At 61.1% G+C, this 56251-nt stretch carries 52 protein-coding genes, 4 tRNA genes, 1 other RNA gene and 1 pseudogene (2 of these 58 only partly in view); 33 read left to right on the forward strand and 25 right to left on the reverse strand.

Annotation, left to right across the window (positions count from 1 at the left end; translation table 11 throughout):
* Positions 1-354 carry the final stretch of a LysR family transcriptional regulator gene (locus J0X03_RS06060; protein ID WP_025303805.1) on the forward strand. It extends 588 nt beyond the left edge of the window, so the window shows 354 of its 942 coding nt (coding positions 589-942); its start codon lies beyond the left edge, outside the window; it ends in the stop codon at positions 352-354.
* Between the two features lie 85 nt (positions 355-439).
* On the opposite strand, the gene chiB is transcribed toward J0X03_RS06060, so the two are convergent.
* On the reverse strand, positions 440-1939 hold the full coding sequence (chiB, locus tag J0X03_RS06065) for a chitinase ChiB (protein ID WP_160204477.1): 1500 nt from the start codon (positions 1937-1939) through the stop codon (positions 440-442).
* A 293-nt stretch (positions 1940-2232) separates the two neighbouring features.
* On the opposite strand from chiB, the gene J0X03_RS06070 reads away from it, so the two are divergent.
* From J0X03_RS06070 to maeB, 5 genes are all read left to right on the forward strand, one after another.
* Positions 2233-2559, forward strand: coding sequence for a phage holin, lambda family (locus J0X03_RS06070; RefSeq protein WP_033643982.1), 327 nt, complete (start codon positions 2233-2235; stop codon positions 2557-2559).
* A 10-nt stretch (positions 2560-2569) separates the two neighbouring features.
* Positions 2570-2950, forward strand: a complete 381-nt coding sequence (gene chiX, locus J0X03_RS06075) for an L-Ala D-Glu endopeptidase ChiX (RefSeq protein WP_459076040.1) — start codon at positions 2570-2572, stop codon at positions 2948-2950.
* Positions 2947-3327 carry a DUF2570 family protein gene (locus tag J0X03_RS06080; protein WP_046687600.1) on the forward strand — a complete coding sequence of 127 codons (381 nt, stop codon included), beginning with the start codon at positions 2947-2949 and terminating at the stop codon, positions 3325-3327. The genes chiX and J0X03_RS06080 overlap by 4 nt, the downstream gene beginning before the upstream one ends.
* Positions 3308-3481, forward strand: a complete 174-nt coding sequence (gene lysC, locus J0X03_RS06085; protein WP_004936544.1) for an Rz1-like lysis system protein LysC — start codon at positions 3308-3310, stop codon at positions 3479-3481. Before J0X03_RS06080 ends, lysC begins: the two co-directional genes overlap by 20 nt.
* A 215-nt stretch (positions 3482-3696) precedes the next feature.
* Complete coding sequence (maeB, locus tag J0X03_RS06090) at positions 3697-5976, forward strand: NADP-dependent oxaloacetate-decarboxylating malate dehydrogenase (RefSeq protein WP_016926766.1); 2280 nt, start codon at positions 3697-3699, stop codon at positions 5974-5976.
* Positions 5977-6025: 49 nt separating this feature from the next.
* Here the strand turns inward: maeB and mmuM are convergent, their stop codons facing one another.
* The gene (gene mmuM, locus J0X03_RS06095) at positions 6026-6964 is read right to left on the reverse strand and encodes a homocysteine S-methyltransferase (RefSeq protein ID WP_116287032.1); all 939 of its coding nucleotides are present in this window, start codon (positions 6962-6964) and stop codon (positions 6026-6028) included.
* Positions 6954-8363, reverse strand: coding sequence for an S-methylmethionine permease (mmuP, locus tag J0X03_RS06100; RefSeq protein WP_033643976.1), 1410 nt, complete (start codon positions 8361-8363; stop codon positions 6954-6956). Before mmuP ends, mmuM begins: the two co-directional genes overlap by 11 nt.
* A gap of 177 nt (positions 8364-8540) precedes the next feature.
* On the opposite strand from mmuP, the gene J0X03_RS06105 reads away from it, so the two are divergent.
* From J0X03_RS06105 to J0X03_RS06120, 4 genes are all read left to right on the forward strand, one after another.
* Positions 8541-9380, forward strand: coding sequence for a ChaN family lipoprotein (locus J0X03_RS06105; RefSeq protein ID WP_060660390.1), 840 nt, complete (start codon positions 8541-8543; stop codon positions 9378-9380).
* A 102-nt stretch (positions 9381-9482) separates the two neighbouring features.
* Positions 9483-10280, forward strand: coding sequence for a TonB family protein (locus tag J0X03_RS06110; protein WP_160204476.1), 798 nt, complete (start codon positions 9483-9485; stop codon positions 10278-10280).
* 54 nt (positions 10281-10334) lie between these two features.
* Positions 10335-12461: a S9 family peptidase gene (locus tag J0X03_RS06115; protein ID WP_080273401.1), complete on the forward strand. Its 2127-nt coding sequence runs from the start codon at positions 10335-10337 to the stop codon at positions 12459-12461.
* Positions 12462-12582: 121 nt separating this feature from the next.
* Positions 12583-14823: a TonB-dependent receptor domain-containing protein gene (locus tag J0X03_RS06120; protein WP_160204475.1), complete on the forward strand. Its 2241-nt coding sequence runs from the start codon at positions 12583-12585 to the stop codon at positions 14821-14823.
* Positions 14824-14845: 22 nt separating this feature from the next.
* On the opposite strand, the gene J0X03_RS06125 is transcribed toward J0X03_RS06120, so the two are convergent.
* From J0X03_RS06125 to amiA, 3 genes are all read right to left on the reverse strand, one after another.
* Positions 14846-15301 carry a YaiI/YqxD family protein gene (locus J0X03_RS06125; protein WP_004936514.1) on the reverse strand — a complete coding sequence of 152 codons (456 nt, stop codon included), beginning with the start codon at positions 15299-15301 and terminating at the stop codon, positions 14846-14848.
* Positions 15301-16221, reverse strand: coding sequence for an oxygen-dependent coproporphyrinogen oxidase (gene hemF / locus J0X03_RS06130; protein ID WP_122004427.1), 921 nt, complete (start codon positions 16219-16221; stop codon positions 15301-15303). Before hemF ends, J0X03_RS06125 begins: the two co-directional genes overlap by 1 nt.
* Before the next feature lie 65 nt (positions 16222-16286).
* A complete protein-coding gene (amiA, locus tag J0X03_RS06135; RefSeq protein ID WP_033652564.1) occupies positions 16287-17168 on the reverse strand; it encodes an N-acetylmuramoyl-L-alanine amidase AmiA in 882 nt (293 codons plus the stop codon).
* 204 nt (positions 17169-17372) lie between these two features.
* Here amiA and J0X03_RS06140 point away from each other — a divergent pair, with 204 nt between their 5' ends.
* A complete protein-coding gene (locus J0X03_RS06140; RefSeq protein ID WP_160204474.1) occupies positions 17373-17798 on the forward strand; it encodes a GNAT family acetyltransferase in 426 nt (141 codons plus the stop codon).
* 42 nt (positions 17799-17840) lie between these two features.
* Here the strand turns inward: J0X03_RS06140 and J0X03_RS06145 are convergent, their stop codons facing one another.
* A complete protein-coding gene (locus tag J0X03_RS06145; protein ID WP_160204473.1) occupies positions 17841-18239 on the reverse strand; it encodes a YgiW/YdeI family stress tolerance OB fold protein in 399 nt (132 codons plus the stop codon).
* A 175-nt stretch (positions 18240-18414) separates the two neighbouring features.
* On the opposite strand from J0X03_RS06145, the gene J0X03_RS06150 reads away from it, so the two are divergent.
* The 10 genes from J0X03_RS06150 to J0X03_RS06195 all read left to right on the forward strand — a co-directional run bounded on the left by J0X03_RS06150 (position 18415) and on the right by J0X03_RS06195 (position 27944).
* Entirely contained in the window at positions 18415-18879 is a 465-nt protein-coding gene (locus tag J0X03_RS06150; RefSeq protein WP_033643969.1) for a DUF2919 domain-containing protein, read from the forward strand.
* Between the two features lie 157 nt (positions 18880-19036).
* Positions 19037-19624, forward strand: a complete 588-nt coding sequence (locus J0X03_RS06155) for an RpoE-regulated lipoprotein (RefSeq protein WP_004936494.1) — start codon at positions 19037-19039, stop codon at positions 19622-19624.
* 182 nt (positions 19625-19806) lie between these two features.
* Positions 19807-20706 carry a Dyp-type peroxidase gene (locus tag J0X03_RS06160; RefSeq protein ID WP_033643968.1) on the forward strand — a complete coding sequence of 300 codons (900 nt, stop codon included), beginning with the start codon at positions 19807-19809 and terminating at the stop codon, positions 20704-20706.
* Between the two features lie 200 nt (positions 20707-20906).
* The gene (locus J0X03_RS06165) at positions 20907-21929 is read left to right on the forward strand and encodes a sulfate ABC transporter substrate-binding protein (protein WP_033652562.1); all 1023 of its coding nucleotides are present in this window, start codon (positions 20907-20909) and stop codon (positions 21927-21929) included.
* The gene (cysT, locus tag J0X03_RS06170; RefSeq protein ID WP_033652561.1) at positions 21930-22769 is read left to right on the forward strand and encodes a sulfate/thiosulfate ABC transporter permease CysT; all 840 of its coding nucleotides are present in this window, start codon (positions 21930-21932) and stop codon (positions 22767-22769) included.
* Positions 22769-23644 carry a sulfate/thiosulfate ABC transporter permease CysW gene (cysW, locus tag J0X03_RS06175; protein ID WP_160204472.1) on the forward strand — a complete coding sequence of 292 codons (876 nt, stop codon included), beginning with the start codon at positions 22769-22771 and terminating at the stop codon, positions 23642-23644. The genes cysT and cysW overlap by 1 nt, the downstream gene beginning before the upstream one ends.
* Entirely contained in the window at positions 23634-24722 is a 1089-nt protein-coding gene (cysA, locus tag J0X03_RS06180) for a sulfate/thiosulfate ABC transporter ATP-binding protein CysA (protein WP_033643965.1), read from the forward strand. The genes cysW and cysA overlap by 11 nt, the downstream gene beginning before the upstream one ends.
* A gap of 80 nt (positions 24723-24802) precedes the next feature.
* Positions 24803-25684 (forward strand): cysteine synthase CysM, encoded by an 882-nt coding sequence (cysM, locus tag J0X03_RS06185; RefSeq protein WP_033644334.1) that lies wholly within the window; start codon positions 24803-24805, stop codon positions 25682-25684.
* A 250-nt stretch (positions 25685-25934) separates the two neighbouring features.
* Positions 25935-26615 (forward strand): response regulator transcription factor, encoded by a 681-nt coding sequence (locus tag J0X03_RS06190; RefSeq protein ID WP_160204471.1) that lies wholly within the window; start codon positions 25935-25937, stop codon positions 26613-26615.
* Positions 26616-26621: 6 nt separating this feature from the next.
* The gene (locus J0X03_RS06195; protein ID WP_206975686.1) at positions 26622-27944 is read left to right on the forward strand and encodes an ATP-binding protein; all 1323 of its coding nucleotides are present in this window, start codon (positions 26622-26624) and stop codon (positions 27942-27944) included.
* A gap of 298 nt (positions 27945-28242) precedes the next feature.
* Here J0X03_RS06195 and crr read toward each other — a convergent pair whose 3' ends face one another.
* The 5 genes from crr to cysZ all read right to left on the reverse strand — a co-directional run bounded on the left by crr (position 28243) and on the right by cysZ (position 33145).
* A complete protein-coding gene (gene crr / locus J0X03_RS06200) occupies positions 28243-28752 on the reverse strand; it encodes a PTS glucose transporter subunit IIA (RefSeq protein ID WP_004936467.1) in 510 nt (169 codons plus the stop codon).
* 49 nt (positions 28753-28801) lie between these two features.
* Positions 28802-30529 carry a phosphoenolpyruvate-protein phosphotransferase PtsI gene (ptsI, locus tag J0X03_RS06205; RefSeq protein ID WP_004936461.1) on the reverse strand — a complete coding sequence of 576 codons (1728 nt, stop codon included), beginning with the start codon at positions 30527-30529 and terminating at the stop codon, positions 28802-28804.
* 46 nt (positions 30530-30575) lie between these two features.
* Entirely contained in the window at positions 30576-30833 is a 258-nt protein-coding gene (ptsH, locus tag J0X03_RS06210; RefSeq protein WP_004936458.1) for a phosphocarrier protein Hpr, read from the reverse strand.
* 399 nt (positions 30834-31232) lie between these two features.
* On the reverse strand, positions 31233-32201 hold the full coding sequence (gene cysK / locus J0X03_RS06215) for a cysteine synthase A (protein WP_016926786.1): 969 nt from the start codon (positions 32199-32201) through the stop codon (positions 31233-31235).
* 185 nt (positions 32202-32386) lie between these two features.
* On the reverse strand, positions 32387-33145 hold the full coding sequence (gene cysZ, locus J0X03_RS06220) for a sulfate transporter CysZ (RefSeq protein WP_123061872.1): 759 nt from the start codon (positions 33143-33145) through the stop codon (positions 32387-32389).
* A 221-nt stretch (positions 33146-33366) separates the two neighbouring features.
* Here cysZ and zipA point away from each other — a divergent pair, with 221 nt between their 5' ends.
* From zipA to J0X03_RS06235, 3 genes are all read left to right on the forward strand, one after another.
* On the forward strand, positions 33367-34392 hold the full coding sequence (gene zipA, locus J0X03_RS06225) for a cell division protein ZipA (RefSeq protein WP_033643960.1): 1026 nt from the start codon (positions 33367-33369) through the stop codon (positions 34390-34392).
* A gap of 79 nt (positions 34393-34471) precedes the next feature.
* Positions 34472-36493 (forward strand): NAD-dependent DNA ligase LigA, encoded by a 2022-nt coding sequence (gene ligA, locus J0X03_RS06230; protein ID WP_089195039.1) that lies wholly within the window; start codon positions 34472-34474, stop codon positions 36491-36493.
* Positions 36493-36708, forward strand: a complete 216-nt coding sequence (locus J0X03_RS06235) for a DUF3820 family protein (protein ID WP_004936441.1) — start codon at positions 36493-36495, stop codon at positions 36706-36708. The genes ligA and J0X03_RS06235 overlap by 1 nt, the downstream gene beginning before the upstream one ends.
* Before the next feature lie 26 nt (positions 36709-36734).
* Here J0X03_RS06235 and J0X03_RS06240 read toward each other — a convergent pair whose 3' ends face one another.
* The gene (locus J0X03_RS06240; protein WP_206975688.1) at positions 36735-37733 is read right to left on the reverse strand and encodes a bile acid:sodium symporter family protein; all 999 of its coding nucleotides are present in this window, start codon (positions 37731-37733) and stop codon (positions 36735-36737) included.
* Positions 37734-37830: 97 nt separating this feature from the next.
* Between J0X03_RS06240 and J0X03_RS06245 the strand changes: the two genes are divergently transcribed.
* Positions 37831-38751 (forward strand): LysR family transcriptional regulator, encoded by a 921-nt coding sequence (locus J0X03_RS06245; protein WP_033643957.1) that lies wholly within the window; start codon positions 37831-37833, stop codon positions 38749-38751.
* A 1-nt stretch (position 38752) separates the two neighbouring features.
* Here the strand turns inward: J0X03_RS06245 and J0X03_RS06250 are convergent, their stop codons facing one another.
* Positions 38753-39220, reverse strand: coding sequence for a FlxA-like family protein (locus J0X03_RS06250; protein ID WP_021505617.1), 468 nt, complete (start codon positions 39218-39220; stop codon positions 38753-38755).
* A 52-nt stretch (positions 39221-39272) separates the two neighbouring features.
* A complete protein-coding gene (locus tag J0X03_RS06255) occupies positions 39273-39821 on the reverse strand; it encodes a nucleotidyltransferase family protein (protein WP_160204469.1) in 549 nt (182 codons plus the stop codon).
* Positions 39822-39980: 159 nt separating this feature from the next.
* Between J0X03_RS06255 and J0X03_RS06260 the strand changes: the two genes are divergently transcribed.
* Complete coding sequence (locus tag J0X03_RS06260) at positions 39981-41366, forward strand: ethanolamine ammonia-lyase subunit EutB (RefSeq protein WP_060660400.1); 1386 nt, start codon at positions 39981-39983, stop codon at positions 41364-41366.
* On the forward strand, positions 41363-42154 hold the full coding sequence (gene eutC / locus J0X03_RS06265) for an ethanolamine ammonia-lyase subunit EutC (protein ID WP_047025269.1): 792 nt from the start codon (positions 41363-41365) through the stop codon (positions 42152-42154). Before J0X03_RS06260 ends, eutC begins: the two co-directional genes overlap by 4 nt.
* On the opposite strand, the gene J0X03_RS06270 is transcribed toward eutC, so the two are convergent.
* Entirely contained in the window at positions 42133-43035 is a 903-nt protein-coding gene (locus J0X03_RS06270; protein WP_033652550.1) for a LysR family transcriptional regulator, read from the reverse strand. The two genes, eutC and J0X03_RS06270, sit on opposite strands and share 22 nt — an antisense overlap.
* Before the next feature lie 449 nt (positions 43036-43484).
* Between J0X03_RS06270 and budA the strand changes: the two genes are divergently transcribed.
* The 3 genes from budA to J0X03_RS06285 all read left to right on the forward strand — a co-directional run bounded on the left by budA (position 43485) and on the right by J0X03_RS06285 (position 47712).
* Positions 43485-44264: an acetolactate decarboxylase gene (gene budA, locus J0X03_RS06275; RefSeq protein ID WP_033643951.1), complete on the forward strand. Its 780-nt coding sequence runs from the start codon at positions 43485-43487 to the stop codon at positions 44262-44264.
* 32 nt (positions 44265-44296) lie between these two features.
* Entirely contained in the window at positions 44297-45982 is a 1686-nt protein-coding gene (gene alsS / locus J0X03_RS06280; RefSeq protein WP_033643950.1) for an acetolactate synthase AlsS, read from the forward strand.
* A gap of 143 nt (positions 45983-46125) precedes the next feature.
* On the forward strand, positions 46126-47712 hold the full coding sequence (locus J0X03_RS06285) for an ABC transporter substrate-binding protein (RefSeq protein ID WP_060660402.1): 1587 nt from the start codon (positions 46126-46128) through the stop codon (positions 47710-47712).
* A gap of 28 nt (positions 47713-47740) precedes the next feature.
* Here the strand turns inward: J0X03_RS06285 and J0X03_RS06290 are convergent, their stop codons facing one another.
* The 7 genes from J0X03_RS06290 to J0X03_RS06320 all read right to left on the reverse strand — a co-directional run bounded on the left by J0X03_RS06290 (position 47741) and on the right by J0X03_RS06320 (position 52432).
* Positions 47741-48547 (reverse strand): ABC transporter ATP-binding protein, encoded by an 807-nt coding sequence (locus tag J0X03_RS06290; RefSeq protein ID WP_004936408.1) that lies wholly within the window; start codon positions 48545-48547, stop codon positions 47741-47743.
* Between the two features lie 21 nt (positions 48548-48568).
* On the reverse strand, positions 48569-49606 hold the full coding sequence (gene fepG, locus J0X03_RS06295; protein WP_033643949.1) for an iron-enterobactin ABC transporter permease: 1038 nt from the start codon (positions 49604-49606) through the stop codon (positions 48569-48571).
* Positions 49606-50661 carry a Fe(3+)-siderophore ABC transporter permease gene (fepD, locus tag J0X03_RS06300; RefSeq protein WP_089195036.1) on the reverse strand — a complete coding sequence of 352 codons (1056 nt, stop codon included), beginning with the start codon at positions 50659-50661 and terminating at the stop codon, positions 49606-49608. Before fepD ends, fepG begins: the two co-directional genes overlap by 1 nt.
* Positions 50662-50876: 215 nt before the next feature.
* Positions 50877-51884, reverse strand: coding sequence for a Fe2+-enterobactin ABC transporter substrate-binding protein (gene fepB, locus J0X03_RS06305; RefSeq protein WP_033643947.1), 1008 nt, complete (start codon positions 51882-51884; stop codon positions 50877-50879).
* A 191-nt stretch (positions 51885-52075) separates the two neighbouring features.
* Positions 52076-52199, reverse strand: a non-coding RNA gene (locus tag J0X03_RS06310) — RtT sRNA.
* A gap of 74 nt (positions 52200-52273) precedes the next feature.
* Positions 52274-52349, reverse strand: a tRNA-Lys gene (locus J0X03_RS06315).
* A gap of 7 nt (positions 52350-52356) precedes the next feature.
* A tRNA-Val gene (locus J0X03_RS06320) sits at positions 52357-52432 on the reverse strand.
* Between the two features lie 294 nt (positions 52433-52726).
* On the opposite strand from J0X03_RS06320, the gene gltX reads away from it, so the two are divergent.
* A complete protein-coding gene (gene gltX / locus J0X03_RS06325; RefSeq protein WP_033643946.1) occupies positions 52727-54142 on the forward strand; it encodes a glutamate--tRNA ligase in 1416 nt (471 codons plus the stop codon).
* Between the two features lie 66 nt (positions 54143-54208).
* On the opposite strand, the gene J0X03_RS06330 is transcribed toward gltX, so the two are convergent.
* Positions 54209-54994 carry a formate/nitrite transporter family protein gene (locus J0X03_RS06330; protein WP_122016648.1) on the reverse strand — a complete coding sequence of 262 codons (786 nt, stop codon included), beginning with the start codon at positions 54992-54994 and terminating at the stop codon, positions 54209-54211.
* A gap of 308 nt (positions 54995-55302) precedes the next feature.
* Between J0X03_RS06330 and J0X03_RS06335 the strand changes: the two genes are divergently transcribed.
* Both J0X03_RS06335 and J0X03_RS06340 read left to right on the forward strand, forming a co-directional pair.
* Positions 55303-55378, forward strand: a tRNA-Ala gene (locus J0X03_RS06335).
* Positions 55379-55438: 60 nt separating this feature from the next.
* Positions 55439-55514, forward strand: a tRNA-Ala gene (locus J0X03_RS06340).
* 70 nt (positions 55515-55584) lie between these two features.
* Here the strand turns inward: J0X03_RS06340 and J0X03_RS06345 are convergent.
* Positions 55585-56251: pseudogene (locus tag J0X03_RS06345) on the reverse strand (IS3 family transposase); it runs 579 nt beyond the window's last position.

The raw sequence follows: 56251 nt of genomic DNA on the forward strand, positions 1-56251 counted from the left end.
GTGATCGCCGACAGCAGCCATGAGCTGCCCAAGCGTAATCACGGCACGCTGCCCTTGCAGCGTCAGTTGGTGGTATGCGACGTGGAAAGCAACCTGGCGCTGCTCAAACGCGGCATCGGCCACGCTTTTCTGCCGCCTGCTTTGATCGAAAAGGAATTGGCCAGCGGCGAACTGGTGACGGTGCCGGTGGAGATGCAAAAGGGCGACGAAATGATTTGGCTGGCGTGGCACCCGGCCAGCAAGGGCGCCGGGTTTAACTGGTGGCATGAGCGGCTGACGCGCAAAAGCGATGTCTACAGCCTGATGGGCCGCGAAGTGGTGCGGGATGGCGGTTATCCTTGGTGCCACAACTGAAGGAATAGAGACGAAGGGACGCGAAAATCAAACGGTTAACTCAATGAAAACCCCGCAGCATTCGGCTACGGGGTTTTTTTACGGCTTACGCCACGCGGCCCACCTTCAGCCAGGCGCCGTCAGAACCGGGCGCCGAGGTGATGTAACCCCATTTGGTTTGCCAGACGTAACCCTGGTAGGACACCAGCGCGCCCTGCGCGTAAGTGGTGCCCGGCACATAAGCCGGCGCGGTCATGATCGGCAGGTTGCCGGGGCCGACGCCGGTGTAGCGCAGCCCGGTGCCCATATCCAGCTGGCTGTCGTCGTAGTCCGCGGCGTTGAAATAGCGATCCAGCGAGGCCAGCAGATCGCCGTTGCGGTTGTCTTGCCCCAGATGCCAGAACATCACGCCGCCCAACTGCTGCTGCTTGATGTATTTCGCTTTGTATTTGAAGCTCTCGGCATCGTCATAGGTGACGAACAGCCCTTTCTGCGCATGATACAGGTAAGGCGTTTTGGTCTTGTCGTTCCACAGCCGCTGATAGCCGTAGTTGCCCAGCAGCATCTGCTCCAGCTGGCGATAGGAGGCGATGCGCGGATCCTTGTCGCGCACGCACTCTTCGCAGCCCACCAGCCAGTAATCGGTGTTCGGGTACGGATCTTCGCCCGGCGTGCTGTGGCTGCTGTATTGCCCGCTGTTGCCGCCGCTGACGCCCTTGAAGGCGCGGCCGTAGAAGGGCACGCCCATCACGATTTTGGCGCTCGGCACGCCTTCCATCATCAGGTGTTGCTGCACCGCGGCGTCGACCGTCAGGCTGAACGGGCTGGGGAAGGCGCGGGTCAGTTCTTCCCAGCTCCAGCCCAGGTTGGCTTCGCGCAGCGCATTGTAGAAGGTCGGCCCGGCCGCATCGCCGAACAGTGCCGCCTGGTGGTTGGTTACCTTCTCCCAGGGGCCAGCCAGATCGTAGGTCATCAGGTTGATGTAATCGAGCGGCGCGACGATCTGCGCCAGCTTGCTGTAATAGCGCGACAGGAAGAAGGCGCCGCCGGCGCCGGCGATGGTCAACTGGTACGGCAACGCCTGGCGGCCGTCGGCGATGGTTTGCTGGTTCAGCAGGGTGCGGATCTCCTGCAGCGCGGCGATGAAACCGTCCACTTCCGAGGCTTGCGGGTACTCCCAGTCGATGTCCACGCCGTCGAAGCCGTAATCCTTCATGATGCGCACGCAGGATTGGGCGAACTTGGCGCGCGACGCTGGGGTTTTCACCGCGTTGACGTAGTTGGCGTGCGACACGCCCAGATCGTTGGAGTAGTACCAGCCGCCGATGGAGAACATGATGCGCAGGCTGGGGTTGTGCGCTTTGAGCGCGGTCAGACGGTTGACCACATCGCGCGCCTTGGCGTCGTTGGTGGCCGGATCCCAGGCGCATTCCAGATTGCTGTTGATATCCAGGAACGAGAAGTTAATGTGCGTCAGCTGCTTGGCTTTGGCCGGCGTGATGTTGGAAACCGGGAACGGCACGACAGACGTATCGGTCTCGGTGTAATTATTGATTTGGTTGGTCGGAATAAAATAATACCCAATAACGGCTTTACGTGTGGACATGGCATTTCTCCAGAGTGGATGTTTTTCGATGGGGAAATATTTCCCGTTGCCATTAATGTTTATTTTTCGCAGAAATAACAGTCGAAACAAATCACGATAAGAATGAATTTTTTATTCACTGCCGCCTGCCTTGGCGTTTATGTGTTGTGCCAGCATTCAGCATGAATGAATTCGACTATAGGGCCTGTATTTATTCATTTGCTTTGTAATAGCATCCTTAACTAGATTCTGAGTATCCGATGTCCCACCGGCCGTGATTGGCATTTAATTAAAAATAAAAAAGGAGATGAGCTATGTCCAGCATAGAGCCTGACGCTGTTGGCTTAATAGTCCAGCGAGTATGTGAGTATCTTCAGCCGGTATTGAACGCCATTCTGGCCGGCGTGATGGCGCTATTACACGGCGCCTATCGCAACGTGGGTATTCGGCGACGTTTATTGAATGCGGCGATGTGCGCGTTATTGGCCTGGACGGTGCGCGATGCGCTGGCGTTGATGGGCCTGGAATTAAACTGGGCGAATTTGGCCAGCGTATTGATTGGCTTTATGGGGGCGGATTACATCAACGCCTTAATTAAAAAATTCATCGGCAAAAAAACGGGGTTTAAAAATGTTAAATGACATCGAAGAGATTCGCTTTACCGCCCGCAGCGAAGAGAACCTGCGCGGCGTGCATCCGGATCTGGTGCGCGTTATTCGTCTGGCGCTGCGCTATTCCCTGGTGCCGTTTTCCGTCAGCGAGGGGCTGCGCAGCATGGCGCGCCAGCGGGAAATGGTGCGCGCCGGCAACAGCCAAACGCTGCGCAGCCGCCATCTGACCGGACACGCGGTGGACGTGGTGGCGATGCCGGCGGGCGTGGTCTCCTGGGAGTGGGATTACTACGCGCAAATTGCGGTGGCGGTGCGGCGCGCGGCGCGTGAATGCGGCATCAACGTCGAATGGGGCGGCGAATGGAAGACCCTCAAGGACGGCCCGCACTTCCAGCTGCCGTTTCGGGACTATCCGGCATGAGCGGCTGGCTGCAAAAACTGATGCAGGGCGGGTTGCTGCTGCTGTTGCTGGCGGCCATCTGCCTCGGCGGCTACAGCGCGTTGCTGTCGCATCAGTTGGTGTCCGCGCGGCAACAGGCGGCGGAATTGCAAAAAAGCCTGGCGCAGCAGGCGGGGCTGATCGCCACCCTGCAGACCCAGGATGCGCAAAATCGTGCGCTGATGGCGGCGCAGCAGCGGCAGGAACAGCAGCTGCGCCAACAACACGAGGCTTATCAGAGGAAATACCGTGAAGCGATTAAAAACGATCCCTGCGCCGCTCAGCCTCTGCCTGGCGCTGTGCTTGAGCTCCTGCGCCCGGCCGCCGGCGCCGCAGGCCGTGCCGCTGTTGCCCCCTGAGTCGGTATTTGCTCCCTGTGAGCAGCCGCAGTTGCAGGGGGAGACCTGGGGCGATGCGGTAAGCTATGCCCTGGCGTTACAAACCTCGTTACACATTTGCGCCGGCCAGGTGGAGACGCTCAACGCCTGGCGCGCCACGCTGCCGCCGCGCTGACGGCGGCGCTTGTCTGACTTGTCCCGCAGGCCTTCTTTTTTTACTTTTAAAACGGTCTTTCGACCAAGGTTATGGCGCGCTTCAAAGTTTGTGATGTTTCTCTCACTATACTTCAAGGCTGTGCCCTGTCATTGTACCTGGGCGCCATGGCCCACGGCAGGGCGCAGCCTCAAAGCCTTACCTCAACATAAAAGCAAAAAACAAAGGAATCCATAATGGACGAACAGCTCAAACAGAGTGCCCTTGATTTCCATCAGTTTCCTGTCCCAGGGAAGATCCAGGTTTCCCCAACCAAACCGTTGGCGACCCAGCGCGATCTGGCGCTGGCCTATTCGCCGGGCGTCGCCGCGCCTTGCCTCGAGATCGCCGAAGATCCGCTGGCGGCCTACAAATACACCGCGCGCGGCAACCTGGTGGCGGTGATTTCCAACGGCACGGCGGTACTGGGTCTGGGCAATATCGGCGCGTTGGCCGGTAAGCCGGTGATGGAAGGCAAGGGCGTTTTGTTCAAGAAGTTTTCCGGTATCGATGTATTTGATATCGAAGTGGATGAGCATAACCCTGACAAATTAATCGACATTATCGCCGCGCTGGAACCGACCTTCGGCGGCATCAACCTGGAAGACATCAAGGCGCCGGAGTGTTTCTACATCGAACAGAAACTGCGTGAGCGCATGAAGATCCCGGTGTTCCACGACGACCAGCACGGCACGGCGATCATTACCACTGCCGCGGTGCTCAACGGCCTGCGCGTGGTGAAGAAGAACATCTCCGATGTGCGGCTGGTGGTGTCCGGCGCCGGCGCGGCGTCCATCGCCTGCCTGAACTTGCTGGTGGCGCTGGGGCTGCGTCAACAGAACATCACCGTCTGCGATTCCAAGGGCGTCATCTATAAAGGCCGCGACGCCAATATGGAACAGACCAAAGCCGCCTACGCCATCGAGGATAACGGCCAGCGCACGCTGGGCGACGCCATCCCGAACGCCGACATCTTCCTCGGCTGCTCCGGCCCGGGTGTGCTGACGCAGGATATGGTGAAAACCATGGCGCGCGATCCGCTGATCATGGCGCTGGCCAACCCGGAACCGGAAATTCTGCCGCCGCTGGCCAAAGCGGTGCGCCCGGACGCCATCATCTGCACCGGCCGTTCCGACTACCCGAACCAGGTGAACAACGTCCTGTGCTTCCCGTTCATTTTCCGCGGCGCGCTGGACGTGGGCGCCACCACCATCAACGAAGAGATGAAGCTGGCCTGCGTGCATGCCATCGCCGATCTGGCGCTGGCGGAACAGAGCGACGTGGTGGCCTCCGCGTATGACGATCAGGATCTCTCCTTCGGGCCGGAATACATCATTCCGAAACCGTTCGATCCGCGTCTGATCGTCAAGATCGCACCGGCGGTGGCCAAGGCGGCGATGGACTCCGGCGTGGCGACGCGTCCGATCGAAGACTTCGACGCCTACGTGGAGAAGCTGGCGGAGTTCGTCTACAAAACCAATCTGTTCATGAAACCGATCTTCTCCCAGGCGCGCAAAGAGGTGAAGCGGGTGGTGCTGGCGGAAGGCGAGGAAGAGCGCGTGCTGCACGCCACGCAAGAGCTGGTGTCGCAGGGGCTGGCTTTCCCGATCCTGGTCGGCCGTCCGAGCGTGATCGAGATGCGCCTGAAAAAGCTGGGCCTGCAACTGACGCCGGGCAAAGATTTCGAAGTGGTGAACAACGAGTCGGATCCGCGCTTCAACGAATACTGGGGCGAGTACTACCAGATCATGAAACGCCGCGGCGTTTCGCAAGAACAGGCGCGTCGCGCGGTGATTGGCAACCCGACGCTGATCGCCGCCATCATGCTGCACCGCGGTGAAGCGGATGCGATGATCTGCGGCACCATCGGCAGCTACCACGAGCATTACGACGTGGTGAAGAACGTGTTCGGCTTCCGTGAAGGCGCGCACGTCGCGGGCGCGATGAACGCGCTGCTGCTGCCGAGCGGCAACACCTTCATCGCCGACACCTACGTCAACGACGATCCGACGCCGGAACAGCTGGCGGAGATCACCCTGATGGCGGCGGAAACCGTGCGCCGTTTCGGTATCGAACCGAAGGTGGCGCTGCTGTCTCACTCCAGCTTCGGCTCGTCTGATTGCCCGGCGGCGCGCAAGATGCGTAAAACGCTGGAGCTGGTGAACGAACTGGCGCCGGAGCTGGAGATCGACGGCGAAATGCACGGCGACGCCGCGCTGGTGGAAAGCATCCGTCACGATCTGATGCCGGACAGCCCGCTGAAAGGCTCGGCCAACCTGCTGATCATGCCGAACATGGAAGCGGCGCGCATCAGCTACAACCTGCTGCGCGTCTCCTGCTCGGAAGGGGTGACCGTCGGGCCGGTGCTGATGGGGGTGGCCAAACCGGTGCACATCCTGACGCCGATCGCCTCGGTGCGCCGCATCGTCAACATGGTGGCGCTGGCGGTGGTGGAAGCCCAGACCGAACCGCTGTAAGCCCGGGTTGAATGACTGGCCCCCTGTGCCGTTGGCGCCGGGGGCTTTTTTATGCCTTGCAGCGTGCAGCGATGGCGCGAATATCCTGCGGCGTAGTGCGGCAACAGCCGCCGATCAATTGTGCGCCGAGCGTGCGCCACGCCGTCGCCTGATCGGCCAGGCTGCCGTGTTCGCCGCCGCAGGCGTGCCAGGTTTTGCTCACCGCATCGTAGTGCTCGCCGGAGTTCGGGTAGACCAGCAGCGGTTTGTCGGCCAGCGCGCTCAGCTGACGCAGCGCCGGGGCGACCTTGTCCAGCGCGATGCAGTTGATGCCGATGGCCAACACCTGCGGATTGCCGCGCAGCGCGGACAGGACCTCCGTCAGCGGCGTGCCGTCGCTGAGGTGTTGGCTGTCGCGCAGGGTGAAGGCGAACCAGGCGCCGAGCGTCGGGAATTCCTGCAGCAGCGTCAGCAGCGCCTGCAGTTCAGCAAACGACGGCAGCGTTTCGCAGGCCAGCAGATCGACGCCGGCGGCGGCCAGCGCGGCGATGCGCGGGCGGTGGAAGGCAATGAAGTCATCCTGCGCCAGCCGGTAGTCGCCGCGGTATTCCGAGCCGTCGGCCAGATAGGCGCCGTACGGGCCCACCGAACCGGCGATCAACAGCGGCGTCGCCTGCGGGTGCGCGGCCAGATAATCGCGGCGTGCGCGCTGCGCCAGCTGCACGCTTTTGGCGATCAACGCCAGCGACTGAGCCTGGTCCAGGCCGCGGCGCGAGAAGCCCTGCGGCGTGGCCTGATAGCTGGCGGTGATAGCGCACTGGGCGCCGGCGTTGAAATAATCGAGGTGTACCTGATAGATAAGCTCGGGATTTTCAATCAGCACCTTGGCCGACCACAGCGGATCGGTCAGATCGCAGCCGCGCGCTTCCAGTTCGGTAGCCAGCGCACCGTCCAGGATCAGCGTGGGGTGTTCGGCCAGCAGGCGGGCGACGGGGTTATTAACCGACATGTTGTTCTCCCAAAGCGTTTTTTTGCCCGGCGCGCCGGGTCAGGAAATAGGTGAGATAGCACAGGGCGACGAACGGCAGCCCGCAGTAGAGCGCGATGCGCTGCTCCGGATCGAACGCCAGCCCGATGCAGGCCAGCAGGCACAGCGCAAAGCCGAGGATCGGCGTCAATGGATAGCCGGGCGCGCGGTATTTCAGGCCGTTTATCGGCTGGCCGCTGCGCAGATAGGCGCGGCGAAAAGCATAGTGGGCGGCGCAGATGCTCAGCCACACCGCCACCACCGCAAAGCCGGAGATCGCCGACAGGGCGACAAACACCGTATCCGGCGCGATCACGCTGGTCAGCAGCGCCAGCACGCCGCCGAGCATGCTGAAGGTCAGGGCGTTGATCGGAATGCCGCGCGCATTGACGCGCGCAAAGTAGGCCGGCAGGGTGCGCTGGTGGGCCAGCGACCACAGCATGCGCCCCGAGGCGTACAGGCCGGAGTTGGCCGCCGACAGGATGGCGGTCAGGATCACGAAGTTGAAGATATCGGCGGCGTAAGGCACGCCGATGCGTTCAAACACCAGCACGAACGGGCTTTTGACGATCCCCGCCTGATCCATGGGGATCAACGCCGCCAGCACAAACACCGTGCCGATAAAGAACAGCATCAGGCGGATCACCGTGGTGCGGATCGCCAGCGGCACGACTTTCTCCGGGTTCTCGGTTTCACCGGCGGCGATGCCGATCAGCTCCGTGCCGGAGAAAGCGAAGTTCACCGCCACCATGGTCATCAGGATCGGCAGCGTGCCGTGCGGCAGCCAGCCGGAGGCGGTCAGGTTGTGCAGGAACGGCGCCGGCGTGCCGTCTTTCATCGGCAGCAGGCCGAACATGGCGGCGCCGCCCAGAATGATGAACGCCAGAATGGTCACCACTTTGATCAGCGAAAACCAGAATTCGCTTTCGGCGAAAAAACGGGTGGTCACGACGTTGAGCAGGAAAATGGCCGCGCAGAAGATCAGGCACCACAGCCACACCGGCGACTGCGGGAACCAGTACTGCATGCAGAATCCGGCCGCGGTCAGGCTGGAGCCCAGCGCCACCGTCCAGGTGAGCCAATACAGCCAGGCGACGGCATAGCCGGTGGCCGGCCCCAGATAGCGCGAAGCATAGACGTGAAAGGCGCCGGTTTCCGGCATTGCCACCGACAGCTCGCCCAGGCACAGCATCACCAGATACACCACCAGCGCGCCGATCAGGTAGGCCAGCAGCGTGCCGAGCGCCCCGGTGGTGGAGATGATGTAGCCGGTATTGAAAAACAGCCCGGTGCCGATCACGCCGCCCAGCGACAGCATCACCAGATGCCGGGCCTTCATGCTGCGTTTGAACTGCCCTGCGGCGGGCGCCGATGAGTGCATAATAATCTATCCGTATAGACGTCTAAATATCTGAATGGCTATTGGTTATACCCGCAATGCCGTTTCAACGCAATGCGTCACCGGCGATCGCCGCGTAAAAAAATCGTCAGGCCAGATCTATATGCAAATGATAATTATTATCTATAATGTCGCCATTTTCGCTAATGGGGCAACATGATGAGATATCTGATTTTATTGGCGGCGTTGGCGCTCGGCGCCTGCAGCCAAACGCCGGTGAAGACGCCGGCCAGCGACGTCGCGAGCCTGGGGAATATCACCGATCTGCACAGCGGCGCGACCCTGACGCCCGAGCAGCTGTTGACGCGGTTGGCGCAGCAGCCGCGGGTGATCGTCGGGGAAAAGCATGACAATCCTTACCACCATCAGATTGAGCAATGGCTGGTGCAGCAGCTGCCGCAATTGCGGCCGCAGGGTAGCGTGCTGATGGAGATGATCAACCCGAACCAGCAGGCGCAGGTCGACAAAGTCAAGCAGTGGCTGCAGAGCGATCCCACGGTGCGTGATGGCCGCGTGGCGGAGCTGATCGCCTGGCAGCCGGGCTGGAAATGGGCGCTGTATGGCGGGGTGACGATGGCGGCGATGCGCGCGCCTTACCCGCTGTGGTCGGCCAACCTGGATCGCAGCGAGATTACGGCGTTCTATCAGCAGCCGCAGTTCCCGGCGGGGCAGCTATCGGCGCAGCCGGCGGTGCGCAAGGCGCTGGAAGAGACCATCCGCACTTCGCACGGCGGCAAGATTGAGGCCGACCAGCTGCAGGCGATGCTGGCGATCCAGCAGCAGCGCGACCGGCGCATGGCTGAGCGCCTGCTGGCGGCGCCGACGCCCGCGTTGTTGATCGCCGGTGGCTATCACGCCGCCAAATCGGTGGGCGTGCCGCTGCACGTGCGGGATCTGCAACCGGCGGCGGCGCCGATGGTGCTGATGCTGGCGGAGCCGGGCGTACAGGTCGATGCGAACACCGCAGACTACCTGTGGATCACACCATCAGTGAAATGAATACGTTAAGACGGTGAAAAGGAGTGTTAATTATATTTGCAAATGATTATCATTAGTAAATGTGATCTGCAATCATTCGCAATTAAGCAAACTAATGTCCCTATGTTAAGTCAGTCTTATTCCCTTCCGGCCTTTGAGCTGCCGCAGCCGCGCTGGGCGCGCGGCCTGCTGCTTGCCCTGGCGGCGCATGTGGCGTTGGTGCTGCTGTTTTATTGGCCGCAGACGGCGCTCGAGCCGGTGGCGCTGCCGCCGCCGGCGGTGATGATGAGCTGGGCGGCGCAGATTGAAGCGCCGGAAAGTAAGCCGCTGCCGCTGGGCGTGCAGCAGGCTGAATCTGCCGCGGCGCAGCCGGCGGAGCAGCAGCAACAGCCAGATCTGCCCAAGCTGGCGCGTGCCGATAAGGCAAAAATCGTGACGGCGCAGAAGAAGCGCGCCGAACACCGTCCCCCGCAAAAAGCGCAGCCGAAACCGCAGGAGCAGGCCAAAGAGACGCGCAAAGCCGCCGCGTCCAGCGCTGCTGCGCCGCAGGCGCAGACGCTCTCCCACCAAACCGCCGCACCGATCAACAGCGACGCCAACAGCAACGCGCAGGCCAAACTGTCGTGGGAGAGCCTGGTGAAGGGCAAACTGAATCGCATCAAGGATTACCCTTTGGATGCCCGCAGCCGCCGGCGCAGCGGCATGCCGCAGGTCAGTTTCAGCGTTGACGCGCAGGGACGGGTCTCGAATGTCATGCTGCAGGTGCGTTCCGGCACCGCGTCGCTGGATCGGGAAGCGGTGGCGGTGGTGTCGCGCGCCCAGCCGTTGCCGCCGCCGCCGCCGGAGATGCTGCAGCAGGGAGCCGTCAAGGTGACGATGCCGATCGATTTCAATCTGGCGGAGCTGAATGCCCGCCGTTAATGCCCGCAGGCGCCGCATCGCCGTCGTGCACCTCTTCAAACTTCGTGAGGGATTATGAATCCGCTGTTATTCACCCCGCGCCGTCGCATCGCGGCCGCGCTCTGGCTTTCTTTAGGCGTCGCCGGCGTCGCGCTGGCGCAACCGCAGCCGCCGTTGGCGGAACGCGCGCCGAAAGCGCTGACGGCGCACGGCGAGACGCGCACCGACGATTACTACTGGCTGCGCGACGATAGCCGAAAAGAGCCGAAGGTGCTGGACTACCTGAAGGCGGAGAATCGTTATACCGAGCAGATGATGGCGCCGTACCAGAAGCTGCGCGCCACGCTGTATCAGGAGATGCTGGGTCGCGTGAACCCTGACGATCGTTCGGTGCCGTATCAGCTCAACGGTTATCGCTATCAGGAAAGCTACGCTGCCGGTAAAGATTTCGCGCGGTATCAGCGCCAGGCGCTCACCGCCGACGCGCCGTGGCAAACCTTGCTGGACGCCAATCAGCGCGCGGCCGGCCATGCGTATTATCGTCTGGGGGCGATGGACGTCAGCCTGGACAACCGCCGCCTGGCAGTGGCCGAGGATCTGCAGGGCCGCCGCCAATACCGCATCTCCCTGCGCGAGATAGACAGCGAACGCTGGTCGCCGGAAACGCTGGAAAACACCTCCGGCAACATGGTGTGGGCCAACGACAACCAAACCCTGTTCTACGTGCGCAACCACCCGCAAACGCTGTTGCCATATCAGGTCTACCGCCATCGGTACGGTACGCCGACCGCGGAAGATAAGCTGGTGTACCAGGAAAACGATCCGGCGTTCTACCTCAGCCTCGGCCGCTCGTCCTCGCGCGATTACCTGATTCTGACCATCAGCGGCAACACCACCTCCGAAGTGCGCCTGATCGACGCCAACCAGCCGCAGCGCGAGCCGCAGCTGTTCGCCGCCCGGCAAAACGGCCGCGAGTATTACCTCGATCACTACCGGGGCGAGTTCTACCTGCGCTCCAACCATCAGGATCCGAACTTTGGCCTGTACCACACGGCGGCGGCGGGCAAACCGTGGCAGACGCTGATCGCACCGCAGGCGCAGCACGAGGTGGAAAGCTTCAGCCTGTTCCGCGATTGGCTGGTGGTGCAGGAGCGCGCCAACGGGCTGGTGCAGCTGCGGCAAATCAGCTGGGACGGCAAAACCGAGCGCGCCATCCCGTTCGATGATGCCAGCTACATGGCCTGGCTGGGCTATAACCCCGAGCCGGACAGCGATCGCTTGCGCTACGGCTATTCGGCGATGACCACGCCGACCCGCACCTATGAGTGGGACCTGAACAAGGGCGAGCGCACCCTGCTGAAACAGCAGGAGGTGAAAGGCGTCGATCCCAGCTTGTATCACAGCGAGCGCATCTGGGTCACGGCGCGCGACGGCGTGAAGGTGCCGGTCTCGCTGGTGTACCGCACATCGCTGTTCAAAAACGGGCATAACCCGCTGCTGGTATATGGCTATGGCGCTTACGGCATGAGCATGGATCCGGCGTTCAGCGCCAACCGCATCAGCCTGCTGGATCGCGGCTTCGTCTATGCGCTGATCCACGTGCGCGGCGGCGGCGAGCTGGGGCAGAGCTGGTACAAACAGGGCAAGCTGACGCACAAACCGAACAGCTTCAACGACTTCATCGACGCCACCCAGGCGCTGATCAAAGACGGCTACGGCCAACCGGGGCGCATCTACGCCATGGGCGGCAGCGCCGGCGGCTTGCTGATGGGGGCGGTGATCAATCAGGCGCCGCAGCTATTCAACGCGGTGGTGGCGCAGGTGCCGTTCGTCGACGTGGTGACCACCATGCTGGACGACAGCATTCCGCTCACTACCGGCGAATACGAGGAGTGGGGCAACCCGCACCAGCCGGCCGCCTATGCGCTGATGAAGTCCTACAGCCCGTATGACAATGTGCGCAAACAGCGTTACCCGAACCTGTTGGTCACCAGCGGTTTATACGATTCGCAGGTGCAGTATTGGGAGCCGGCCAAATGGGTGGCGAAGCTGCGGCGTTTCAAGCAGGGCGATTCGCTGCTGCTGCTCTCCACCGACATGACCGCCGGCCACGGTGGCAAATCGGGCCGCCTGGCGCGGCTGGAAAACGGCGCGCTGGAGTACGCCTTTATTTTGGCGGCGGATCGGCAGGCGCAGAAATAACCTTCAGCGCCGCAGCACGCTGCGGCGCAATAAAACAATAACAATCTTTTACCGCGCTTTCGGCGGGCTTTTTGCTGGGCATTGTCGGCCATCAAACCTTATTGGCTATTTCTGGGGATATATGAAAATTAAAATGATAGCGAGCCTGATCGGCGCGGGACTGGTGCTGCACGGGCAGGCTGTGGCCGCGCAGGAACAGGCGGAAAATAATAAAGGCAGCGTGGCGTTCAGCCCGCTCAACGTCTCGGCCGCCGACGGCGGCAAAAGCAGCGAAAAAGACGCGTTGGCGAGGCCGGGCGCGTTCAGCTCGCGCGACGAGAACCAAAATCTGGAGTCGGTGGACAGCATTCTGCGCAGCATGCCGGGCACCTATACCCAGATCGACCCCGGCCAGGGATCGGTCAGCGTCAATATTCGCGGCCTGAGCGGCTTCGGCCGGGTCAACACCATGGTCGACGGCATCACGCAAAACTACTACGGCAACTCCCCGAGCGATGCAGCGCACGGCGGCATGCCCACCAGCCAGTTCGGGGCGCTGATCGATCCTAACTTTATCGTCGGCGTCGATGTGGCGCGCGGCAACGCCACCGGTTCCGACGGGGTGAATGCCTTGGCGGGCAGCGCCAATTTCCGCACCATCGGCGTGGATGACGTGGTGTTTTCCGATAACCCGTTCGGCGTACGCACCAAGTTCTCGGTGGGCAATAACGGCATCGGCCGCAGCGGCATGATCGCCGTGGGTGCCAAAACTGCCGCCTTTGCCGACGGCGGCAGCCTGGGGGCGATGGCGGCGATCAGCGGCAGCTCCATCACCTCTAACTACAAAAACGGCGCCGGTTTCGACAGCGAGATGTTCAACGTCGATAAAACCTACCGCCAGAACCCGAAATCCCAGCTGTTCAAAGTGGACATCAAGCCGGATGCCTTCAACAGCATCGAACTGTCGGCGCGCAGCTACCAGAATAAAATCACCCGCCGCCACATCGACAGCGACGATTTCTACCTTAAATACCACTATGCGCCGTTCTCGGAGCTGATCGATTTCAACCTGACCGCCAGCACCAGCCGCGGCAAGCAGCAGTTCATGTCCAACAACATGGCGGGGTTCAGCGACAGCACGGCGAAAAACATTTCCGATGCGCTGGATATCAACAACACCAGCCGTTTCAGCCTGCGGGATATTGATTTCGCCTTCAGCTACGGCGGCAAGCTGGTGCGCAACGAGTATAAGAAAAAGGCATCCGGGCTGGTGACGGATCAGGATCAGGCGGAAAGCATGCCGGTGGGCATTGCCGGCAAACAAGATATCTCCAGCCTGTACAGTGGGTTGCAGGCCAACTACGGCATCTGGCAGGGAAATTTCGACCTGAACTACACCGCCTATCGCCTCTCCGGCTACAAGCCGGCCTGTGATGAGCGCGTAGAGTGCTTCCCGCAGGGCGCCGGCACTATCAGCCGCAATGAACACGGCTTCAACCCGTCGGTCATGCTGTCGGCGCAGGTGACGCCGTGGCTGCAGCCGTTCGTCAGCTACAGCAAGTCGATGCGCGGGCCGAATATCCAGGAAGTGTTCTTCGCCAACAGCGGCGGCCAGTCGATGAACCCGTTCCTGAAGGGTGAAAAAGCGGAGACCTGGCAGGGCGGGTTCAACGCCAATGCCCACGATCTGTTGTTCAAGCAGGACAGCTTCCAACTGAAAGCGGTCTATTTCGAAACCAAGATCAAAAACTACATATCCAGCCAAACCTACCTGGTGTGTAAAAATCGCCAGAAGTGCAACCGTTCGCAGGCGACGCAGGAAGAGTGGGATGACGCGGACGTCAACGTCAGCATGACCATGTATAGCAATGCCCCCGAACCGGTCAAAATGCGCGGGGTGGAGCTTGAAGCGCTGTACGACGCCGGTTTCGCCTTCACCAAGCTGTCGTTAAGCAAGGAGCATACCTCCCAGCCGACCAACCAGGCCAGTAACGTATTCGGCGCGGGCGATATCAGCGAGCTGCCGGAGTTCTACTTCACGCTGGACAGCGGGGTGCGCCTGCTTGACGAGACGTTGACGCTGGGCGGGGTGGTGAAATACACCGGCAAGTCGGTGCGTCTGTCGCCGGACTCTGATTACGATGAGAATGAGCAGTTGCTGAAGGAGCCGGCGCCGCATATTCCGACCATTATCGATCTGTACGGCACCTATCAGGTGAATCGCAATCTGCTGCTGAAGCTCAGCGTGCAAAACCTGATGGACAGAGACTATTCGGACGCGCTGAACAAGATGAACTCGCTGCCGTCGCAGTCGCAGTATGAGACGCCGACCAACACCGCCCGTGGGCGGACTTATATCTTCGGCGGGGAGGTGCGCTTCTAAACCGCAGCAGAGCAGGGCGCAGTCACTGCGCCCGTTTCGCCTGCAGCAGCCATTTGTCCAGCTCGTTGGCGAACTGCTGGCGGTCGCGCTGGTTCAGGGCGTTCGGGCCGCCGGTCTGAATGCCGCTGGCGCGCAGGGTATCCATAAAATCGCGCATGTTGAGGCGTTCGCGAATGGTGTCCGGCGTATAGCGTTCGCCGCGCGGGTTCAGCGCCACCGCGCCTTTCTCAATCACCTCCGCCGCCAGCGGAATGTCGGCGGTGATCACCAGATCGCCCGCTTCGCAGCGGCGCACGATCTCGTTATCGGCCACGTCGAAGCCGGCCGCCACCTGCAGCGAACGGATGTATTTCGACGGCGGCGTGCGCAGCGGTTGGTTCGCCACCAGCGTCACGGTGATGGCGGTGCGATCGGCGGCGCGGAACAGCACTTCCTTGATCACGTTCGGACAGGCGTCCGCATCGACCCAAATCTGCATCATTTCGTCTCCCGCAGCCAGTCGCGCACCGGCAGGAAATCGCGCGCCAGCGCCGCTTCCGGGCTGTCGCCTTCCGGCTGGTAGTTATATTCCCAACGCACCAACGGCGGCATCGACATCAGGATGGACTCGGTGCGCCCGCCGGTTTGTAGCCCGAACAGCGTGCCGCGATCCCACACCAGGTTGAACTCCACATAGCGGCCGCGGCGATACAGCTGGAACTGGCGCTCGCGCTCGCCCCAGGTCAAAGCCTTGCGTTTTTCGACAATCGGCAGGTAGGCGTCGAGGAAGCCCTGGCCCACCGCGCGGGTGAAGGCGAAACAATGGTCGAAATCCGGGGTGTTCAGATCGTCGTAGAACAGGCCGCCGATGCCGCGCGCTTCGTTGCGATGCTTGATGAAAAAGTAATCGTCGCACCACTGTTTATATTTGGGGTAGACCTCGTCGCCGAACGGCGCGCACAGCTCGGCCGCGGTGCGGTGCCAGTGCACGGCATCCTCTGCGAAACCGTAGAACGGCGTCAGGTCAAAACCGCCGCCGAACCACCACACCGGCGCTTCGCCCGGCTTTTCAGCGATGAAAAAGCGTACGTTGGCGTGGCTGGTGGGCACGTAGGGGCTGAGCGGATGGATAACCAGGGAGACGCCCATCGCCTGGAAGCTGCGCCCGGCCAGTTCCGGACGGTGCGCGGTCGCCGAGGCCGGCAGGGTGGCGCCGGAGACGTGCGAGAAGTTGACCCCCGCCTGTTCGAACACCGCGCCGTTGGTCAGCACGCGGCTGCGGCCACCGCCGCCTTCTTCACGCGTCCATTGGTCTTCGGTGAACACGGCGCCGCCATCGGCCTGGGCGAGCTGCGCGCAGATATGATCCTGCAGCGCCAGCAGGAAGGATTTTACTTCAGCGATGTTAGGTAAACTCATGCGGGGTCTTTATAGCGTCTGGCTGAACAAGGCGCTGAGTATACTCTTATTCGCCGCCCGCGGCATCAGCGGGGTTTGCGTTGGTGTGCGTCGAAGTAGTCGAAGAAGTTGACGATGCCGTCCGCGATGGCGCGGGCGATTTTCTCGCGAAACGCGGTGGTGCCCAGCAGCCGTTCTTCGTTCGGGTTGGTGATGAACGAGGTTTCTACCAGCACCGAGGGAATGGACGGGGATTTCAACACCGCGAACGCCGCCTGTTCGGTGCTGTCGCTGTGCAGATGGTGTACCGGACGAATTTGGCCGAGCACGTGGCGGCCGAGCGTCAGGCTGTTGTTGATGGTGTCGGTTTGCACCAGATCGAACAGCACCTGCTGCAGGTAGTTGTCCTGATCCTTGTATTTGCCACCCGCTACGTCGTCGGCGGCGTTTTCACGGTTGGACAGGTAGCGCGCCATGGCGCTGCTGGCGCCGCGGTTGGAGAGGGCGAATACCGAAGCGCCGGAGGCCGACGGGCTGGTAAAACCGTCGGCGTGAATGGAAATGAACAGATCGGCCTGGTGCTGGTGGGCGATCTCCACCCGCTGGAACAGCGGAATGAATTCGTCTTCTTCGCGCGTCAGGCGCGCCTCAATGTGATCGTGCTCATGCAGGAAACGGCGCACGTGGTTGGCGATTTCCAGTACAATGTGTTTTTCCTGCGAACCTTCGTGGCCGACCGCGCCGGAGTCGATGCCGCCGTGGCCGGGATCGATCATCACCCGCTTTTTGCCGCCGGCCGGTTTCGCCGCCGGTTTGCTGTGCTGATTGCGCAGCATGCCTTCCGCCTTGGCGCTTGGGTTTTTCACGCCGAACAGCGCTACTGCCAGGCCGGAAAGCAACAGTTGGCGTCGCGTCGGGGAAACGGCAAGCGGCTTAAAATTGAGGAATTGTTTACCCTGCTTTTTCATTACGCAACGCTCCATCGACGATTCTATTTCGCGACGTTATATCGTATTGATAATCATTAATCGACCCGATAACTATTTCCATTTATTACGCCTGTTACCGGCGATTTCGGGGCAAATAGCGCGGTAAATCGCAGTTTGATATTGCGTAAGTGAATAATCACGCGATAATCAGATAAACACCTTAATTAACAGCGGCCAACATCGATGGAAATTCGCGTATTTCGACAAGACGACTTTGAAGAGGTCATTACCCTGTGGGAGCGCTGCGATCTGCTGCGGCCCTGGAACGATCCGGAAATGGACATCGAGCGCAAGCTGAACCACGATCCTGAGCTGTTCCTGGTGGCGGAAGTCGGCGGCGAAGTGGTCGGTTCGGTGATGGGCGGCTATGACGGCCACCGCGGCTCGGCGTATTACCTCGGGGTGCATCCCGACTATCGCGGGCGCGGCATTGCCAATGCGTTGATCAACCGTCTGGAGAAGAAGTTGATCGCCCGCGGCTGCCCGAAGATCCAGATTATGGTGCGCGAAGACAACGCCACGGTGGTCGAGATGTACGAGAAGCTCGGCTACGAGATTCAGGGCATCACCAGCCTGGGCAAGCGGCTGATCGAAGATCAGGAATATTGATCGAGCGGCGGGCGGCGGCGTTGCACCGCCCGCCGCAGCGCATTACGGCAGCTTTTTGACGGTTTTCACGTCCACTTCGAGGCTGTTCCAGTCTTTATCCACTTTGCCTTCCAACTGCACCTTGTCTTTCGGCGTAACGGTCTGGCCGTTCCAGCGTTTGCGATCGATATCGACCGTCAGGGTGCCGGTGGCATCGCGGAAGGTGTAGGTTTCGTCGCCGATGCGCTGCTCGATGTTGCCCTGCAGCATCACCCAGGCGTCGTCGCTCAGCGATTTCACCTTGTCCACGGTGGTCAGCGCCGCGCTGGGGCCGGAGAAACCGCCCTGTGCGGTGGTTTGCATTTGAGCCTGCGGCGCGGCCGGATCGAGGAACCCGCCTTGTTGCGCCAGTACCGGTGCGCTGCACAGCGCGATCAGAGCGGCCAGAGTCAGTTTTTTCATGTTGCGCTTCCTTATCGTTATCGAAAATCACATCCCGCTGATATCGGGTTGCTTGCTTAGTGATAAGGATTAAAACACACCGATCTTAAGAGCTTCTTAAGCCGACGCATTGAAATTCCCATCGCCGGCGCCCATCTGTAGCCATAGTCTTTATTCTGTTGGCAAGGAACGAGCGTTGAAGCCATTCTCACCCCGGTTTTCCCCGGACGATTACGATCAGCACGGCGCGCTGCGGCTGCCGCTGGGATTTTGGGCCGTGCTGATTTTGCAGGCGCGCACCTGGCTGTTGTTCGTGATGGCCGGCGCTTCGCGCGAGCAGGGCGAAAGCTTGTTGGCGTTGTTTTATCCGGATACCCAACGCTTTTGGTACGGCATGCTGCTCGGTCTGCCGGCGGCGCTGGCGTTTTTGCTGAGCGGCCGTCGCCACCAATGGCCGCGGCTGTGGCGCGGTTGGCGCTGGGGGCTGGCTGTCTCGCTGCTGGCGTCGTTCGGCGGCTCGCTGTTCAGCCTGTGGCGCCAGGACGGCGATGCGCCGGGGCTGGAGCTGACGTTGGCGCTGCTCGACGCGCTGGCGCTGAGCTATCTGCTGCTGAACGCGCGTCTGAAAGCCTGTTTCGCGCTGGCGGAGCGCGCCGACTAATTGCCGAGAAGTGCGGCACTTTTCGCATTTTCCGCACTCCAAGCTGGCAACCGTTGGCGTAGTGCGGGCCGTTGTGAGAGGCTGGCACGCAGCAAAACGCCGAATGCGGCAGGAGCGGGTGACCCGCCCCGTGCCATTGATGTCTAAGGAGCTAGAGATGAATATTCGCCCCCTGTTGTTAGGGCTTCCGCTGTTACTGACCGGCTGTTCGAGCATGTCTAATTTCTCCTGGTCCAGCCTGTCGCCATTCAACTGGTTCGGCAGCAGCCTGGAAGTCGGCGCCAAGGGCGTCGGCAAGCTCAACGCCGGCACGCCGATGTCGGAAAGTGCCATCAACGACGGGCTGGACGGCAACTACCGCCTGCGCGGCGGCATGGCGACCAACAACGGCCAGATCGTCTCTTATTATCAGGCGCTGTCCGGCGACGAAGTGAAGCTGGTGATCACCGGCGAACCGAAAGGGCGCCTGCAGCGGGTGGACGTGCTGGATCCGAAAGTGGCGACGGAGTGGGGCAACAAGCTCGGCACGCCGTTCGGCGACATGTACAGCAAGGCGTTTGGCTCCTGTAAGCCGGGCAGCGGCGAAGACGCCGGTAAAGTGGAGTGCGTGGCGGAGCAGAGCAAATACGTCACCTACATCTTCAGCGGCAAGTGGGCCGGAGCGCAGGATATCATCCCGCCGGACGACACCCTGAAAAGCTGGACGGTCAGCAAAATCATCTGGCACGCCAAGCCGCAGCAGTAACGCGTTCAACGGGCGCCGGTTCCCGGCGCCTGCTTGTCCAAATCATTACCCCTATTTTCTTTGCGCTGCTGCAAGGCAATCGCCTGTGCTTGCGGTATGATAGCGCGCGTTTGTAACAGGGACCCCGCGCGTCAACCGCCATACCTTACCTGTTGCCGGATTCTGGTATTGAGGATAACAACATGACACAGGTTCAGAGCGGCATTCTGCTGGAGCACTGCCGTTTCGCCATTTTTATGGAAGCCAGCGTACAGGGCGAATTCGCCGATTTGCGCCAGGGCTGCAAACAGTTTTGTCAGACGCTGAGCGAGCTGCAGCAGCAGTTCCCCGATGCGCGCCTCGGCGCGGTGATCGCTTTCGGCTACGACGTCTGGCACGATCTCTCCAGCGGCCAGGGCGCGAAAGAGCTGAAGCCGTTCACGCCGCTCGGCAAAGGGCTGGCGCCGGCCACCCAGCGCGATATGCTGATCCACATCCAGTCGCTGCGCCACGACGTCAACTTCACGCTGGCGCAGGCCGCGCTGGCGGCGTTCGGCAACGTCATCAAGATTGAGGAAGAAACCCACGGTTTCCGCTGGGTGGAAGAGCGCGATCTGAGCGGCTTCATCGACGGCACCGAAAACCCGCAGGGCGACCAACGCCCGGCAGTGGCGACGATCGCCGAAGGTGAAGAGGACGCCGGCGGCAGCTACGTGCTGGTGCAACGCTACGAGCACAACCTGCGCCAGTGGCAGCGCTTTACCACCGAGCAACAGGAGCAGATCATCGGCCGCACCAAGCACGACAGCGAAGAGCTGCCGGCGGATCGGCGCCCGGATACCTCCCACGTCAGCCGCGTCGATCTGAAAGAGAACGGCAAAGGCCTGAAAATTCTGCGCCAGAGCCTGCCTTACGGCACCGCCAGCGGCAAGCACGGCCTGTTCTTCATCGCCTATTGCGCGCGCCTGCACAATATCGAGCAGCAACTGTTGAGCATGTTCGGCGATCTGGACGGCAAACGCGACGCGATGCTGCGTTTCAGCCGTGCGGTCACCGGCAGCTACTACTTTGCGCCATCGCTGACGCGCCTGCTGTCACTTTGACGCCGTTGCCGAAGCCGGCGCGTCCGGCTTCGGTCTGTTTTCCCGCCCCAAAACGCCTCGCATTTCCTGCCTTATAGCGTTTGATGCTTGTAAATCACTAAACGGTATATAAAAGCGTTACAGCTCCGCACCGAGTTATAAATACACTGGTCGTCAATAAGGCGAAAGCCTGAAGGAATGACTCAGTGATAAGGTGCAGAATGAAACAAAACCGGGTTAAAAATCTCGTGCTGAAAGGTTGGCTGGCGGCTGCGCTGTTGGCGAGCGGCGCCGCGTCGGCGGCGGAGTTGCTGAACAGCTCTTATGACGTTTCCCGTGAATTGTTCGTCGCGCTGAATCCCGGCTTTGAACAGCAATGGAATCAGCAGCATCCGAATGACAAGCTGACCATCAAACAATCGCACGCCGGCTCGTCGAAGCAGGCGTTGGCGATCCTGCAGGGCCTGCGCGCCGACGTGGTGACCTACAACCAGGTCACCGACGTGCAGATCCTGCACGATCGCGGGCAGCTGATCCCGGCGGACTGGCAGTCGCGTCTGCCGAACAACAGCTCGCCGTTCTATTCCACCATGGCGTTTCTGGTGCGCAAGGACAACCCGAAGGGCATCCACACCTGGAACGATCTGGTGCGTGACGACGTGAAGCTGGTGTTCCCGAACCCGAAAACCTCCGGCAACGGCCGTTACACTTATCTGGCCGCCTGGGGCGCCGCCAGCCAGGCCGACGGCAACGATGCGGCCAAGACCCGCGCCTTCATGACCCGTTTCCTGAAAAACGTGTTGGTGTTCGATACCGGCGGCCGCGGTGCGACCACCACCTTCGTCGAGCGCGGTTTGGGCGACGTGCTGATCAGCTTCGAGTCCGAAGTGAACAACATCCGCAAGCAATACGGTGAAGACAAGTACGAAGTGATCGTGCCGCCGGTCGATATTCTGGCGGAGTTCCCGGTGGCCTGGGTCGACAAAAACGTCGCGCGCAACGGCACCGAACAGGCGGCCAAAGCCTATCTGAACTATCTCTACAGCCCGGCGGCGCAGCAGGTGATCACCAGTTTCTACTACCGCGTGTATGACCAGAAAGCGATGGCGGCGGCCAAGGGGCAATTCCCGGACACCCAACTGTTCCGCGTGGAAGATCAATTCGGCGGCTGGCCGCAGGTGATGAAAACCCACTTCGCCACCGGCGGCGAGCTGGATCAGCTGTTAGCGGCAGGGCGCAAGTAAATGTTGGCGTTGTCGTCCAGTAAGCGGGTGCTGCCCGGATTTGGCCTCAGCCTCGGCAGCAGCCTGTTTTATACCTGTTTGATTCTGCTGCTGCCGCTCAGTGCGCTGGTGATGCAGCTGGCGCAGATGAGCCTGGCGCAATATTGGGAAGTGATTTCCAACCCGCAGGTGGTGGCGGCGTATAAAGTGACGCTGCTGGCGGCCGCTGTCGCCAGCCTGTTCAATGCGGTGTTCGGCATGCTGATGGCCTGGATCCTGACGCGCTACCGTTTTCCCGGCCGTTCGCTGCTGGATGGCCTGATCGACCTGCCGTTCGCGCTGCCGACGGCGGTAGCCGGCCTGACGCTGGCCGGTCTGTTTTCCACCACCGGCTGGTACGGGCAGTGGCTGGCGCACTTCGACATCAAGGTCACCTTCACCTGGCTTGGGATCGCGGTGGCGATGGCGTTCACCAGCCTGCCGTTTGTGGTGCGTACCGTGCAGCCGGTGCTGGAAGAGTTAGGGCCGGAGTACGAAGAGGCGGCCGAGACGCTGGGCGCCACGCGCTGGCAGAGTTTTCGCCGCGTCGTGCTGCCTGAAGTGGCGCCGGCGCTGCTGGCCGGCACCGCCATTTCCTTTACCCGCAGTCTGGGCGAGTTCGGGGCGGTGATTTTCATCGCCGGCAATATCGCCTGGAAGACGGAAGTGACCTCGCTGATGATTTTTGTGCGTTTGCAGGAGTTCGATTACCCGGCGGCCAGCGCCATCGCCTCGGTGATCCTGGCGGCGTCGCTGCTGCTGCTGTTCAGCATTAACGTATTGCAAAGCCGCTTCGGCAGACGTTTGGGAGGAGGGCACTGATGGCTGATATTTCCGCCTTCAACGGCGCCGAGCGCCCGCGCGTCAACTGGGGAAAGTGGACGCTGATCGCCATCGGCACGCTGTTTTCGGTGCTGCTGCTGGTGGTGCCGATGATATCGATTTTCGCCGAGGCCTTCTCCAAAGGATTCGGCGCGATGTGGAGCAATTTGCTCGATCCGGACATGCTGCACGCCATTTGGCTGACGGTCCTGATCGCGCTGATCACCGTGCCGTTCAACCTGGTGTTCGGCACGTTGCTGGCGTGGCTGGTGACGCGTTTTACCTTCCCCGGCCGCCAGCTGCTGCTGACGCTGATCGATATCCCGTTCGCCGTATCACCGGTGGTGGCGGGGCTGATTTATCTGCTGTTTTACGGCAGCAACGGCCTGTTGGGCGGCTGGCTGGATGCGCATAACATTCAGGTGATGTTCTCCTGGCCGGGCATGGTGCTGGTGACCATTTTCGTCACCTGTCCCTTCGTGGTGCGTGAGCTGGTGCCGATGATGCTCAGCCAGGGCAGCCAGGAAGATGAGGCCGCCATTCTGCTGGGAGCGTCCGGCTGGCAGATGTTCCGCCGCGTGACGCTGCCCAACATTCGCTGGGCGCTGCTGTACGGCGTGGTGCTGACCAACGCGCGCGCCATCGGCGAGTTCGGCGCGGTGTCGGTGGTGTCCGGTTCGATTCGCGGCGAAACCTACAGCCTGCCGCTGCAGGTCGAGCTGTTGCAGCAGGATTACAACACCGTCGGGGCCTTTACCGCCGCCGCCCTGTTGACCCTGATGGCGATCGTTACCCTATTTTTGAAGAGCGCGCTGCAGTGGCGTCTGGAACGTCAAAACGCGCGTCTCGAGCGGGAGGAAAATCATGAGCATTGAGATTAACGGCATCAACAAGTCCTTCGGTCGCACCAAGGTATTGAACGATATCTCGCTCGATATTGCTTCCGGCGAAATGGTGGCGCTGCTTGGGCCATCCGGTTCCGGCAAGACCACGCTGCTGCGCATCATCGCCGGGCTGGAAAGCCAGAGCGGCGGCAAGCTGGGCTTCCACGGCACCGACGTCAGCCACATGCACGCGCGCGACAGGCGCGTGGGCTTCGTATTTCAGCACTATGCGCTGTTCCGCCACATGACGGTGTTCGATAACATCGCCTTCGGCCTGACCGTGCTGCCGCGCCGTGAGCGCCCGAACGCCGCGGCGATCAAACAGAAAGTCACTCAGCTGCTGGAAATGGTGCAGCTGGGCCACCTGGCTACCCGCTATCCGTCGCAGCTGTCCGGCGGCCAGAAACAGCGCGTGGCGCTGGCGCGCGCCCTGGCGGTGGAACCGCAGATTCTGCTGCTGGATGAACCATTTGGCGCGCTGGATGCACAGGTGCGCAAAGAGCTGCGCCGCTGGCTGCGTCAGCTGCATGAAGAGCTGAAATTCACCAGCGTGTTCGTCACCCACGATCAGGAAGAGGCGATGGAAGTGGCCGACCGCATCGTGGTGATGAGCCAGGGCAATATCGAACAGGTCGGGTCGCCGGTCGACATCATGCGCGAACCGGCGAGCCGCTTTGTGCTGGAATTCATGGGGGAAGTGAACCGCCTGAACGGCGAAATTCGCGGCTCCCAGCTGTTCGTCGGCGCGCATCAGTGGCCGTTGTCGTTCCAGCCGATGCACCAGGGCAGCGTCGATCTGTTCCTGCGCCCGTGGGAAATGGAAGTGGCGACCGAAAGCAGCGAACGTTGCCCGCTGCCGGTTCAGGTGCTGGAAGTCAGTCCGCGCGGCCATTTCTGGCAGTTGACGGTGCAGCCGATCGGCTGGCACCAGGAACCGATCAGCGTGGTGCTGCCGGAAGGCAACGCCACGCCGGTGCGCGGCGGCCGTTATTACGTCGGCAGCCTCAATGCGCGGCTGTATGCCGGCGATCAACTGCTGCAACCTGTTGCGTTAGCCAAAAGCGCCTGATAGGTTTTAGCAGCCCTTTATTCAAGGCAACCCCAGGGTTGCCTTTTTACTTTACGCACACCAACACACAGGCAAAGATCGTGACAACGCTCGAACAATGCATCGGGAATACCCCGCTGGTAAAACTGCAACGGCTGGCCGCCCAGGCGGGCAGCGAGGTATGGGTCAAACTGGAAGGCAACAACCCGGCGGGATCGGTGAAGGATCGCGCCGCGTTGGCGATGATCCAGCAGGCGGAGCTGCGCGGTGAGATCAGGCCCGGCGACGTGCTGATTGAGGCCACCAGCGGCAACACCGGCATTGCGCTGGCGATGATCGCTGCATTGAAAGGCTATACGCTGAAGCTGCTGATGCCGGAGAACATGAGCCTGGAGCGGCAGGCGGCGATGCGCGCCTACGGCGCCGAGCTGATCCTGGTCAGCCGTGAGCAGGGCATGGAAGGGGCGCGCGATCTGGCGCTGGAGATGCAGCGTCAGGGGCAGGGCAAGGTACTGGATCAGTTCAACAACCTGGACAATCCCTACGCCCATTTCACTACCACCGGCCCGGAGATTTGGCGCCAAACCGAAGGGCGCATCACGCATTTCGTTTCCAGCATGGGCACCACCGGCACCATTACCGGCGTGGGCGGTTACCTGAAAAGCCAGAATCCGCAGGTGCAGATCATCGGCCTGCAGCCGGCGGAGGGCAGCAGCATCCCCGGCATTCGCCGCTGGGCGCCCGCTTACCTGCCGGGTATTTTCCGCCCGGAGCTGGTGGATCAGGTGCTGGATATCGAACAGGGCGATGCCGAGCAGACCATGCGCCAGCTGGCGCAGCGTGAAGGCATCTTCTGCGGCGTCAGCTCCGGCGGCGCGGTGGTCGGCGCCTTGCGCGTCGCCGCGGCTCACCCCGGCAGCGTGGTGGTGGCGATCGTCTGCGATCGCGGCGATCGCTACCTTTCTACCGGCGTGTTCGGCTGAGCGCGCCCTCCCGGCGGTGTGTTCCGTCGGGAAAACCTTTCCTCCTTTCCTTTCGACAGACGGCAGCCCCGCTTGCGGCGGCTGCCGCTTGCCCGTGCGACAATGCCATGACTGAAGTAGAGAAATCGCGCGACAGCGGCCACAATAACGGTGACGAGACGCCAAGAGCGATGTGTAAGGATTGAGTAAAACCGGCTGCGGACCGGCGAAATTGGCGGGAAAATAACGAAAATCGGTGAAGGAGCAAGGCATGAAAATTTTACTGGTCGACGATGACCTGGAGCTTGGCACCATGCTGAGCGAATACCTGACGGGCGAAGGTTTCGACGCCACGCTGGTGCTGACCGGCAAGGCGGGGGTAGAGGGCGCGCTGTCGGGCGACTATACTGCGATGATCCTCGACATCATGCTGCCGGATATGAGCGGCATCGACGTGCTGCGCGACGTGCGCAAAAAGAGCCGGCTGCCGATCATCATGCTGACCGCCAAAGGTGACAACATCGATCGGGTGATTGGTCTGGAGATGGGCGCCGACGATTACATGCCCAAACCCTGCTATCCGCGCGAATTGGTGGCGCGTTTGCGCGCGGTGCTGCGCCGTTTCGAAGAACGGCCGCAAGATGCGGACGACGAGGCCGCCATCAGCGTTGGCGAGCTGACGTTAAACCCTTCAACCCGCAGCAGCGAATGGCGCGGCAAGGCGTTCGATCTGACCGCTTCGGAATTCAATCTGTTGGAGCTGTTGCTGCGCGCGCCGGACCGTGTGGTGTCGAAGGACGAATTGTCCGAGAAGGGGCTGGGGCGCCCGCGTGAAGCCTATGACCGCAGCGTGGATGTGCATATCAGCAATATCCGCCAGAAGCTGAGCGCGTTGGCCGGCAATACGCTGAGCATCGAAACGGTGCGCAGCATCGGCTATCGCATCCGGTAACCTGACATGCGCGGAAGACTGTTCTGGAAAATTTTGCTCGGCTTTTGGCTGACCTTTCTCATCATGACGCAGGCCCTGTGGGGGGCGTTTTCTCTTTATGGCGATCGCTATGTGCCGCCGGAGAACGCCATGGCGCGGCGGGCGATCGGCCTGCAGCTGACCTCCGCCGCCACCCAATTGCGCAGCGGCGGCATGCCGGCGCTGGAAGCGCTGATGCGCGACTGGCCCGAGGACGACAGGCGTCTGCTGTCGGTAACGCCGATGACCCAACCGCCGCCGCCCGCGCCGGAAGAACCGCTGTTTGAAGGGCGGCGGATGCCGAAAGCGATTTCCGCCTGGGTGCAGACCGGGGAAGGGCAGGGATACTGGCTGAGTTATAACGTGCGCGGGCTGCGGGAAGAGTATCGGCCGGAGCGGCGTTCCCATTTCTTCAACATTCCTGCGCCGATGTTGTGGGTCGGCGGGCTGGGCGGTTTGCTGTTCAGCGCCGTATTGGCCTGGAACCTGACCCGGCCGATGCGTCAGCTGCGCGGCGGCCTGGATCGGGTGGCGCAGGGCGATCTGTCGGTGCGGCTGTTCCCGAAAATGCGGCGCCGTCATGACGAGCTGTCCGACGTGGCGCGCGATTTCGACACCATGGCCGAACGCTTGGAGCTGCTGGTCAGCGCCCGCGAACAGCTGTTGCACGATGTCTCGCACGAGCTGCGTTCACCGCTGGCGCGCCTGCAGCTGGCGATCGGCCTGGCGCGGCAAAACGCCGGCAACGTCGAAACCTCGCTCAAGCGCATCGAACATGAGTCGGGGCGGCTGGACAAAATGATCGGCGAGCTGCTGGCGCTGTCGCGCACCGAACACAGCAGCCTGCCGGACGAGGAGTACTTCGATCTGTACGGCCTGGTGGATGCGGTGGTGAGCGATGCGCGCTACGAGGCGCAGGTGCCCGGCGTGGAGATCGTGCTGCAGGCCGAGTCGGACGTGGAGTATACCGTCAAGGGCAATGCGGAGCTGATGCGGCGCGCGGTGGACAACATCGTGCGCAATGCGCTGCGCTTTTCCAGCCAGGGCCAGCGGGTGACGGTAGCGCTGTCGCGCATCGACAACCAGTTCCAGCTCGCCGTCAGCGATCAGGGGCCGGGCGTGGAGGAGTCGAAACTGTCGAGCATCTTCGATCCATTCGTGCGCGTGAAGTCGGCGCAGTCGGGCAAGGGTTACGGCCTGGGGCTGGCGATTACCCGCAAGGTGGTATTGGCGCACGGCGGCCAGGTTGAGGCGCGCAACGGCGACAGAGAGGGGCTTATCATCACTCTGCGTATCCCGCGCTGGCAATAATAGACTATCTTACTTGCCATTTTGAACTAGGGCAGTGCTCGCCTTCGTCACGTACTGTGTGTACGCTCCGAAGGTTGCGCGCTGTCCATGTTCAAACTGCCTGCGCCGATAACGTCTATTATCCGCGGCATACCCAAAGGATTTCGAATTGCAGCTAGGCGGCAAGCGGGGGAATCCCCGGGAGCTTACTCCGGTAAGTGACCGGGGTGAGCACGTGCGGCCAACAACGCTGCGGTTCGAAAGACGAAGGGGATAAAAAAACGGCGCCGAGGGCGCCGTTTATCTTGCTCATTCGCGATTACTTCTTGATGCGGATGATCGGGGTTTCGCCAACGGTCACGCTGCCGGACAGTTTGATCAGCTCTTTGATCTCGTCCATGTTGGAGATAACGACCGGCGTCAGGGTAGACTTGGCTTTCTCTTCCAGCAGTGGCAGGTTGAACTCGATAACGACGTCACCTTTCTTGACGCGCTGACCTTCTTCGGCGATGCGTTTGAAGCCTTCGCCTTTCAGTTCTACGGTATCGATGCCGAAGTGGACGAACAGCTCAATGCCGCTGTCGGATTCGATAGAGAATGCATGGTTGGTTTCGAAAATCTTACCGATGGTGCCGTCAACCGGAGCAACCATTTTGTTGCCGGCCGGTTTGATGGCGATACCGTCGCCAACGATTTTTTCAGCGAACACTACGTCCGGCACATCTTCGATATTGACGATTTCGCCAGAAAGGGGAGCGACGATCTCGATAGTGCCCGTGTCTTTCTTGTCATCAGAAACCAGAGATTTCAGTTTATCGAACAAACCCATGATCTTCTCCTAAGCATTAAATTGGGCGGCGTTCCAGTGTCGTGGAAGTTTAGCAGAGCGTTTTTTCTTCGATGAATTTATTGACGCAATTCATCAGGTCTTGTGCCGTTGGCTGTGCCAAGGCTTGCGCTGCCAACGCCTTCACATCTTCGAAATTCGTGTTGCGAATAATTTTCTTGATGCGCGGGATTGAAATCGCACTCATGCTGAACTCATCCAGCCCCATGCCCAATAACAACAGTGTAGCACGCTCATCGCCAGCCAGTTCGCCGCACATGCCGGTCCACTTGCCTTCCGCGTGAGATGCATCAATAACCTGTTTGATCAGGCCAAGCACTGATGGGGACATCGGGTTATAGAGATGAGAAATCAGCTCGTTGCCGCGATCTACCGCCAGAGTATACTGGGTTAGATCGTTTGTCCCAATACTAAAGAAGTCGACTTCTTTCGCCAGGTGGTGAGCGATGACCGCCGCAGCCGGTGTTTCCACCATCACGCCCACTTCGATGCTCTCGTCAAACGCCTTGCCTTCTTCGCGCAGCTGCGCCTTCAGCGTCTCGATTTCGCCTTTCAGATCGCGCACTTCTTCCACGGAGATGATCATCGGGAACATGATGCGCAGTTTGCCGAACGCCGAGGCGCGCAGGATGGCTCGCAGCTGGGCGTGCAGGATTTCACGGCGGTCCATCGCGATGCGGATGGCGCGCCAGCCGAGGAACGGGTTCTCTTCCTTCGGCAGGTTCATGTACGGCAGGTCTTTGTCGCCGCCGATGTCCATGGTGCGGACGATCACGGCCTGCGAGCCCATGGCTTCCGCCACGGCTTTATAAGCCTGGAACTGCTCGTCTTCGGTTGGCAGCGAGTCGCGATCCATGAACAGGAATTCGGTACGATACAGGCCGACGCCTTCCGCGCCGTTGCGCTCTGCACCCGCGACGTCGCGCACGGTGCCGATGTTGGCGCAGACTTCAACCTGATGGCCGTCCAGCGTAATCGCCGGCAGGTCCTTCAGCTTGGCCAGATCGTTTTTCTCGGTGATGTATTGGTTCTGGGCGGCTTTCAGCTGATCGATAACGTCAGCGGTCGGGTTAACGTAAATCTGGTTGTTAACCGCGTCCAGAATCAGGTAGTCGTCGTTCTTCACCTGCTTGGTCACGTCGCTGGTGCCGACGATTGCCGGCAGCTCCAGGGAGCGCGCCATGATAGAGGTGTGGGAGGTGCGGCCGCCGAGATCGGTAATGAAGCCCAGCACTTTGTCCAGGTTCAGCTGCGCGGTCTCGGACGGGGTCAGATCGGTGGCCACCAGGATCACTTCATCCTGAATGGAGCCCAGATCGACGATAGGCATGCCCAGAATGTTCTGCAGCAGGCGTTTGCCGATGTCGCGCACGTCGGCGGCGCGTTCTTTCAGGTATTCGTCGTCCAACTCTTCCAGCGCTTTCGCCTGACCTTCGATCACGGTGTAGGCGGCGGCGTCTGCGGAGGCCAGATCGTCTTTGATTAGGGCTATGATTTCCTGCTCAAGCTCTTCGTCTTCCAGCAACATGATGTGGCCTTCGAAGATAGCTTCCTTCTCTTCGCCGAAGGTTTCGCCAGCTTTGGTCTTGATCGCTTCCAGCTGTTCGGACGCTTTCGCGCGGCCGGCCAGAAAACGCGAGACTTCCTGCTCTACTTGATCAGCAGAGATTTTCTTCCGGTTGATGACGATGTCGTCTTCTTTCAGCAAGAGAGCCTTACCAAAAGCGATGCCCGGTGATACTAAAATGCCTGAAATCATAACCCTACCTTACTCTTGACTGGTGTTAACTAAAAAGACGGGCCGATTACTCAAGCTCTGCCATCAGTTTTACCAAGTGCTCAACGGCTTTCTGCTCGTCTTCACCTTCAGCTGAGATGGTCACTACGGTCCCTTGAGTCAGCCCCAGAGTTTGCAGTTTGAACAGGCTTTTAGCGCTGGCGCTTTTGCCGTTGGAGGTCACGGTGATGTCAGACGTGAAGCCTTTGGCTTCTTTAACGAACTGAGCGGCAGGGCGAGTATGCAGACCATTCGGAGCGGTAATAGTAACTTCTTGCTGGAACATTGATGTTTCCCCAACTTATTGGATTAATGTTGTGGAGTTAAAGTTTAGCCCAGGGGCCTGACTTTAACTTGTCTGGTTATAGCGCCTGACTATGGACAGGGGCGAACGTTGATGCAACAGAAAACGACGCGTTAGGCACTTCAGATCAAAAAACTCGGCTTTAGACGTCGTTCCAATCCGCTCCCCATTATGCCCGATTCGCCGCGTCGGCGACAGATGAGTAAATCGATTCAGCCTCGACCAGGCTCGGAGAGTGATTAATTTTGCGCATCGAAATAATGCACCGTTAAATACTAAAGGCGACGGGCAAAAGCAATCTTGGACTGCTATAAAGTTTGATCCAGTCCACAAAAAAGCACCCCACAGGGTGCTTTTTTAGCGATTTGTGCAGTGGCGGGATTACTGCTGCAATTCCTGCTCGGTGAACAGATCGGCGAACAGCGCGGTGCTGAGATAACGTTCGCCGGAAGAGGGCAGGATGACCACAATGGTCTTGTCGGCGAACGCCGGTTCTTCGGCCAGTTTCACCGCCGCTGCGACCGCTGCGCCGGAGGAGATGCCTGCCAGGATGCCTTCTTCGTCCATCAGGCGGCGCGCCATGCTGATGGCTTCGTCGTTGGAGATTTTTTCGACGCGATCCACCAGGTCAAGATCGAGGTTGCCTGGAATGAAGCCGGCGCCGATGCCCTGGATCTTGTGCGGGCCCGGTTTCAGCTCTTCACCGGCCAGCGCCTGGCTGATGACCGGCGAGTCGGTCGGCTCGACCGCCACGGTGGTGATGGCCTTGCCTTTGGTGTTCTTGATGTAGCGGCTGACGCCGGTCAATGTGCCGCCGGTGCCGACGCCGGAGATGAACACGTCGACTTCCCCATCGGTGTCTTCCCAGATTTCCGGGCCGGTGGTTTTTTCATGGATGGCCGGGTTGGCCGGGTTGCTGAACTGTTGCAGGATCAGGTAGCGGTTCGGATCGGTAGCGACGATCTCCTCCGCTTTGGCGATGGCGCCTTTCATGCCTTTCGCCCCTTCGGTCAGCACCAGATTGGCGCCCAGCGCCTTGAGCAGCTTGCGGCGCTCGATGCTCATGGTTTCCGGCATGGTCAGCGTCAGCTTGTAACCGCGCGCGGCGGCGACGAAGGCCAGCGCGATGCCGGTGTTGCCGCTGGTCGGCTCCACCAGTTCTTTGCCGGCGGTCAGCACGCCGCGTTGTTCCGCATCCCAAATCATATTGGCACCGATGCGGCATTTGACGCTGAAGCTCGGGTTGCGTGATTCAACCTTGGCCAGAATGCGTCCGTTGCCGATACGGTTCAGACGAACCAGCGGCGTATGGCCGATTGTTAATGAGTTGTCTTCATATATCTTGCTCATAGCCCGTCCTTTAACTCTATGAAAATGTGGGGAACATCGAAAGCATACGCTAACAGTACCGGCAGGGAAGTAAAGAATTGGTATATCTATATGTTATTAGGAAATAAGTTTTAAGCACAATGATAAGGGCGCGAAATGCGCGCCCTGTCGAAAATTTCCGCGCTGTCGGCGGCAAAAAACGGCGGTTATCGGACGAATTGCGAGCGGTAGCGATCGACCCACATCGCGGTGGCACCGCAGACGGCGACCGGCAGGATCACCAGGTTGAGGATCGGGATCATGGTGAACAGGCTGACCAGCGCGCCGAACTGCAGGTTGTCGGTTTTGTGCTGGCGCAAGGCGCGGCGCATGTCGGCAAAGCTCACCTTGTGGTTGTCGAACGGATAGTCGCAATACTGGATCGCCAGCATCCAGGCGCTGAACAGGAACCACAGCACCGGCGCCACCGTCTGGCCGATGCCGGGCACGAAGTACAGCGCCAGCAGCAGCAGCGCGCGCGGCAGGTAATACATCAGCTTGCGCCATTCGCGCGCCATGATGCGCGGCAGATCTTTGGCGATGCCGAGCAGGCCGGTGTCCGGCAGCGGTTTGCCGGTCAGGCTGCCTTCGAGCTGCTCGGCCAGCAGGCCGCAGAACGGCGCGGCGATCAGATTGGTGATAGTGCTGAACAGATAGCTGAACACCAGCAGCACCGAAATGACCGCCAGCGGCCACAGCAGGTAGCTCAACCATTGCAGCCAGTCGGGAACGTGGCTCATCATCGCCGGGATCCAGTCGCCGAGGCGGCTGAACAGCCACCAGAAAGCGGAGCCCATCAGCAGCACGTTGACCAGCAACGGCAGGACCACATAGCGTTTAATCCCCGGGCGCGAAATCAGGCGCCAGCCTTCGGCGAAATAATGAATGCCGCTGGTGGAACGGGAAGGGGGCTGCGTATAGGACATATCTTAAGTTATCTCGTTGTCTGAACAGGCATCATTATCATATAGGGATGATTTTCCACTGACTAGGGTAGGGTTGGCTGAAAAACCAGCAGAAAAAGGCAGTATAATCATCTTTATTGGCATAAAGTTCAGCACGGACTTGCACTTGTGTGCGCGGGCAAATAGAGTTAAAGAGTGAATGTTTGCCGCGGTGGCAATGTATTGGAACAACAGAGATAGCAATGATGCAGGATTTGCGTCTGATATTAATCGTTGTTGGCGCGATCGCCATAATAGCGCTGTTATTGCACGGTCTGTGGACCAGTCGCAAAGAACGGTCAGCGCTCTTCCGCGATCGCCCAGCCAAACGTTCCCAAAAGGAACGTGAACAAACTCCGATCGACGATCTCGAAGAAGGCGTCGGTGAGGTGCGCGTACGCGCCGCTCACCCGCAAGACGAGCCGTCATTCGGCCATTTCGATGCCGCACGCGAAGAACCCGTGGCCGCGCCGAAGCCCGCTCCGGCGGCTGCGCCTGCGCCCCGCGCCGTTCAGCCGGCTGCTCATCAGACGCCGCCTCCGCTGTCTCAGCGGCCGGAGTACGATGACATCCTGCTGAACAACTACGCGCCGGACGAAAAACCGGCCGAGCCGCAGCAACCGCAACCGGCCGTGCGCCGCGAGCCGCGCGTTGACGATCTGCCGCATGAACATGAGGCGCCGCTGGCGGCGGAACCGGCATTCCACGCCGAACCCGCCCCGGTGCAGCAAGCGCCGGAAGTGAAGCCTGCGTCGGAACCTGCACCGCAGCCGCAACAGCCGGCCGCTGCGCCAGTACAGGCTAAACTGAAAGAGACCGTGCTGGTGCTGCACGTCGCGGCCCATCAGGGCGGCGTGATCGGCGGCGAAGTGCTGCTGCAGAGCGTGTTGCAGGCGGGCTTCCAGTTTGGCGAGATGGGCATCTTCCACCGCCATATCAGCCCGGCCGGCAGTGGCCCGGTGCTGTTCAGCCTGGCGAACATGGTCAAGCCGGGGTCGTTCGATCCTGACATGATGTCCGATTTCTCCACGCCGGGCGTGTCGATGTTCATGATGGTGCCGTCTTACGGCGACGCCAATCAGAACTTCAAGCTGATGCTGCAGTCGGCGCAGCGCATCGCCGACGACGTGGGCGGTGTGGTGCTGGACGACGAGCGCCGCATGATGACGCCGCAGAAGCTGGAAACCTACAAAGCGCGTATCCGTGAAGTGTTGGAAAACAACGCCTGACCGGGTTGCCGCGCGCACTGAACATCCGTAACAACAAAGCCCCCGCTAGCCGGGGGTTTTTTATCTTTGATGGTGAGCCATGGAATCGATAATCCAACAAATCAATCAACTACGAGCCACATTGCGCCATCATGAATACCAGTATCATGTGCTGGATGCGCCCGAAGTGCCGGATGCGGAATATGACCGCCTGATGCGCGAGCTGCGCGAGCTCGAGAGCGCGCATCCGGAGCTGATCACCGCCGATTCGCCGACCCAGCGCGTGGGCGCGGCGCCGCTGGCGGCGTTTGATCAGGTGCGTCACGAAGTGCCGATGCTGTCGCTGGACAACGTGTTCGACGAAGAGAGCTTCCTGGCGTTTTACAAGCGCGTGCAGGACAGGCTCAAGAGCAGCGATCCGCTGACCTTCTGCTGCGAGCTGAAGCTGGACGGCCTGGCGGTCAGCCTGCTGTACGAAGACGGCGAGCTGGTGCGTGCGGCGACGCGCGGCGACGGCACCACCGGCGAGAACATCACCTCCAACGTGCGCACCATTCGCGCCATCCCGCTGCGCCTGACCGGCGACAACATCCCGCGCCGGCTGGAAGTGCGCGGCGAAGTGTTCATGCCGCAGGCCGGGTTTGAACAGATGAACGAAGAGGCGCGGCGCAAAGACGGTAAGGTGTTCGCCAATCCGCGCAACGCCGCCGCCGGTTCGCTGCGCCAGCTCGATCCGCGCATTACCGCCAAACGCCCGCTGACCTTCTTCTGCTATGGCGTCGGGCTGCTGGAAGGCGGCGAGCTGCCGCGCAGCCACTTTGAACGCCTGATGCAGTTCAAGGCCTGGGGCCTGCCGGTCAGCGATCGCGCCCAGCGCCGCACCGGCAGCGAGGAAGTGCTGGCGTTCTATCGCCAGGTCGAGCGGGACCGCGCACAGCTCGGTTTCGATATTGACGGCGTGGTGATCAAGATTGACGACATCGATCTGCAGGAAACGCTGGGCTTCGTGGCGCGTGCGCCGCGCTGGGCGACGGCGTTCAAATTCCCGGCGCAGGAGCAGATCACCGTGGTGCGCGAAGTGGAGTTTCAGGTTGGCCGCACCGGCGCGATTACGCCGGTGGCGCGCCTTGAACCGGTGCTGGTGGCCGGGGTGACCGTCAGTAACGCCACCTTGCACAACGCCGATGAAATTGAGCGTCTGGGGCTGCGCATCGGCGATACGGTGATCGTGCGCCGCGCCGGCGACGTGATCCCGCAGGTGGTGGGGGTGCTGGAAGACCGCAGGCCGCAGGATGCGCGCGAAGTGGTGTTCCCGCTGCACTGCCCGGTGTGCGGCTCCGACGTTGAGCGCGTGGAAGGCGAAGCCGTTGCGCGCTGCACCGGCGGGCTGATCTGCGGGGCGCAGCGCAAAGAGGCGTTGAAGCATTTCGTTTCTCGCCGCGCGCTGGACGTCGAAGGCATGGGCGACAAGATCATCGAGCAACTGGTGGACAAGGAGTACGTGAAGAACCCGGCCGATCTGTTCCGCCTGTCCGCCGGCATTCTGACCGGTCTGGATCGCATGGGGCCGAAATCGGCACAGAACCTGGTTAACGCGCTGGAGAAATCCAAGCAGACCACCTTCGCCCGTTTCCTGTATGCGCTCGGCATTCGCGAGGTTGGTGAAGCGACCGCCGCCAACCTGGCGGCGCATTTCGGATCGCTCGAGAAGTTGTTTTCCGCCGATATCGAAGCGCTGAAAGAGGTGCCGGACGTTGGCGAAGTGGTGGCCAAACACACTCGCAACTTCCTCGATGAAGCGCTCAATCAGCAGGTGATCAACGAGCTGGTGGGCGCCGAGATTGGCATCCATTGGCCGGCGCCGGTGATGGTGGTGGCGGAGGAGATAGACAGCCCGTTCGCCGGTAAAACCGTGGTGCTGACCGGCTCGCTGAGCCAGCTGTCGCGCGACGAGGCCAAAGATCGCCTGACGGCGTTGGGCGCCAAGGTCAGCGGCAGCGTGTCGAAGAAAACCGATCTGGTGATCGCCGGCGAAGCGGCCGGTTCCAAGCTGGCGAAGGCGCAGGAGCTGGGTATCGCCGTGATCGACGAAGCGGAGATGATCCGCTTGCTGGGTGACTGATGGAAAAAGAAAACCTGCTGGAAATCGCCAATACCGTGATGCCGTTCGGCAAGTACCAGGGGCGGGTGCTGATCGATCTGCCCGAAGAGTACCTGCTGTGGTTCGCCCGCAAGGGCGAGTTCCCCAAAGGCAAGCTCGGCATGCTGATGGAGATGACGCTGGCGATTAAAATCGAAGGGCTTGACCACCTGGTCAAGCCGCTGAAGAAAAGCTGAACTGACGGGCCTTGGCCCGTCTTTTTTTACCCGCGCGACGCCTGCGCGTTGGCGTTGGGCACCGCCTGTAGCGCCTGCTGCTTGCGCTGATACCTTTTCGCCAATACCGCACAGGTCATCAGCTGCACCTGATGGAACACCATCAGCGGCAGCACCATGATCCCCACCGTCGCCGCCGGGAACAGGATATTGGCCATCGGAATGCCGTTCGCCAGGCTCTTCTTCGAACCGCAGAATACGATGGTGATCTCGTCCGCTTTGCTGAACCCCAGCCAGCGCGCCATGTAAGTGTTCACCACCAGCACGATCGCCAGCAGCACGATGCTGCCACCGACGATAAACGCCAGTGAGCCCATCCCTACCTGATGCCAGATGCCGTGCGTCACCGCCTCGCTGAAGGCGGCGTACACCACCAGCAGAATTGAAGTCTGATCGGTTTTACCGATAAGCGGCCGATGGCGTTCGATCCAGCCGCCGATCAGCGGCCGCAGCAGGTGACCGGCGACGAACGGCACCAGCAGCTGCAGCACGATCGAACCGACCTGCCGCAGGCCGCCGGTATCGCCGTGCACATTCATCAACAAGCCGACCAACAGCGGCGACACGAAGATCCCGAGCAGGCTGGAGGCGGAAGCGCTGCATACCGCCGCCGCGACGTTGCCGCCCGCCAGCGAGGTGAAGGCGATGGCCGATTGCACGGTGGCCGGCAGGATGCACAGGTAGATGAAACCGGCGTACAGCTCGGGGCTGACGTCGATCGGCGCCCACCAGGCAAACAGCACGCCCAGCGCCGGAAAAATGATGAAGGTGCTGCACATCACCCACAGATGCAGCCGCCAGTTGTTGCTGCCGGCCAGGATGGCCTCGCGCGACAGCTTGGCGCCGTGCATGAAGAACAGCAGGGCGATGGCGGCGATGGTCAGGGCGTTGAGCCAGCCGACGAACTCGCCGCGCGCCGGCAGGAACGACGCCAGCAGCACGGTAGCGATCAGCGTCAGGGTAAAACGATCGGGCAGAAATCTCATGGCGGTGCGCTCAGGGTCGAAAATCGATAGGGCTATTCTCCCGCGCGGACATATAATAATTAAATTGATTTATTTAATTCATATATGAATAAAACACATGAATTACTCACTCAAACAGCTGCGGGTGTTCGTCGCCATCGCCCGCCACGGCAGCTTCAGCCGCGCCGGTGAGGCGATCGGCCTGACGCAATCGGCGGTCAGCCACAGCGTGAAAGAGCTGGAAGCGGAGGTCGGCGTGCGGCTGCTGGATCGCACCACGCGTGAAGTGGTGTTGACCGACGCCGGTCTGCGGTTGGCCAACCGGGTCGAGCGGCTGCTGGACGAACTGCAGGCCGCTTTGCTGGATGCGCGCAGCTTTGGCGTACAGCGCAGCGGCACGGTGCGGGTGGCGACGAGCCAAACCATTTCCGCCCATCTGATGCCGCAGTGCATCGCCGCCGGCGAGCGTGAATACCCGGAGATCCGCATCATGCTGCGCGATCAGGCGCAGCAGCAGGTGCTGCACAGCGTGCGCAACGCCGAGGTGGATTTCGGCATCGTGGTCGATCCGGTACAGGCGGTGGATCTGGAGTGCGAAGCGGTGCTGCATGAACCTTTCCTGTTGCTGTGCCGCGACGATCATCCGTTCGCTGCGCAGCAGGCGGTGCGTTGGTCGGCGTTGAACGGTTGCCGCCTGGTGTTGCAGGATTATGCGTCGGGCAGCCGGCCGCTGATCGACAGTGCGCTGAGACAGCAGGGCGTGGAGGCGCAGGTGGTGCAGGAAATCGGCCATCCGGCCACGCTGTTCCCGATGGTGGCGGAGGGGATTGGCATCAGCATTTTCCCGGCGTTGGCGCTGCCGTTGCCGGAAGGGGGGCGGCTCCGGGTGCGGCGGCTGGTGCCGGAAATTAACCGCGCGCTGATGCTGGTGCGGCGCAAGAACCGCTCACTGACGCCGGCGGCGGAGGCCATCTGGCAGGTGGCGCGTCAGCAGGCGGCGCTGCTGCAACAGCGCCGGCGGGAAAACGCGGCATATTGACTCAGATATAGACGTCCACCGCGTTGAGCGGCGTTGGGCGGTTTACGCCGTCGCCGGATTTCGCCGCGGCTTTTTCCATTTGCTCCTGCTGCTGCTTTTCCATTTCTTCTTTCTGGATGCGCGCGATCTCGGCCTGCAACATCTTGATCTGCGCTTCGATCAGCTGTTTCTGCTTTTCGATCTCTTTGGGATCGGCGTCGGAATCCTTCAGTTCCACCAGCTTTTGCTGCAGCGCCTGAATCTGCCGGTTCAGCGCCTTGATGCGCGCCGAAGCGCGGCTTTCATTGAGGTTAACCGGTTCGTCATTGCCGTTGGCGCGTTCGTTTTTTTCCATCTTGCCGCCTTGCGGCTGGTTGTTGACCGGTTTGGCCATCAGCAATTCGCCCTGATGGCCCGGCGCGCTGAAGACGTTGCTGACGCCGGGGACGGTATTCTTGATCGGTACGATCATGGTGATGGTGGTCGACATGGTTGCTCTCCCTGAGTCTGGATCTCGCTGTTCAGGGTATCGGCAGCGGCGGCTAAATCTTTACCTGCTGCAGACGCGGCCAGCGCAGCAGCCAGCCTTTGTCGACCACGCGCTGGGCATAGGCCGTGCGATCGCCATTTTTCACGTTGAAGGTAATGGTGTCGTTGAACAGCGCCGCGAGCCCGAAAGGGGCGACCAGCGTGATGCTGTCGTCGGCGTTCAGGCGTGCGCCGATCGCCGTTTCCACTTCGGTCCAGAAGCTGATGGCCTCTTCGCTGTTGCGGTAGGGCGCGCGGCCGCTGCGCAGGTGCATGCGCGCCTGGTTCTTGACCGACCACGGCTGCGGCAGCCACTGCTGCAGCCGCGCCTCCAGCATGCGATCGCGTTCGGCGTCCGCCCGCTCCGCATCGAAGTGGATCACGTCGATATCGTTGAGCGGCGTGGGCTCCGCATAGCCGTGGCGCCGATCCCACACCAGGTTGCGCACAAAGCCGGCGCCGAGGCACCAGTCATTCAGGCCGAGCTGGCGCACGGTGCGCAGGGCGGCCATGCGCGCGCTATCTTGTTGCAGCCAGTCGATAATTTGCCGTTGCGGATCCATCACCCCTCCTGTTTTCGCGGCTACTGTAACCCGAAGCGGCAGCGGGTGAAATGGGGGGATGCGCGATGGCGGCGATAGCAGGCAAATTAATTTTCTTGCTTCACTGACTACACTTGGTGCAGGGCTTTTATCTCGTCACTCAGGGCAAGGGAGGGGGCTATGTATCAGGCAACGTTGGGCCAACGCGGCTATCGCTTCGGCGGCCTGCGCCAGCTGATGGCGAAAGCTTCGCCGGCGCGTTCCGGCGATTATCTGGCGGAGGTGGCGGCGGAAAGCGCCGAAGAGCGCATGGCGGCGCGCATCGCGCTGGCGGATGTGCCGCTCAAGACTTTCCTGCAGCAGCCGCTGGTGCCGTACGAGCAGGACGAGGTGACGCGCCTGATCATCGATAGCCACGACGCCGCCGCCTTTGAGCCCATCTCGCACCTCACGATCGGCGATTTTCGCGACTGGTTGCTGAGCGAGCAGGCGGACAGTGCCATGCTGGCGCAGGTGGCCGCCGGCATTATGCCGGAGATGGCGGCGGCGGTAAGCAAGATCATGCGCAATCAGGATCTGATCCTGGTGGCGAAGAAATGCCGGGTGGTGACGCGCTTTCGCAATACGATTGGCCTGCCGGGCCACCTCAGCGTGCGGCTGCAGCCCAATCACCCGACCGACAGCCTGCAAGGCATCGCCGCCAGCATGCTGGACGGTTTGCTGTACGGCAGCGGCGACGCGGTGGTCGGCATCAATCCGGCCAGCGACAGCCTGCCGCTGCTGGAAAAACTCAACTACATGCTGGACGACGTGATCCAGCGCTTCGCCATACCCACCCAATCCTGCGTGCTGACCCACGTGACCAACACGCTGCGGCTGATGGAGCGTGGTGCGCCGGTGGATCTGGTGTTTCAGTCGATCGCCGGTACCGAAGCGGCCAATCGCGGTTTCGGCATCAGTCTGGCGCTGCTGGCGGAGGCGCAGCAGGCGGCGCTGAGCCTCAAGCGCGGCACGTTGGGCGATAACGTGATGTACTTCGAAACCGGGCAGGGCAGTTGCCTGTCGGCTAACGCGCATCACGGCGTCGATCAGCAGACCTGCGAGGCGCGCGCCTATGCGGTGGCGCGGCATTTCTCACCGCTGCTGATCAACACCGTGGTGGGGTTTATCGGCCCTGAATACCTGTATGACGGCAAACAAATTATCCGCGCCGGGCTGGAGGATCACTTCTGCGGCAAGCTGCTCGGCCTGCCGCTGGGCTGCGATGTCTGTTACACCAACCATGCCGAGGCCGATCAGGATGATATGGACACGCTGCTGACGCTGTTGGCCGCCGCCGGGCTGACGTTCCTGATCGGCGTGCCGGGCGCGGACGACATCATGCTCAATTACCAAAGCACCTCGTTCCACGACGCGCTCTATATCCGTGAACTGCTGGGGCTGAAGCACGCGCCGGAGTTCGCCGCCTGGCTGGCGGCGATGAACATCACCGATGAACGCGGACGGCTGCGCGACGCCGCCGCCAATCACCCGTTGTTGCTGGCGCTGCAGGGAGAACGGACATGAGCAAACCGGTTCACGTCAACAGTTGGGACGCGCTGCGCGCCTTTACCGATGCGCGCATCGCGCTGGGGCGCACCGGCGCCAGTCTGCCGACCGACGAGCTGCTGCGCTTCGGCCTGGCCCATGCCCAGGCGCGCGACGCGGTGCATCAGCCATTCGAGAGCGAACGGCTGGCGGCGGATCTGCACGATGCCGGTTGGCCCACGCTGGCGGTGCACAGCCAGGCCGTTGACCGCGCCGCCTATCTGCGCCGTCCGGATCTGGGGCGGCGATTGGCGCTGGACAGCCGCCGCCTGCTGCTCGGCGTGCCGCCGCGCCGGACCGATCTGCTGCTGGTGGTGGCGGATGGCCTCTCCTCCAAGGCGGTGCACCGCCAGGCATTGCCGCTGCTGCAGGCGCTGCGGCCCTATCTCGATACGTTGGGGCTGGCGATCGCGCCGGTGGTGTTGGCGCATCAGGCGCGAGTGGCGCTGGGGGATGAGATCGGCGAGTGCCTGCAGGCCCGGGCGGTGGCGGTGCTGATCGGCGAACGGCCGGGGCTGTCGTCGCCGGACAGCCTGGGGATTTATCTGACCTGGGAGCCGAACGCGCGCAGAAGGGACTCAGAGCGCAACTGCATCTCCAATGTGCGGCCGGAGGGGCTGGATTATCCGCAGGCGGCGTTCAAATTGGCCTGGTTGTTGGAACAGGCGTGCCGGCGAGGGCTGACCGGCGTCGAACTGAAAGACGAGAGCGACAACCCGGCGCTGCGCGGCCGCGTCACCCCGCTTTACGCCCAGTTGGGCGGTTGACCGATGGTTTGCTGCAGCAGGGCGGTGAAGGCCGCCAGGCGGGCGGACACTTTCGCCACCGGCCGCAGCAGATAGATGCCTTGCTGTTCATGGCGCGGATCTTCCAGCATCTGCACCAGCCGCCCATGCTGCACGTCCGGCCCCACCACCCAGTTGGGCAGAAAGGCGATGCCGAGGCCGAGCAGCGCCGCCTGACGCTGCGCGGTGAAGTCATCGCAACGCAGCGCCATGGTGCAGCGGTTCATCAACGCCGCGTCGAGGATCTGCGCCCAGCAGGCCGGCTGTTGTTTGTGGTAGCGGGCGATCAGCCGGTGCTGCGGCAGCGCCTCCAGATCGCTCGGCAGGCCATAGCGGGCGACGTAGCCGGGGCTGGCGCACATCACCCAGCGTTGGGTGGCGATGCGGCTGGCGTACAGCGCGCTGTCCTTCTGCTCGCCGATGCGGATGGCGGCGTCCAGCCGTTCCTGGGTCGGATCGGTCTGGCGTTCGGTCAGATCGAGATCGACCCACAGCTGAGGGTAGCGTTCCGCCAGCGTCGGCAGCAGCGGCAGCACATAGGTTTTGCCGAAGGTCGGCAGGCAGCTGATGCGCAGCGTGCCCTGCGGCGTTTCGTTCAGCGCGTTCAGCTCGGCGCGAATGCCGGTAATGTCCGTCATCAGCGCGGCGGCGCGTGCCAGCAGCAGCTCGCCGGCGTCGGTCAGCAACAGGCCGCGGGTGGAGCGTACGAACAGCGTCGCGCCGAGCGCGCTTTCCAGCGCATCGATATGGCGCACCAGAGAAGAAGGCACCATACCCAGCTGGCGTGCGGCGGCGGAAAAGCTGCCCAGGCGGGCCACGTCGAGAAAGATTGGCAGATGTTCTACATAGCGGGCGTCATTCATTTTTGCATTATATGCAAAAGCGTTTCTTATGAATACCCGCTTCTCTGTTGGCGATGCTGCGGCTACTCTGATTGCGGGTTGACGACGGGCTTCAGCGCCGCCGCATCCCGGCCGCATAGAGAGAAAACGCATAAACCTAGCGGCGTTTAGCACCAAATAGCAGATGTTTTTCCCAGGCTGCGTCAGCCGCCTGTGGCGTTGATTGTCGCTCCAACACCAGATTAACCGTTCAATTTGATATCCGACTCAACCTCAATTATTAGTGAGTCTTTACTTTCACTTATCTTCCTGTTGTTTCTGGATATCGGCCGGCCAGCCGTGCCGGTTTTTTTGTCGCCTCAGGCTGAATCGTTCCAACTGATGAACGCGCCTGAGGGGCATCTTGGCTCGCCGTCGGCGGGTCTTTTGAACGCGTGGAACCGCAGTTCCGCGCTGGTGGAGGAGTCAGCATGAACGAAAAACACGGGTGTTCCTGTGCGCGCCATTTGGCGCAGGGTTTCGCCAGGCAGTCGATCAACGCCGGGGAGGGCGAAATCTATCAAATCTCGCTGATGAGCGCGCTCATCGACGGGGTTTATGAAGGGGAGACCACCATCGCCGAATTGCTGAAACACGGCGATTTCGGCCTCGGCACCTTCAATCATCTGGATGGCGAACTGATCGCGTTCGATCAGGAAATACACCAGCTGCGCGCCGACGGCAGCGCCCGCCCGGCCGGTTTGCAACAGAAAACCCCTTTCGCCGTCGTCACCTTTTTCCAGCCCAGCGTCAGCCAGCAATTCGATCGGCCGATCACCAAGGCGCAACTGCACCAATGCATCGATGAACAGGTCGCCTCGCCGAACCTGTTCTGCGCGGTGCGGGTCGACGGTGAGTTCAGCCATGTCGAAACCCGCACCGTGCCGCGTCAGGAACGGCCTTACCGCCCAATGCTGGAAGCGATAGAAGAGCAGCCGACCTTCTCGTTCCATCAGCGGCGCGGCACGCTGGTCGGCTTCCGCTCGCCCGATTACATGCAGGGCATCGGCGTGGCCGGCTATCACGAACACTTCGTTACCGACGACCGAAGCGGCGGCGGCCACGTGCTGGATTACCAGCTCGATCATGGCCGCCTGCAGTTCGGCGTCATCACCCGTCTCAATCTTCAGTTGCCGCATGATGCGGATTTCTTGCGCGCCAACCTCTGTCCAGAGGATTTGGATCGCGCAATTCGTTCCGCCGAGGGCTAATCCCGGCGATCGTTTTCTTAGGAGGTGGAACCATGGCACAGGAAAAAACAGGCAATGACTGGCAATGCGGCGCCGACTTGGTGGTGAAAAACCTGGAAGCGCAGGGCGTCAAACACGTTTTCGGCATTCCGGGCGCCAAGATCGACCGGGTGTTCGATTCGCTGGAAGATGCGCCGTCGATCGAAACGGTAGTGGTGCGCCATGAGGCCAACGCGGCCTTTATGGCGGCGGCGGTCGGCCGCCTGACCGGCAAGGCGGGGGTGGCGCTGGTCACCTCCGGGCCGGGCAGCTCCAACCTGATCACCGGGCTGGCAACCGCCACCTCGGAAGGGGATGCAGTGGTGGCCTTCGGCGGCGCGGTGAAGCGCGCCGACAGCCTGAAGCAGACGCACCAGAGCATGGATACCGTCAGCATGTTCCGGCCGGTGACCAAGTACTGCGCCGAAGTGCATGCCGGTTCGGCGATTTCCGAGGTGATCGCCAACGCCTTCCGCCGCGCCGAGTTCGGCCGGCCGGGGGCGTCGTTCGTCAGCCTGCCGATGGATATCGTCAATGAGCCGGTCACGGCGCCGGTGCTGGCGGGCTGCCGCTTGCCGCGCATGGGGGCCGCGGCGGCGGACGACATTCAGGCGGCGGTGAAACTGATCCGCCAGGCCAAATGCCCGGTGCTGCTGCTGGGCTTGCAGGCCAGCCGGCCGGAGAACAGCGAGGCGGTGCGCCATCTGCTGTACCGCACCCATATGCCGGTGGTCGGCACCTATCAGGCGGCGGGGGTGATTGACGTCAATCACTTTGCCCGCTTCGCCGGCCGCGTCGGCCTGTTCAACAACCAGCCGGCCGATCAGCTGTTGCAAAAGGCCGATCTGGTGGTCAGCGTCGGCTACGATCCGATCGAATACGATCCGTGCATGTGGAACAGCCACGGGCGGCTGAAGCTGGTGCATATCGACGTGCTGCCGGCGGACATCGATACCTGCTATCGGCCGGACGTCGAGCTGGTGGGCAACATCAGCGCCACGCTGAACATGATGACCGAAGCGTTCAATGAGGCGGTCTGCGTCCCGGCGGAGGTGGAACTGATCCTGACCGATCTCGGCCGCCAGCGCGCCGAATTGGCGGAACGCGCCGCGCGCCGCGGCGGCATGCCGATCCATCCGTTGCGCATCGTCAAGGAGCTGCAGGACATCGTCAGCGACGACGTGACGCTGTGCGTGGACATGGGCAGTTTCCACATCTGGATAGCCCGCTATCTTTACAGCTTCCGCGCTCGCCAGCTGTTGATCTCCAACGGCCAGCAAACCATGGGGGTAGCGCTGCCGTGGGCCATTGGCGCGGCGCTGGTGCGCCCCGGCGATAAGGTGGTGTCAATCTCCGGCGACGGCGGCTTCATGCAGTCGAGCATGGAGCTGGAGACCGCGGTGCGGCTGAAAAACAACATCGTGCACGTGATCTGGGTCGATAACGCTTACAACATGGTGGAAATGCAGGAAGTGAACAAATACCAGCGCAAATCCGGCGTGGAGTTCGGGCCGATCGACTTCAAGGCCTACGCGGAATCCTGCGGCGCGGTCGGTTTCGCCGTGCAGTCGGTGGAAGATCTGCGGCCGATGCTGCGCAAGGCGATGGAGATCCAGGGGCCGGTGGTGGTGGCCATTCCGGTCGACTACGCCGATAACTATAAGCTGATGGCGCAGATGAACTTCAGCCAGATGATTTAATTTCATCATCCTCGCGCCGTTTCACCGGGGCAGGCCGCTTGCGCGCCTGCCCGTTTTTATGCGCGGAATTTGTCCTTTACATCGCTAACTGCATGATTTATTGCTATCCGTTCGGCTGTTTTTTCACCACTGGGGATAGCGCAATGAAAAGAAAAGCAATAACGATCGGGCTGCTGGCGTTGGCGATTGCCGGCGGCGCGCGGGCCAATACGCTGGTCTACTGTTCCGAAGGCTCGCCGGAAGGCTTCAACCCGCAGCTGTTCACCTCCGGCACCACGGTAGACGCCAGTTCGGCGGCGATCTACAACCGGCTGGTGGATTTCAAACCCGGCACCGTCGAGCTGCAACCCAGCCTGGCGGAAAGCTGGGAGGTGAGCGAAGACGGCAAGCGCTATACCTTCCATCTGCGCAAGGGCGTGGCATTCCAGAGCAATAAATATTTCACGCCCACCCGCGATTTCAACGCCGATGACGTCATCTTCTCGTTTATGCGCCAGAAGGACGCCAACAACCCGTATCACAAGGTCTCCAATGGCGCCTACACCAACTTCGAGTCGATGGAGTTCGGCACGCTGATTGACCGGATCGTCAAGGTGGATGAGCACACCGTGCGCTTTGAGCTCTCCCGCGCCGAGGCGCCGTTCGTCGCCGATCTGGGCATGTATTTCGCCACCATTTTATCGGCGGAATATGCCGACGCGATGCTGAAGGCCGGCACGCCGCAGCGGGTGGACAACGATCCGATCGGCACCGGGCCGTTCCAGCTGGTGCAGTACCAGAAGGACGCGAAAATCCTCTACAAGGCGTTCGACCGCTACTGGGAAGGCAAGCCGAAGCTTGATCGGCTGGTATTCTCGATCACGCCGGATGCGGCGGTGCGTTACGCCAAGCTGCAAAAGAACGAATGCCAGGTGATGCCGTTCCCCAATCCGGCGGATCTGGCACGCATGCGGCAGGACGGCAACATTCAGGTAATGGAAAAATCCGGCTTGAATATCGGTTTCCTGGCGTTCAACACCCAGAAGAAACCGTTGGATAACGTTAAGGTGCGCCAGGCGTTGGCGCTGGCGGTCAACAAGCCGGCGATCATCGACGCGGTGTTCCACGGCGCCGGTCAGCCGGCCAAGAACCTGCTGCCGCCGGCTCAATGGGGCAGCAACGCGCAGCTTGAAGACTACCCGTATTCGCCGGAACGGGCGAAGCAGCTGTTGCAGGAGGCCGGGCTAGGGCAGGGCTTCGACATCGATCTGTGGGCGATGCCGGTGCAGCGGCCCTATAACCCCAACGCCAAGCGCATGGCGGAGATGATCCAGGCCGACTGGGCTAAAATCGGCGTGCGCGCCAAAATCGTCACCTTCGAATGGGGTGAGTATTTACAGCGGATTAAAAACGGCGAACACCAGACCGCGCTGATGGGCTGGACCACCGCCAACGGCGATCCGGACAACTTCTTCGGCCCGCTGTTTACCTGCGCTTCGCTCGGCGGTTCGAACTCGGCGAAATGGTGCTATAAACCGTTCGACCAGCTGATCCTGCAGGCGCGCGAGGAGAACGATCACGCCAAACGGGTGGCGATGTATCAGCAGGCGCAGGTGATAATGCACGATCAGATGCCGGCATTGATGATTGCGCACTCGACCATCTTCGAACCGGTGCGCAAGGAAGTGAAAGGCTACGAGATAGACCCGTTCGGCAAACACATTTTCAAGCAGGTGTCGCTGGAGAAGTAACGATAAGGCCGGGGTAACCCGGCCTTTTTCATGCCTGCGGCGCGTCGCAGTGGTAGCGGCCGCGCGGGATCACCAGCGGCGTGTGGGACAGCGGATCGTCGATGATCATGCACGGCATGCCGAACACCCGCTCCACCAGTTCGGCGGTAATGATCTCCGCCGGTTTCCCTTCCGCCACGATCTTGCCGTCGCGCATGGCGATGATGTGATCGGCATAGCGGCAGGCGTGGTTGAGATCGTGCAGCACCGCGATCAGGGTTTGACCGCGCTCGCGGTTGAGCTGGCGGAACAGATCCAGCAGCTCGATCTGGTGCGCGATGTCCAGATATGTCGTCGGTTCATCCAGCAGCAGCAGCGGCGTTTGCTGCGCCAACGCCATCGCTACCCAGACGCGCTGACGCTGCCCGCCGGACAGCTCGTCGACGCTGCGATCCGCCAGTTGGCTGACGTTGGTGGCCGCCATGGCGGCTTCCACCGCCTGTTTGTCGGCCTGTGTCCACTGTTTCAGCAGGCTCTGGTGCGGATAGCGGCCGCGCGACACCAGGTCCGCCACGGTGATGCTGTCCGGTGCGATCGAGGTTTGCGGCAGCAGGCCAAGCTCGCGCGCCAGCGCCTTGGTGGCGAAACTGCTGATGTTCTTGCCGTCCAGCATCACCTCGCCGGCGCTGGGTTTCAGCAGGCGGCACAGGGCGCGCAACAGCGTCGATTTGCCGCAGGCGTTCGGCCCGACGATCACCGTAAAGGCGCCGTCGGGGATCGCTACGCTCAGATCGTCAGCGATGATTTTATTGTCGTAGCCCAGCTTCAGGTGCGAGGCGTGCAGGCGGTGGCTCATGGCATTATCACTCTTCATTATCTATCTGCGGGCCTCACGGATGAGCAGCCAAATCAGGTACAGGCCGCCGATGCAGACGGTCACGATCCCGACCGGCAGTTGGATCGGCGCGAAAAGATGTTGGGACACCACGTCGGCGCCGAGCAGCAGCGCCGCGCCCATCAGCGCCGAGGACGTCAGGGTGACCGAGGATTGCCCGGCCAAGCGGCGGGCGATTTGCGGCGCCGCCAGCGCGATAAAGGAAATCGGCCCGGCGGTGGCGGTGACGGCGGCGGTGAGGGTGACGCCGAACAGCATCAGCCACAGCCGGCTGCTTTCGGCATTGACGCCCAGCGCGCGCGCCGTGTCGTCGCCCATTTCCAGCAGCTGTAGCCGTTTGCCCATCAACAGCGCGGCGGCGGCCGCCAGCACGATAAACGCCGTGGCGGGCTGGGCTTTCTGCCAGGTCATGCCGTTGAGCGAACCGGCCTGCCACATGGCGGCGTCCATGGCGCGCTCGAGCGAGGCGGTGATGATCAGCCAGGTATTGGTGGAGACCAGCACCGCGCTGATGGCGATGCCGACGATGATCAGCCGGAAGCCGGCGATGCCTTGCCGCCAGGCCAGCAGGTAGATGGCCAGCGCGGCGAGAATGCCGCCGGCCAGCGCGCCGCCGGCGATGTAGTAATAGCCGCCGTTGAACAGGGTGATGGCGATCAGCGCGCCGGTGTAAGCCCCCATGTTAAAGCCAATCACGTCCGGGCTGCCGAGCGGGTTGCGGATAATCGACTGGAAGATGGCGCCGCTCATGCCGAGCGCGGCGCCTAACAGCAGCGCCATGGCGATGCGCGGCAAGCGCCATTGGGTGACCACGGTGACCAGGTTTTTCGGCGCCTCGCCGGTCAGCGCGGCAAAAACCTGCTCCAGCGAAAGTTGCAGCGTGCCGTAGCACAGGGCGGCGACGGCCATCGCCAGACACAGCGCCAACAGTGAAAGGTTGACCAGCAGCAGGCGCAGCGGCAGGCGCCCGTTGATGACGCCGTCCGGGCGGCCGATATGCAGCGTGTGCGGCAGACTCATCACAGACCCCCCAGCGTTTTCTTGCGGCGCACCAGCCAGATCAGCACCGGCGCGCCGATGAAGGCCGCCACGATGGAAACGCGCAGCTCACCGGCCGCCAGCAAGCGGCCGACCACGTCGGCGCACAGCAGTAAAATCGGCGCCAGCAGCATGGAGTAGGGCAGGATCCAGCGTTGGTCGGGGCCGACCCACCAGCGGGCGATATGCGGCACCATCAGGCCGATGAAACTGATCGGGCCGACGGTGGCGGTCGCCGCGCCGCACAGCAGCGTAATGGCGAGCACTGCGATCGCCTGAGTCAGCACTACGCGCGCGCCGAGCGCGATAGCCAGATCTTCCCCCATGCCGATGGTATTCAGCGGCCGGGCGATGAGCAGCGTCAGCAGGCAGCCGAGCAAAATGGCGGGGGCGGTCACCGGCAGGGTGGCCAGCGTGCGGATATCCAGCGTGCCGGCCTGCCAGAAGCGCAGTTGGTCGAAGGTTTGCGGATCGATCAGCGACAGCCCGGTGGTGATGCCGAGCAACACCGCGCCGATCGCCACGCCGGCCAGCGTCAGCCGCACCGGGTTGATGCGCCCACCCGCCAGCGTGCCGATCACGTAGACCAGCAGGGTGGTGACGGCGGCGCCGACAAAGGCGTAGGCCATATAGCTTTCGGTGGTGGCGGCGCCGAAAAACATGATGCCGATGACCACGGCGAAGCTGGCGCCGGCGTTGATGCCGAGCACGCCGGGATCGGCCAGCGGATTGCGCGTCAGCGCCTGAATCAGCGCGCCGGCGGCGCCGAGCGCCATGCCGGCCAAGATGCCCGCCAGCGTACGGGGCACACGGGCGTTGAGAATGATGGTGCTGTCGGAGCCGCTCGCGGCGCCCTGTAGGCTGAGCCAGACGGTATGGAAGGGGATGGCTTTGGAACCCAGCATCAGGCTGGCAATGATGCACAGCAACAACAACGCCAAGCCGATACCGAACCCGGCGATGCGTTTGAAGCCACTGGCGTAAGCTGCGTGCGGTGCGGACGAAAGCGTCCGCTCAGTCGGAGTGGGTACGTTCACACCGGTAACTCCTTTATGATTTTTATTCTCATTGTTATTTGCGTTCGTGAAGGGCGCTAATAGTAGCACGAGTTTACGCCCGCATGCACCCGCCGGTTGGTGGCGCAGGTGCGTTGACGATGTTAATAACTATTGATATTTCAATTGATTGAATGTGAATAGTTGCCCTGTTTATGGCAAACGTCGGCAGAAGGCTGACCTGCCGACGGCGTGGCTCAGGGCTTTTTAAACAGCCGTTCGATTTGGTTCAGCATGTTGGTGGCGCTGTAATAATCGAGGCGGAAGGTGTCGTTGCCGACGGCGTAGACGTGCCGCTGTTCCACCGGCTCCAGATGTTTAAGGAACGGGTTGGTCAGCACCTCTTGCACTTTGCGCTCATTGGTGGCGAACAGGATCAGGGTTTTGCCGTTCAGGCCTTCGGCCATTTTTTCGCCGGAGATTTGGATGATGTCATGGCGTTTACCCATGCTGGCGTTGCCTTTGGCGCTTTCCGGCGGGGTGGCCAATTGGAAGCCAAGCTGGGTGAGCAGCTTGCCCTGGGCGGAGCCCGGTGTCCACAGCATGGCCTCACGGCCGTTGTCGGCATACACCAACGGCGTGGTCGGCTGCGGCGGCAGGGTAATCGCCTGCTTCACTTGTTCCACGCGCTGCTCGAAACGATCTTCCGCCTGTTTGGCGCCGGCTTCGTGACCGGTGATCTCACCGAGCTCGCTGGCCAGCTGTTGCCAGCTTTTGTCGCCGTAATCGAGCACCAGCGTCGGCGCAATGGCGGACAGCTGATCGTACAGTTTCAGCGCCGAATCACCGCCGGTCGCGGCGACGACGATCAAATCCGGCGCGGCGGCGGCAACGGCTTCGGCATTGGGTTCCACCTGATACAGCCGTTCGACGTGGCGCTGTTTGGCCACTTCGCTCCACTGGGTAAAGAAGCCTTGTTGATCGGCCACCAGGGGATTTGGGCTGGTGGCGGCGCTGGCGACCACCGGGGCGTCGATAGCCAGTAACGTGCCGGTGATGGTGACGCTGGTGGATACGATGCGCTGCGGCGGTTTTTCCAGCGTGAACTTCCCTTTGGCGCTATCGATGGTGCGCGGCCAACTGCTGTCGGCAGCGGGGGCGGACGGTTTCTGCCCGTCGCTCTTGTCGTCCGGGCCGCAACCGCTGAGCAGCAAGGCCGCGGCGGCAATAACTGAAATGAACAGCTGACGTAAGGATAGGGTCATGAGCGGGCTCTTTCTTTCCTTAAACTAAGGCGTATCAATCCGCGTGCGGATTGCTGGGGAGTGTTATGCCCGCTAATTTACCATTCAAGCCGTCAAAATGATAACCATTCGTATCTCAGCGCGTGGCGAATGAAGAAAGGGAGGCGAACGGCAGAAACGAAAAAAGCGCCAAAAGGCGCTTTTTTCTGAATTGGTGGGTCGTGCAGGATTGATTCGGCCTGTGGCCTCACCCTGCGGGCAACGCTGCGCGTTGTCGTATCGCTGCGCGATGCTCGAACCTCTACGGTTCTTCATCCTACACGACCCGGTGAACTCTGTCGGCGAGAGATGAAGTCAGAGTCGGATGGTGCAGAAACGAAAAAAGCGCCAAAAGGCGCTTTTCTCTGAATTGGTGGGTCGTGCAGGATTCGAACCTGCGACCAATTGATTAAAAGTCAACTGCTCTACCAACTGAGCTAACGACCCGCAGAAGTGGTGGGTGATGACGGGCTCGAACCGCCGACCCCCTCCGTGTAAAGGAGATGCTCTACCAACTGAGCTAATCGCCCCGTCTTGTTGGAGTCGCATTATAGGGATAGTTCAAAGTGAGTCAACGGTTTTTAAAATGATTTCAATCGTTCGCCGCAAATTTAGGCAGGGCGCGATAATTATCGCCAACGGCGCCGATTCTTTGCGCAACGCTCTGCGAAACTCGCCGCAAAACGCGCGAAATCGACCGGCGCAATATCGTGTCGGCGTTGAGGAATTAGCGCGTGGTGATACAATGTCGTCCACTCTTTTTTCAATTCCGAGCAATCGTCGGCCATCGCCGACACGCGTTGCGTAATAAGGCAGTGAACCCAATGAAAATCAAAACCCGTTTTGCACCGAGCCCGACCGGCTATCTCCACGTCGGCGGCGCGCGTACCGCACTTTACTCCTGGCTGTTCAGCCGCCATGCGGGCGGTGAGTTCGTTCTGCGTATCGAAGATACCGATCTGGAACGCTCTACCCAGGACGCGATCGACGCAATTATGGATGGCATGAACTGGTTGAACCTGGATTGGGATGAAGGCCCGTACTTCCAGACCAAGCGTTTCGATCGCTACAATGCGGTCATCGACGAAATGCTGGAGCAGGGCACGGCCTATAAATGCTATTGCTCCAAGGAACGCCTGGAAGCGCTGCGCGAGAAGCAGATGGAAAACGGCGAGAAGCCGCGTTACGACGGCCACTGCCGCGACAGCCAGTGCAGCCACACCGACGACGAGCCGCACGTGGTGCGCTTCCGTAACCCGCAGGAAGGGTCGGTGATCTTCGACGATAAAATTCGCGGCCCGATCGAATTCAGCAACCAGGAGCTGGACGATCTGATCATCCGCCGCACCGACGGTTCGCCAACCTATAACTTCTGCGTCGTTGTCGATGACTGGGACATGGAAATCACCCACGTGATCCGCGGCGAAGACCACATCAACAACACCCCGCGCCAGATCAACATTCTGAAAGCGCTGGGCGCGCCGGTGCCGGAATACGCGCACGTGTCGATGATCCTCGGCGACGACGGTAAAAAGCTGTCCAAGCGTCACGGCGCCGTGGGCGTGATGCAGTACCGCGACGACGGCTATCTGCCGCAGGCGCTGCTGAACTACCTGGTGCGTCTGGGCTGGTCCCACGGCGATCAGGAGATCTTCTCCATCGACGAGATGAAAGAGTTCTTCACGCTGGAAGCGATCAACAAATCCGCCAGCGCGTTCAACACCGAGAAGCTGCAGTGGCTGAACCACCACTACATCAACCATATGCCGGCGGAAGAAGTGGCGGTGCATCTGGCATGGCACGTTGAGCAACTGGGCATTGAAACCCGCAACGGGCCGGAACTGAAGGACATCGTCAAGCTGCTGGGCGAGCGCTGCAAGACGCTGAAAGAGATGGCGGAGTCTTGCCGTTACTTCTACGAAGACTTCAGCGAGTTCGACGCCGACGCCGCCAAGAAGCACCTGCGTCCGGTCGCGCGTCAGCCGCTGGAAGCGGTGCGCGCCAAGCTGGCCGCCATCACCGTCTGGACGCCGGAAAACGTGCACGACGCCATTCAGGGCACGGCGGATGAGCTGGGCGTCGGCATGGGTAAAGTCGGCATGCCGCTGCGTGTCGCGGTGACCGGCGCCGGCCAGTCGCCGGGCATGGACGTGACCGTGCATGCGATCGGCCAGAAGCGTTCGCTGCAGCGTATCGATATGGCGCTGGCTTACATCGCCGAGCGTGAAGCCCAAGCCTGATTAGGCTGATACGCCTTAAAGAAAAAGCCCCGTGGAGCGATCCCGGGGCTTTTTTATTGCGCTTTGTCAGGCTTGTTCGCTAGCCGGCAAACCCGGACGGTAGGCGAGGAAATACATCAACCCGACAAAGCCGGCGCCGCCCAGCGCATTGCCGAGAAATACCGCGACGAAATTAGGCAGATACTGCTCCCAGCCCATGCCGCCGGCAAAGATGGCCGCCGGGATGATGAACATATTCGCCACCACGTGCTGGAAGCCGATGGCGACAAAAGCCATGACCGGGAACCACATGCCGATCACTTTGCCCGGCACATCTTTGCTGGCGAAGGCTAACCACACCGCCAGGCATACCAACCAGTTGCAGCCGACGCCGGAAATGAAGGCGTGCAGGAAGTCCGCATCCACTTTGGCCTGCGCGATCGCCAGCGTCTTATGTAAAAACGCGCCTTCGGTCAGGCTCAGCAGGTGGCCGAAGAAGTAGGCGACGGCCACGCTGCCGGCGAAGTTGGCCAGGGTGACCCAAAACCAGTTGCGCAGCACGGCGATGGCGGGAATTTCACGGGCGAACCAGGCCATTGGCAAGGTCATCATGTTGCCGGTCAGCAGTTCGCCGCCGGCCAGAAGGGTCAGGATCAAACCGATAGGGAAGACCGCGGCGCCCAACAGCGCGCCGAAAGAGCCCCATTCGGCCGGCAGGGTGCCGATGACGTGAATATCCAGCAGGAAGCCGGTGGCGATAAAGGCGCCGGCGAGAAAGCCCAGAATCAGCAGATTAGCGAGAGGGGCGCGGCTTTTGTTTACCCCGGCCTGAACGGCGAGGGCGGCGATTTCTTTTGGTGAATGCAAAGACATGACGGACTCGGTTTATAGTAATAAAGTTTATGGCGCGGGCAGTCTATGCCGCTCGGGAGCCCGACTCAAGCGCATTTCGCTAACATTCCGTTAATTAAAAATCAACGTGATATGCAGGGTCTTTTATCATTTTGAGAAGTAGCACGCAAAATGGATGAACTCTGCGCAAAGTGATGATTTTTTGGCGCCAAAGATGCTGATTTGGCGGCTTTTTCAACGCTTGATTCAGTAATTCAATTTAGCCGTTGACAGCTTTGAGCGGGTTTCATATTATGCGCCCCGTTCACAGCACAAAGTGATTGTGGAACGGGGCTATAGCTCAGCTGGGAGAGCGCTTGCATGGCATGCAAGAGGTCGACGGTTCGATCCCGTCTAGCTCCACCAACCTTCTTCTCAGAGAGGTTGGGGAATACCGTAACGCCGGTCAACGCGTACCACTTTTGTGGGGCTATAGCTCAGCTGGGAGAGCGCTTGCATGGCATGCAAGAGGTCGACGGTTCGATCCCGTCTAGCTCCACCACCATTTGAAAAGCCGACCTTAGGGTCGGCTTTTTGCTTTGCGTTATTTCACCTTCGCCGAATGCCAGTGACTAGTCCTGATATAGGTTGACACTTTTCAGCCGGATAACGCCCGATGAACTTCATCGGGCGTTTTGTATTTCAGCGACAGGTGCGGCCGCCGTGTGTTGTAGATGTTCACCGACTCTCTGACCATCTTTCTTGCTTGCGCGATATCTTCTGGCCTGCCGAGCAGATATTCCGTTTTGAGTATCCCGTTCATCCGTTCCGCCAGCGCATTCTGATAACAATCATACCCGTCCGTCATCGAGCAGGTGACACCATATCTCTGATGTAACGCCTGATACTCCTGCGAGCAGTACTGGATACCCCTGTCCGAGTGGTGTACCAACGGCAACGCCGTGCGCCTGCCGGCCAGTGCCATTTTGAACGCGCAGGCGACATGCCGGGTATGCAAACTGTCATGCACATGATATCCCACGATTTTTCTCGACCAGGCATCCGTTATCAGGCTGACATACGCCGTCCCCGTTCTCAGCGGCAGGTAAGTGATGTCCGCCACCCATACGTGTTCCGGACGGCTGGCGATGACCTGATTGTCCCCCGCCTTCAGCAGATTGGGATGGCGATAAAAACGATGATGGCTGTGCGTCGTCTTGTGATAGGCCCGTTTAGGCATCACCAGTAACCGCGCGCAGCGCAGGATATTGAACAGCCGGTCACGGCCCACATGCAACG

The organism is Serratia ureilytica (genome assembly GCF_017309605.1).
Lineage (GTDB): Bacteria > Pseudomonadota > Gammaproteobacteria > Enterobacterales > Enterobacteriaceae > Serratia > Serratia ureilytica.

What these genes read in the sequence shown, in the direction of transcription:
- chiB (WP_160204477.1), bottom strand. Translation starts at nt 1,939, where the DNA reads ATGTCCACACGTAAAGCCGTTATTGGGTATTATTTTATTCCGACCAAC.
- J0X03_RS06070 (WP_033643982.1), top strand. Translation starts at nt 2,233, where the DNA reads ATGTCCAGCATAGAGCCTGACGCTGTTGGCTTAATAGTCCAGCGAGTA.
- J0X03_RS06080 (WP_046687600.1), top strand. Translation starts at nt 2,947, where the DNA reads ATGAGCGGCTGGCTGCAAAAACTGATGCAGGGCGGGTTGCTGCTGCTG.
- maeB (WP_016926766.1), top strand. Translation starts at nt 3,697, where the DNA reads ATGGACGAACAGCTCAAACAGAGTGCCCTTGATTTCCATCAGTTTCCT.
- mmuM (WP_116287032.1), bottom strand. Translation starts at nt 6,964, where the DNA reads ATGTCGGTTAATAACCCCGTCGCCCGCCTGCTGGCCGAACACCCCACG.
- mmuP (WP_033643976.1), bottom strand. Translation starts at nt 8,363, where the DNA reads ATGCACTCATCGGCGCCCGCCGCAGGGCAGTTCAAACGCAGCATGAAG.
- J0X03_RS06105 (WP_060660390.1), top strand. Translation starts at nt 8,541, where the DNA reads ATGAGATATCTGATTTTATTGGCGGCGTTGGCGCTCGGCGCCTGCAGC.
- J0X03_RS06110 (WP_160204476.1), top strand. Translation starts at nt 9,483, where the DNA reads ATGTTAAGTCAGTCTTATTCCCTTCCGGCCTTTGAGCTGCCGCAGCCG.
- J0X03_RS06115 (WP_080273401.1), top strand. Translation starts at nt 10,335, where the DNA reads ATGAATCCGCTGTTATTCACCCCGCGCCGTCGCATCGCGGCCGCGCTC.
- J0X03_RS06120 (WP_160204475.1), top strand. Translation starts at nt 12,583, where the DNA reads ATGAAAATTAAAATGATAGCGAGCCTGATCGGCGCGGGACTGGTGCTG.
- J0X03_RS06125 (WP_004936514.1), bottom strand. Translation starts at nt 15,301, where the DNA reads ATGCAGATTTGGGTCGATGCGGACGCCTGTCCGAACGTGATCAAGGAA.
- hemF (WP_122004427.1), bottom strand. Translation starts at nt 16,221, where the DNA reads ATGAGTTTACCTAACATCGCTGAAGTAAAATCCTTCCTGCTGGCGCTG.
- amiA (WP_033652564.1), bottom strand. Translation starts at nt 17,168, where the DNA reads ATGAAAAAGCAGGGTAAACAATTCCTCAATTTTAAGCCGCTTGCCGTT.
- J0X03_RS06140 (WP_160204474.1), top strand. Translation starts at nt 17,373, where the DNA reads ATGGAAATTCGCGTATTTCGACAAGACGACTTTGAAGAGGTCATTACC.
- J0X03_RS06145 (WP_160204473.1), bottom strand. Translation starts at nt 18,239, where the DNA reads ATGAAAAAACTGACTCTGGCCGCTCTGATCGCGCTGTGCAGCGCACCG.
- J0X03_RS06155 (WP_004936494.1), top strand. Translation starts at nt 19,037, where the DNA reads ATGAATATTCGCCCCCTGTTGTTAGGGCTTCCGCTGTTACTGACCGGC.
- J0X03_RS06160 (WP_033643968.1), top strand. Translation starts at nt 19,807, where the DNA reads ATGACACAGGTTCAGAGCGGCATTCTGCTGGAGCACTGCCGTTTCGCC.
- J0X03_RS06165 (WP_033652562.1), top strand. Translation starts at nt 20,907, where the DNA reads ATGAAACAAAACCGGGTTAAAAATCTCGTGCTGAAAGGTTGGCTGGCG.
- cysT (WP_033652561.1), top strand. Translation starts at nt 21,930, where the DNA reads ATGTTGGCGTTGTCGTCCAGTAAGCGGGTGCTGCCCGGATTTGGCCTC.
- cysW (WP_160204472.1), top strand. Translation starts at nt 22,769, where the DNA reads ATGGCTGATATTTCCGCCTTCAACGGCGCCGAGCGCCCGCGCGTCAAC.
- cysA (WP_033643965.1), top strand. Translation starts at nt 23,634, where the DNA reads ATGAGCATTGAGATTAACGGCATCAACAAGTCCTTCGGTCGCACCAAG.
- J0X03_RS06190 (WP_160204471.1), top strand. Translation starts at nt 25,935, where the DNA reads ATGAAAATTTTACTGGTCGACGATGACCTGGAGCTTGGCACCATGCTG.
- J0X03_RS06195 (WP_206975686.1), top strand. Translation starts at nt 26,622, where the DNA reads ATGCGCGGAAGACTGTTCTGGAAAATTTTGCTCGGCTTTTGGCTGACC.
- crr (WP_004936467.1), bottom strand. Translation starts at nt 28,752, where the DNA reads ATGGGTTTGTTCGATAAACTGAAATCTCTGGTTTCTGATGACAAGAAA.
- ptsI (WP_004936461.1), bottom strand. Translation starts at nt 30,529, where the DNA reads ATGATTTCAGGCATTTTAGTATCACCGGGCATCGCTTTTGGTAAGGCT.
- ptsH (WP_004936458.1), bottom strand. Translation starts at nt 30,833, where the DNA reads ATGTTCCAGCAAGAAGTTACTATTACCGCTCCGAATGGTCTGCATACT.
- cysK (WP_016926786.1), bottom strand. Translation starts at nt 32,201, where the DNA reads ATGAGCAAGATATATGAAGACAACTCATTAACAATCGGCCATACGCCG.
- cysZ (WP_123061872.1), bottom strand. Translation starts at nt 33,145, where the DNA reads ATGTCCTATACGCAGCCCCCTTCCCGTTCCACCAGCGGCATTCATTAT.
- zipA (WP_033643960.1), top strand. Translation starts at nt 33,367, where the DNA reads ATGATGCAGGATTTGCGTCTGATATTAATCGTTGTTGGCGCGATCGCC.
- ligA (WP_089195039.1), top strand. Translation starts at nt 34,472, where the DNA reads ATGGAATCGATAATCCAACAAATCAATCAACTACGAGCCACATTGCGC.
- J0X03_RS06235 (WP_004936441.1), top strand. Translation starts at nt 36,493, where the DNA reads ATGGAAAAAGAAAACCTGCTGGAAATCGCCAATACCGTGATGCCGTTC.
- J0X03_RS06240 (WP_206975688.1), bottom strand. Translation starts at nt 37,733, where the DNA reads ATGAGATTTCTGCCCGATCGTTTTACCCTGACGCTGATCGCTACCGTG.
- J0X03_RS06245 (WP_033643957.1), top strand. Translation starts at nt 37,831, where the DNA reads ATGAATTACTCACTCAAACAGCTGCGGGTGTTCGTCGCCATCGCCCGC.
- J0X03_RS06250 (WP_021505617.1), bottom strand. Translation starts at nt 39,220, where the DNA reads ATGTCGACCACCATCACCATGATCGTACCGATCAAGAATACCGTCCCC.
- J0X03_RS06255 (WP_160204469.1), bottom strand. Translation starts at nt 39,821, where the DNA reads ATGGATCCGCAACGGCAAATTATCGACTGGCTGCAACAAGATAGCGCG.
- J0X03_RS06260 (WP_060660400.1), top strand. Translation starts at nt 39,981, where the DNA reads ATGTATCAGGCAACGTTGGGCCAACGCGGCTATCGCTTCGGCGGCCTG.
- eutC (WP_047025269.1), top strand. Translation starts at nt 41,363, where the DNA reads ATGAGCAAACCGGTTCACGTCAACAGTTGGGACGCGCTGCGCGCCTTT.
- J0X03_RS06270 (WP_033652550.1), bottom strand. Translation starts at nt 43,035, where the DNA reads ATGAATGACGCCCGCTATGTAGAACATCTGCCAATCTTTCTCGACGTG.
- budA (WP_033643951.1), top strand. Translation starts at nt 43,485, where the DNA reads ATGAACGAAAAACACGGGTGTTCCTGTGCGCGCCATTTGGCGCAGGGT.
- alsS (WP_033643950.1), top strand. Translation starts at nt 44,297, where the DNA reads ATGGCACAGGAAAAAACAGGCAATGACTGGCAATGCGGCGCCGACTTG.
- J0X03_RS06285 (WP_060660402.1), top strand. Translation starts at nt 46,126, where the DNA reads ATGAAAAGAAAAGCAATAACGATCGGGCTGCTGGCGTTGGCGATTGCC.
- J0X03_RS06290 (WP_004936408.1), bottom strand. Translation starts at nt 48,547, where the DNA reads ATGAGCCACCGCCTGCACGCCTCGCACCTGAAGCTGGGCTACGACAAT.
- fepG (WP_033643949.1), bottom strand. Translation starts at nt 49,606, where the DNA reads ATGAGTCTGCCGCACACGCTGCATATCGGCCGCCCGGACGGCGTCATC.
- fepB (WP_033643947.1), bottom strand. Translation starts at nt 51,884, where the DNA reads ATGACCCTATCCTTACGTCAGCTGTTCATTTCAGTTATTGCCGCCGCG.
- gltX (WP_033643946.1), top strand. Translation starts at nt 52,727, where the DNA reads ATGAAAATCAAAACCCGTTTTGCACCGAGCCCGACCGGCTATCTCCAC.
- J0X03_RS06330 (WP_122016648.1), bottom strand. Translation starts at nt 54,994, where the DNA reads ATGTCTTTGCATTCACCAAAAGAAATCGCCGCCCTCGCCGTTCAGGCC.